52 protein-coding genes, 1 tRNA gene, 1 pseudogene, 1 riboswitch and 1 other annotated feature (1 of these 56 running past the window's edge) are annotated in these 57,671 nt (G+C 41.8%); of the genes and pseudogenes, 51 read left to right on the top strand and 3 right to left on the bottom strand.

Annotated features, from left to right (window positions below; genetic code table 11):
* The 15 genes from rsmH to DWY31_RS04135 form a co-directional block, all read left to right on the top strand.
* Positions 1–366, top strand: the 3' end of a protein-coding gene (gene rsmH / locus DWY31_RS04205; protein ID WP_118287818.1) for a 16S rRNA (cytosine(1402)-N(4))-methyltransferase RsmH. The gene continues 570 nt to the left of window position 1, outside the view; only the last 366 of its 936 coding nucleotides appear in the window; its start codon lies off the left edge, out of view; it ends in the stop codon at positions 364–366.
* Positions 367–411: 45 nt separating this feature from the next.
* Entirely contained in the window at positions 412–936 is a 525-nt protein-coding gene (locus tag DWY31_RS04200) for a hypothetical protein (protein ID WP_118519616.1), read from the top strand.
* A gap of 63 nt (positions 937–999) precedes the next feature.
* Positions 1,000–2,793 carry a penicillin-binding protein 2 gene (locus tag DWY31_RS04195; protein WP_330411915.1) on the top strand — a complete coding sequence of 598 codons (1,794 nt, stop codon included), beginning with the start codon at positions 1,000–1,002 and terminating at the stop codon, positions 2,791–2,793.
* A 60-nt stretch (positions 2,794–2,853) separates the two neighbouring features.
* A complete protein-coding gene (locus DWY31_RS04190; RefSeq protein ID WP_118519615.1) occupies positions 2,854–4,575 on the top strand; it encodes a peptidoglycan D,D-transpeptidase FtsI family protein in 1,722 nt (573 codons plus the stop codon).
* Positions 4,576–4,640: 65 nt separating this feature from the next.
* Positions 4,641–5,597, top strand: coding sequence for a phospho-N-acetylmuramoyl-pentapeptide-transferase (mraY, locus tag DWY31_RS04185; RefSeq protein WP_021861572.1), 957 nt, complete (start codon positions 4,641–4,643; stop codon positions 5,595–5,597).
* A 9-nt stretch (positions 5,598–5,606) separates the two neighbouring features.
* On the top strand, positions 5,607–6,959 hold the full coding sequence (gene murD / locus DWY31_RS04180) for a UDP-N-acetylmuramoyl-L-alanine--D-glutamate ligase (RefSeq protein ID WP_021861571.1): 1,353 nt from the start codon (positions 5,607–5,609) through the stop codon (positions 6,957–6,959).
* A 15-nt stretch (positions 6,960–6,974) separates the two neighbouring features.
* Positions 6,975–8,063, top strand: a complete 1,089-nt coding sequence (locus tag DWY31_RS04175) for an FtsW/RodA/SpoVE family cell cycle protein (protein WP_279220057.1) — start codon at positions 6,975–6,977, stop codon at positions 8,061–8,063.
* Between the two features lie 33 nt (positions 8,064–8,096).
* The gene (locus DWY31_RS04170; protein WP_021861569.1) at positions 8,097–8,858 is read left to right on the top strand and encodes a cell division protein FtsQ/DivIB; all 762 of its coding nucleotides are present in this window, start codon (positions 8,097–8,099) and stop codon (positions 8,856–8,858) included.
* Positions 8,859–9,069: 211 nt separating this feature from the next.
* Entirely contained in the window at positions 9,070–10,332 is a 1,263-nt protein-coding gene (gene ftsZ / locus DWY31_RS04165) for a cell division protein FtsZ (protein ID WP_021861568.1), read from the top strand.
* 226 nt (positions 10,333–10,558) lie between these two features.
* The gene (locus DWY31_RS04160) at positions 10,559–11,335 is read left to right on the top strand and encodes a sigma-E processing peptidase SpoIIGA (protein WP_158575483.1); all 777 of its coding nucleotides are present in this window, start codon (positions 10,559–10,561) and stop codon (positions 11,333–11,335) included.
* 11 nt (positions 11,336–11,346) lie between these two features.
* Positions 11,347–12,087, top strand: coding sequence for an RNA polymerase sporulation sigma factor SigE (gene sigE, locus DWY31_RS04155; RefSeq protein WP_021861567.1), 741 nt, complete (start codon positions 11,347–11,349; stop codon positions 12,085–12,087).
* Between the two features lie 104 nt (positions 12,088–12,191).
* Positions 12,192–13,799, top strand: a complete 1,608-nt coding sequence (locus DWY31_RS04150; RefSeq protein ID WP_021861566.1) for an MBL fold metallo-hydrolase RNA specificity domain-containing protein — start codon at positions 12,192–12,194, stop codon at positions 13,797–13,799.
* 118 nt (positions 13,800–13,917) lie between these two features.
* The gene (sigG, locus tag DWY31_RS04145; RefSeq protein WP_021861565.1) at positions 13,918–14,703 is read left to right on the top strand and encodes an RNA polymerase sporulation sigma factor SigG; all 786 of its coding nucleotides are present in this window, start codon (positions 13,918–13,920) and stop codon (positions 14,701–14,703) included.
* A gap of 95 nt (positions 14,704–14,798) precedes the next feature.
* Positions 14,799–15,446, top strand: a complete 648-nt coding sequence (locus DWY31_RS04140; protein WP_021861564.1) for an HAD family hydrolase — start codon at positions 14,799–14,801, stop codon at positions 15,444–15,446.
* A gap of 29 nt (positions 15,447–15,475) precedes the next feature.
* Positions 15,476–15,739: a hypothetical protein gene (locus DWY31_RS04135; RefSeq protein WP_021861563.1), complete on the top strand. Its 264-nt coding sequence runs from the start codon at positions 15,476–15,478 to the stop codon at positions 15,737–15,739.
* A 12-nt stretch (positions 15,740–15,751) separates the two neighbouring features.
* Here DWY31_RS04135 and DWY31_RS04130 read toward each other — a convergent pair whose 3' ends face one another.
* Positions 15,752–16,186 (bottom strand): FMN-binding protein, encoded by a 435-nt coding sequence (locus tag DWY31_RS04130; protein WP_021861562.1) that lies wholly within the window; start codon positions 16,184–16,186, stop codon positions 15,752–15,754.
* Positions 16,187–16,329: 143 nt separating this feature from the next.
* Here DWY31_RS04130 and pth point away from each other — a divergent pair, with 143 nt between their 5' ends.
* The 3 genes from pth (at position 16,330) to DWY31_RS04115 (ending at position 21,429) form a co-directional block, all read left to right on the top strand.
* A complete protein-coding gene (pth, locus tag DWY31_RS04125; RefSeq protein ID WP_117538377.1) occupies positions 16,330–16,914 on the top strand; it encodes an aminoacyl-tRNA hydrolase in 585 nt (194 codons plus the stop codon).
* A 4-nt stretch (positions 16,915–16,918) separates the two neighbouring features.
* Positions 16,919–20,260 carry a transcription-repair coupling factor gene (gene mfd, locus DWY31_RS04120; protein ID WP_118519613.1) on the top strand — a complete coding sequence of 1,114 codons (3,342 nt, stop codon included), beginning with the start codon at positions 16,919–16,921 and terminating at the stop codon, positions 20,258–20,260.
* Positions 20,261–20,358: 98 nt separating this feature from the next.
* Positions 20,359–21,429, top strand: coding sequence for a peptidylprolyl isomerase (locus DWY31_RS04115; RefSeq protein ID WP_118519612.1), 1,071 nt, complete (start codon positions 20,359–20,361; stop codon positions 21,427–21,429).
* A 173-nt stretch (positions 21,430–21,602) separates the two neighbouring features.
* Here the strand turns inward: DWY31_RS04115 and DWY31_RS04110 are convergent, their stop codons facing one another.
* A complete protein-coding gene (locus DWY31_RS04110) occupies positions 21,603–22,049 on the bottom strand; it encodes a GatB/YqeY domain-containing protein (protein ID WP_021861558.1) in 447 nt (148 codons plus the stop codon).
* A 184-nt stretch (positions 22,050–22,233) separates the two neighbouring features.
* Here DWY31_RS04110 and DWY31_RS14130 point away from each other — a divergent pair, with 184 nt between their 5' ends.
* The 16 genes from DWY31_RS14130 to thiC all read left to right on the top strand — a co-directional run bounded on the left by DWY31_RS14130 (position 22,234) and on the right by thiC (position 41,328).
* Entirely contained in the window at positions 22,234–22,479 is a 246-nt protein-coding gene (locus DWY31_RS14130; RefSeq protein ID WP_243060389.1) for a hypothetical protein, read from the top strand.
* Positions 22,480–22,581: 102 nt separating this feature from the next.
* Positions 22,582–22,794 (top strand): 4-vinyl reductase, encoded by a 213-nt coding sequence (locus DWY31_RS14125; RefSeq protein WP_243060386.1) that lies wholly within the window; start codon positions 22,582–22,584, stop codon positions 22,792–22,794.
* A complete protein-coding gene (locus tag DWY31_RS04100) occupies positions 22,784–24,043 on the top strand; it encodes a sensor domain-containing diguanylate cyclase (RefSeq protein WP_118519611.1) in 1,260 nt (419 codons plus the stop codon). The genes DWY31_RS14125 and DWY31_RS04100 overlap by 11 nt, the downstream gene beginning before the upstream one ends.
* 194 nt (positions 24,044–24,237) lie before the next feature.
* Positions 24,238–24,786 (top strand): stage V sporulation T C-terminal domain-containing protein, encoded by a 549-nt coding sequence (locus DWY31_RS04095; protein ID WP_021861555.1) that lies wholly within the window; start codon positions 24,238–24,240, stop codon positions 24,784–24,786.
* Positions 24,787–24,847: 61 nt separating this feature from the next.
* Entirely contained in the window at positions 24,848–25,219 is a 372-nt protein-coding gene (locus DWY31_RS04090) for a TIGR04086 family membrane protein (protein ID WP_021861554.1), read from the top strand.
* A gap of 342 nt (positions 25,220–25,561) precedes the next feature.
* On the top strand, positions 25,562–27,856 hold the full coding sequence (locus DWY31_RS04085; protein WP_021861553.1) for a protein translocase subunit SecDF: 2,295 nt from the start codon (positions 25,562–25,564) through the stop codon (positions 27,854–27,856).
* 128 nt (positions 27,857–27,984) lie between these two features.
* On the top strand, positions 27,985–29,787 hold the full coding sequence (locus DWY31_RS04080) for a single-stranded-DNA-specific exonuclease RecJ (RefSeq protein WP_118519610.1): 1,803 nt from the start codon (positions 27,985–27,987) through the stop codon (positions 29,785–29,787).
* Between the two features lie 98 nt (positions 29,788–29,885).
* A complete protein-coding gene (locus DWY31_RS04075) occupies positions 29,886–30,410 on the top strand; it encodes an adenine phosphoribosyltransferase (protein ID WP_021861551.1) in 525 nt (174 codons plus the stop codon).
* A 63-nt stretch (positions 30,411–30,473) separates the two neighbouring features.
* Entirely contained in the window at positions 30,474–32,816 is a 2,343-nt protein-coding gene (locus DWY31_RS04070; protein ID WP_118519609.1) for a RelA/SpoT family protein, read from the top strand.
* A 7-nt stretch (positions 32,817–32,823) separates the two neighbouring features.
* The gene (locus DWY31_RS04065; protein ID WP_118519608.1) at positions 32,824–33,444 is read left to right on the top strand and encodes an MBL fold metallo-hydrolase; all 621 of its coding nucleotides are present in this window, start codon (positions 32,824–32,826) and stop codon (positions 33,442–33,444) included.
* A gap of 17 nt (positions 33,445–33,461) precedes the next feature.
* A complete protein-coding gene (gene hemZ / locus DWY31_RS04060) occupies positions 33,462–34,877 on the top strand; it encodes a coproporphyrinogen dehydrogenase HemZ (protein WP_117538375.1) in 1,416 nt (471 codons plus the stop codon).
* The gene (gene hisS, locus DWY31_RS04055) at positions 34,862–36,124 is read left to right on the top strand and encodes a histidine--tRNA ligase (RefSeq protein WP_118519607.1); all 1,263 of its coding nucleotides are present in this window, start codon (positions 34,862–34,864) and stop codon (positions 36,122–36,124) included. Before hemZ ends, hisS begins: the two co-directional genes overlap by 16 nt.
* A gap of 27 nt (positions 36,125–36,151) precedes the next feature.
* Positions 36,152–37,951, top strand: coding sequence for an aspartate--tRNA ligase (gene aspS, locus DWY31_RS04050; protein WP_118519606.1), 1,800 nt, complete (start codon positions 36,152–36,154; stop codon positions 37,949–37,951).
* Between the two features lie 7 nt (positions 37,952–37,958).
* Complete coding sequence (locus DWY31_RS04045; RefSeq protein WP_021861545.1) at positions 37,959–38,168, top strand: hypothetical protein; 210 nt, start codon at positions 37,959–37,961, stop codon at positions 38,166–38,168.
* 10 nt (positions 38,169–38,178) lie between these two features.
* A complete protein-coding gene (locus tag DWY31_RS04040) occupies positions 38,179–39,735 on the top strand; it encodes an ABC-F family ATP-binding cassette domain-containing protein (protein ID WP_118519605.1) in 1,557 nt (518 codons plus the stop codon).
* 40 nt (positions 39,736–39,775) lie between these two features.
* Positions 39,776–39,887, top strand: a riboswitch (TPP riboswitch).
* A gap of 130 nt (positions 39,888–40,017) precedes the next feature.
* Positions 40,018–41,328, top strand: coding sequence for a phosphomethylpyrimidine synthase ThiC (thiC, locus tag DWY31_RS04035; RefSeq protein ID WP_021861543.1), 1,311 nt, complete (start codon positions 40,018–40,020; stop codon positions 41,326–41,328).
* 221 nt (positions 41,329–41,549) lie between these two features.
* On the opposite strand, the gene DWY31_RS04030 is transcribed toward thiC, so the two are convergent.
* A tRNA-Gly gene (locus DWY31_RS04030) sits at positions 41,550–41,622 on the bottom strand.
* A 262-nt stretch (positions 41,623–41,884) separates the two neighbouring features.
* Here DWY31_RS04030 and DWY31_RS04025 point away from each other — a divergent pair.
* The 17 genes and pseudogenes from DWY31_RS04025 to tsf all read left to right on the top strand — a co-directional run bounded on the left by DWY31_RS04025 (position 41,885) and on the right by tsf (position 57,403).
* Complete coding sequence (locus DWY31_RS04025) at positions 41,885–43,171, top strand: homoserine dehydrogenase (protein WP_118519604.1); 1,287 nt, start codon at positions 41,885–41,887, stop codon at positions 43,169–43,171.
* 54 nt (positions 43,172–43,225) lie between these two features.
* A complete protein-coding gene (locus DWY31_RS04020) occupies positions 43,226–43,657 on the top strand; it encodes a MarR family winged helix-turn-helix transcriptional regulator (RefSeq protein WP_021861541.1) in 432 nt (143 codons plus the stop codon).
* 140 nt (positions 43,658–43,797) lie between these two features.
* Positions 43,798–45,495 (top strand): Na/Pi cotransporter family protein, encoded by a 1,698-nt coding sequence (locus tag DWY31_RS04015; protein ID WP_118519603.1) that lies wholly within the window; start codon positions 43,798–43,800, stop codon positions 45,493–45,495.
* Between the two features lie 200 nt (positions 45,496–45,695).
* A complete protein-coding gene (locus DWY31_RS04010; RefSeq protein ID WP_021861539.1) occupies positions 45,696–46,283 on the top strand; it encodes a DUF3793 family protein in 588 nt (195 codons plus the stop codon).
* 31 nt (positions 46,284–46,314) lie between these two features.
* Positions 46,315–46,596 (top strand): DUF2325 domain-containing protein, encoded by a 282-nt coding sequence (locus tag DWY31_RS04005; RefSeq protein WP_117538343.1) that lies wholly within the window; start codon positions 46,315–46,317, stop codon positions 46,594–46,596.
* A 151-nt stretch (positions 46,597–46,747) separates the two neighbouring features.
* Positions 46,748–47,596 carry a thymidylate synthase gene (thyA, locus tag DWY31_RS04000; RefSeq protein ID WP_021861537.1) on the top strand — a complete coding sequence of 283 codons (849 nt, stop codon included), beginning with the start codon at positions 46,748–46,750 and terminating at the stop codon, positions 47,594–47,596.
* A gap of 22 nt (positions 47,597–47,618) precedes the next feature.
* On the top strand, positions 47,619–48,104 hold the full coding sequence (locus DWY31_RS03995) for a dihydrofolate reductase (RefSeq protein WP_021861536.1): 486 nt from the start codon (positions 47,619–47,621) through the stop codon (positions 48,102–48,104).
* An 8-nt stretch (positions 48,105–48,112) separates the two neighbouring features.
* Positions 48,113–49,297: a glycosyltransferase family 4 protein gene (locus tag DWY31_RS03990; RefSeq protein ID WP_118519602.1), complete on the top strand. Its 1,185-nt coding sequence runs from the start codon at positions 48,113–48,115 to the stop codon at positions 49,295–49,297.
* A 131-nt stretch (positions 49,298–49,428) separates the two neighbouring features.
* Positions 49,429–49,679: a binding site (T-box leader), on the top strand.
* A 41-nt stretch (positions 49,680–49,720) separates the two neighbouring features.
* Positions 49,721–51,442, top strand: coding sequence for a biosynthetic-type acetolactate synthase large subunit (gene ilvB, locus DWY31_RS03985; RefSeq protein ID WP_118519601.1), 1,722 nt, complete (start codon positions 49,721–49,723; stop codon positions 51,440–51,442).
* A gap of 18 nt (positions 51,443–51,460) precedes the next feature.
* Positions 51,461–51,973: an acetolactate synthase small subunit gene (ilvN, locus tag DWY31_RS03980; protein ID WP_021861533.1), complete on the top strand. Its 513-nt coding sequence runs from the start codon at positions 51,461–51,463 to the stop codon at positions 51,971–51,973.
* Positions 51,974–52,157: 184 nt separating this feature from the next.
* Entirely contained in the window at positions 52,158–53,183 is a 1,026-nt protein-coding gene (locus DWY31_RS03975; protein WP_118519600.1) for a branched-chain amino acid aminotransferase, read from the top strand.
* Positions 53,184–53,278: 95 nt separating this feature from the next.
* Positions 53,279–53,374, top strand: a pseudogene (locus DWY31_RS14450) (cupin domain-containing protein); the annotation flags it as partial.
* Between the two features lie 225 nt (positions 53,375–53,599).
* Complete coding sequence (locus DWY31_RS03965; RefSeq protein WP_021861530.1) at positions 53,600–53,971, top strand: GntR family transcriptional regulator; 372 nt, start codon at positions 53,600–53,602, stop codon at positions 53,969–53,971.
* A gap of 17 nt (positions 53,972–53,988) precedes the next feature.
* Complete coding sequence (locus DWY31_RS03960; RefSeq protein WP_118519699.1) at positions 53,989–54,855, top strand: ABC transporter ATP-binding protein; 867 nt, start codon at positions 53,989–53,991, stop codon at positions 54,853–54,855.
* The gene (locus DWY31_RS03955; protein WP_118519599.1) at positions 54,852–55,247 is read left to right on the top strand and encodes an ABC-2 transporter permease; all 396 of its coding nucleotides are present in this window, start codon (positions 54,852–54,854) and stop codon (positions 55,245–55,247) included. Before DWY31_RS03960 ends, DWY31_RS03955 begins: the two co-directional genes overlap by 4 nt.
* A 458-nt stretch (positions 55,248–55,705) precedes the next feature.
* Positions 55,706–56,449, top strand: coding sequence for a 30S ribosomal protein S2 (rpsB, locus tag DWY31_RS03945; protein ID WP_117538340.1), 744 nt, complete (start codon positions 55,706–55,708; stop codon positions 56,447–56,449).
* Between the two features lie 33 nt (positions 56,450–56,482).
* Positions 56,483–57,403: a translation elongation factor Ts gene (gene tsf, locus DWY31_RS03940; RefSeq protein ID WP_117538339.1), complete on the top strand. Its 921-nt coding sequence runs from the start codon at positions 56,483–56,485 to the stop codon at positions 57,401–57,403.
* Positions 57,404–57,671: the final 268 nt, after the last annotated feature.

Below are 57,671 nucleotides of genomic sequence, written 5' to 3'. Positions count from 1 at the left end.
ATCCCGATGAAGTTTCAGAAGAAGTCCGGACATCCGGCAAAAAGAACCTTCCAGGCAATTCGTATTGAATTGAACCAGGAGCTGGAAGTGCTAAAAAATTCATTGGACGCTATGATTGATTTGTTGAATCCAGGGGGCAGACTGTGCATCATTACATTCCACTCACTGGAAGATCGGATCGTGAAAAGTGCATTTCGTAAGAATGAAAATCCATGCACATGTCCAAGCGATTTTCCTGTATGTGTATGCGGGAAAATATCAAAAGGGAGTATTATCACTAGAAAACCAATCCTTCCGAGCAAGGAAGAGATGGAAGAAAACAGTCGTGCAAAGAGCGCAAAGCTTCGTATTTTTGAGCGGAGCTGACACATGAGTATGTAATAATTAAAAGTGGGAAAGGGGTGAGCGCGCATGGCATACAGACAGATGACAACAAGAAGAAGACAGAATGTACAAAGAGCGTCTTATGTTTACGGTAATGTTGTAAGACAACCGGCATACGAACCGGAAAGACGCGCGCAGGAACCCAAAAAGAAAAGGGCAAGCAGACAGGTAAAGAAAAACCGCAGACAGGCTCTGCGAATGAACCGAGGATATGTTGTATTCATGGCGGTTGCAGCAATCGCCATGCTGCTTGTATGTATCAAGTATGTTAATTTACAGTCAGCAAATATGAGCCACGCAAAAAAGATTTCAGCGATGGAAGAAGAACTGGCAACTCTGAAAGAAGAGAATACGACCAGATACAATGCAATCGTGGATTCTGTGAATCTGGACGAAGTGCGTAAAAAGGCTAAGAAAGACCTTGGCATGGTAGATGCTTCCGATTCTCAGGTCGTGGAATATAAAAAACCTTCTCTGGATTATGTAAAGCAATATGAAAGCATTCCAAAGGAAGGTGCACTTACAAAAGTACAGACGAAAAAAAGTAAATAACAGGTGAAGAAATAAATGGCAAGAAGAAAGAGAAATCCTTTTAAAAGGAAATTTAATAAGGCCATGCAAAAAAAGCTAGTCATGCTCTTTATGGGATTTGTACTGGCTTTTGTTTTTCTTGCAGGCCGGATTACTTATATTAATGCATCAAATGGTGACAAATATACAAAAGTGGTGCTGGACCAGCAACAGTATGACAGCCGTACAATCCCGTTTAAACGGGGAGATATCGTAGACCGTAATGGGACCAAGATGGCGACAAGTGAACGTATTTATAATGTTATTCTGGATATGAAGGCAATGCTCAGTAAGGACGATTATATAGAACCGACCATTGAAGCGTTGAAGAAATATTTTGATATTAAGGAAGAAGATATCCGAAAACTGATGAAGACCAACCCGTCCGGGCGTTATAACGTTCTGAAAAAAGGAATCGGCTATAAAGAAGCGAAAAAATTCAACATAATGAAGAACAGTGAGAAGTATTCGAATGTACAGGGAATCTGGCTTGAGGAAGATTATGAACGGAAATATCCGTATAACTCACTGGCAAGCGATACACTTGGGTTTACCGTAGATGGAAACATAGGAAGCAATGGAATTGAAGCATCTTATAACGAAGTCCTGAATGGTACGGATGGAAGAGAATATGGCTATCAGGATACAACCTCTACTTTTGAACAGACCGTAAAAGAGCCGGTCAATGGAAAGACAGTTGTCTCTACAATTGATTTGCAGGTACAGAGTATAGTGGAGAAGCATATTCTGGCGTTTAATAAAAAACATCAGAATGAAGCAAGAAAAGGAACCGGAAGTGAGGATACGGCAGTCATTGTAATGAATCCAAATAACGGAGAGATTCTTGCGGAAGCATCTTATCCGAATTACAATTTGAATAAGCCGAGAGATCTGTCAGCATATTATACAAAAAATGAACTTGCAAAGATGACGGATAAAGAGAAGATCGAGACACTTAACGCGCTGTGGAAGAATTTTTGTGTGACAGATACTTATGAACCAGGATCAACAATCAAACCATTTACGGTTGCAACGGGACTGGAACTGGGTGTATTGACAGGAAATGAAAGTTATAACTGTACCGGTGTACTCAGAGTAGGCGGACACGATATCCACTGCAGTCACCGTAATGGACATGGAATGCAGACACTTAAGCAGACACTTGAAAATTCCTGTAACGTTGCAATGATGCGGATCGGCGCGCAGATCGGGAAAGACGAATTCAGCCGTTATCAAAAGCTGTTTGGATTTGGCACATCGACGGGCATAGATCTTCCGGGTGAGGCAAGTACAGAAGGCCTTTTGTATTCACCGGAGAAAATGGATTCTGCCAGTCTTGCAACTAATGCTTTTGGACAGAATTTCAACGTAACAATGACACAGCTTGCAGCTTCATTCAGTTCTCTGATCAATGGCGGCAGTTATTACAGACCGCATGTTGTAAGACAGATCAAAGATGAAAATGGAAATGTGACAGAGAGCAAGGACCCGGTGCTTGTACGGAAAACGATTTCCCAGGAGACCTGCGATGTAGTGAAAGATTACATGCGCGGGGTAGTTACAAACGGAACCGGAAAGACGGCAGCCGTTAAGGGATACGATGTGGGCGGAAAGACTGGTACAGCGGAGAAACTCCCAAGAAGGAATGGAAAATATCTTGTATCTTTTATCGGATATGCACCGCAGAAAAATCCGCAGGTTGTTGTCTATGTTGTGATCAATGAACCAAACGTCAGTGACCAGGCGAATAGCGGACTGGCAACCCAGCTCTCAGCAGATATTATGAAAGAGATTCTTCCGTATCTGGGAGTGGAAAAAATCTCAGACAGTAAGAATTAACAGAATAACCTTACATAAGCAGTAATAGATTATTACAAAGCTTGTGTGAGGTTTTTTTGTTTGAAGAACAGAACATATAATAAGAAGAAAATATTTTTTGTATTCTCCTGCGCGCTCATCCTGCTTATTCTGTTGTTCGGAAGACTTGCGTGGCTGATGATCTTCCGCGCAGAAGAATATCAGAAGAAAGCACAGCAGTTACATGAAAGAGAGCGCGATATTAAAGCTGCAAGAGGAGAAATCATTGACCGGAATGGAAAAATCCTTGCAACAAACCGGACAGTCTGCACAATTTCTGTAATACACAGTCAGCTGAAAGATTCGGAAAAGGTGATTAAAATATTGACAAAAACACTTCACATGGAAGAAGCGCAGGTGAGAAAAAAAGTGAAAAAAATATCATCTATGGAGAGGATTGCGTCAAATGTAGAGAAAAAGACGGGAGATAAGATTCGAAATCTTGGGCTGGATGGTGTTAAGGTAGACGAAGATTTTAAACGATATTATCCTTATGGAAAACTTGCATCAAAAGTTCTTGGATTTACAGGAGGGGATAATCAGGGAATCATTGGCCTGGAAGTGCAGTATGAAGATTATTTAAAAGGGATAAATGGGCAGATTTTGACAATCACAGATGCGAGAGGAATAGAACTGGACGAAGAAGCAGAAGGACGAAAAGAACCGGTAAAAGGCGACACACTGAAAATTAGTCTGGATGCAAATCTTCAAAAATATGCAGAGCAGATGGCAGAAAAAGTCATGGAAGAAAAACAGGCGGAAAAAGTTGCAATACTGCTTATGAATCCGCAGAATGGAGAAATATTTGCAATGGTTAATGTACCGGAATTTGATCTGAATGATCCTTTTTCGCTTCCAGGTGAAGAAAAGAAAAATCTGACACCGGAAGAAGAACAGGATGCACTTAACAGGATGTGGCGTAATGAATGTATCAGTGATACATATGAGCCGGGTTCTACATTTAAGATCATTACGGCATCGGCGTGCCTGGAAGAAGGAGTGGTAAAGCTTTCGGATCATTTTCATTGCCCGGGTTATAAAGTTGTGGAAGACCGGAAAATCCGCTGCCATAAAGTGGGAGGACACGGTGCGGAAAATTTTGTGGAAGGGATTCAGAATTCCTGTAATCCGGTATTTATTGACATTGGACTCAGACTTGGAGTAAATGATTTCTATAAATATTTCCAGAAGTTTGGACTGCTTTCACCAACCGGTGTGGATCTGCCGGGAGAAGCTGGAACAATCCTGCATAAGAAAAATCGTGTAGGACAGGTAGAACTTGCAACTATGAGTTTTGGACAGTCTTTTCAGGTTACACCGATGCAGATGGCAGCAACGGTCAGTTCTCTTATAAATGGAGGAAAGAGAATTACACCTCATTTTGGAGTAGAAGTTACAGATTCGGAGAAAAAGAAGACGGAAGTCTTTTCTTATGGAAGAAAGAAGAGAATTCTCTCGGCGAAGACTTCAGAGACCATGCAGGAACTGCTGGAAGGAGTAGTGGCAAAAGGCTCTGGGAAAAAGGCATATGTAAAAGGATATCATATTGGGGGCAAAACAGCGACTTCCCAGACTTTGCCAAGAAGTGCCGGAAAATATATTTCTTCCTTTATAGGATTAGCTCCGGCAGAAAACCCACAGGTTCTGGGCATGTGTGTGATCTATAATCCGAAAGGGATCTATTACGGGGGAACGATTGCAGCTCCGGTGATCGGAAACATTTTTCGGGAGACATTCCCGTATCTTGGCATTGAAAAAGAGTAGGAAATGAAGTATACTAGGTTCGTCGAGGACTTAACAGTCTGACAAAAAGATAAAAGAGGTGGATTATGAATTATACAGTATTTATGCCGGTATTGATTGCCTTTGCATTCAGTGCGATTCTGGGACCGATCATTATTCCGGTACTGCGAAAATTGAAGATGAATCAGACAGAGAGGGAAGATGGTGTGAAGTCCCATCTGAAGAAGGCAGGGACCCCGTCCATGGGTGGAGTGATCATCCTTTTGAGTGTGGTACTTACTTCAATCTTTTATATCAAAGATTATCCGAAGATCATCCCAATCCTGTTTGTGACAGTTGGCTTTGGTCTGATCGGTTTTCTGGATGATTATCTGAAAGTTGTGATGAAGCGTTCCGATGGTCTATATCCAAAACAGAAGATGGCATTACAGATCGTAGTTACTGCAATCTTCGCATTTTATGTGGTAAAATTCACGGATGTATCTCTGAAAATGCTCATTCCGTTCTCCGGAGGAAAATATCTGGATATCGGATGGCTGGCAATTGTCCTGATGTTTTTCGCTGTGATCGGCACAGTAAACGGTGTCAATTTCACTGACGGTCTGGATGGACTGGCATCCAGCGTAACCGTTCTTGTTGCAACATTTTTTACGGTTGTTGCGATCGGAACGAAAAGTGGAATCGAACCTGTAACATGTGCAGTTGTTGGTGCGCTGCTTGGATTTTTATTATTTAATGTATATCCGGCAAGTGTATTTATGGGAGATACAGGATCTCTTGCCCTTGGCGGTTTTGTGGCTTCAACAGCTTATATGCTTCAGATGCCGATCTTCATCCTGATCGTAGGACTGATCTATCTGGTAGAAGTATTATCGGTTATGATCCAAGTCACATATTTTAAGAAAACCGGAGGAAAACGTATTTTTAAAATGGCGCCGATCCATCATCATTTTGAGCTGTGTGGATGGTCAGAAACGCGTGTGGTCGCAGTATTTTCAATTATTACGGCTCTGTTGTGTCTCGTAGCGCTTATGGCAATGTAGGAGGAGAAAATGGAAGTAACAGGAAAGAAAGTACTGGTATTCGGTTCCGGTATCAGCGGAATCGGAGCTGTAAAATTATTGGAAGATCATGGAGCAGAGGTTATTCTTTACGATGGAAATGACAAGTTGGATAAAGTTGCTATGAAAGAACAGCTTGGGGATGGAGTAAAAGCAGAGATTATCCTTGGTGAATTTCCGGAGAAACTGATTGATACATTAGATATTGCAGTGTTGAGCCCAGGAGTACCAACAGACCTTCCGGTTGTAAATGCAATGCGTGATAAGAAGGTTGCTGTGATCGGTGAAGTAGAGCTTGCTTATGCATTTGGAAAAGGTGATGTGCTAGCAATTACCGGTACGAACGGTAAGACGACAACAACAACGCTTCTCGGTGAGATCATGAAAGCATACAAAGAGCATACATATGTTGTAGGTAATATCGGTAATCCGTATACTGTGGCAGCAAGACAGATGGAAGAAGATGCAGTTGCAGTTGCAGAGATGAGCAGTTTCCAGCTTGAGAGCATCGTAACATTCCGTCCGAAGGTCAGCGCGATCCTTAACTTTACACCGGATCATCTGAATCGTCATCACACGATGGAAGCATATGTGAATGCAAAGAAGAATATTGCAAAGAACCAGACAGCAGAAGATTACTGTATCCTGAACTACGAGGACGAGAGAACGAGAGAGTTCGGAGAACATATAGATGCACAGGTGATCTATTTCAGCAGCAGACAGAAGTTGGAAAAAGGAATATATCTGGATAACGGGAATATGATTTATAAGAACCCGGAAGAAGTGCTTGTATGCAATGTAGATGAATTACAGCTTCTCGGTATGCACAATTATGAGAATTATATGGCGGCTGTTGCGATGGCAGCAGTATATGGTGTGCCGATGGATATTATCCGCAAAGTGATCCGTGCATTTAAAGGTGTAGAACATCGTATCGAATATGTAACAGAAAAGAACGGTGTTGTTTATTATAATGATTCCAAAGGAACCAATCCAGATGCTGCGATCAAAGGAATCCAGGCAATGAACCGCAGAACGGTGCTGCTTGGCGGAGGATATGACAAAGGCTCCGAGTTTACAGAGTGGATCAATGCATTTGATGGAAAGGTTAAGAAACTGATCCTGATTGGCGCAACGAAGGAAAAGATTGCTGCAGATGCAGAAAAATGTGGTTTCCATGATTATGTGTTTGCAGATACTTTTGAAGAGGCAGTCCTTCTTGCAGCAAAGACAGCCGAGAGTGGAGAGGCAGTGCTTCTGTCACCGGCATGTGCAAGTTGGGGAATGTTCCCGAATTATGAAGTACGTGGAGATGAATTTAAAAGAATTGTAAATTCCTTATAAGGAGTGCAAAATAGTTTGACCACGTTCAAGGTAAGAGTGAAAAAATATGATCTGACACTGCTGGTTGTGCTGATGCTTTTAATTCTGGCGGGACTTGTGATCCTGTACAGTACAAGTGTCTATAATGGCGAAGTGAAGTTTCACGATGCCATGTACTATCTGAAAAAGCAATTATTTGCAACAGCACTGGGACTGGCGGTGATGTATCTGGTAGCAGGTATTGATTATCATATCTGGAAATATGCTGCTGTAGCTGGCTATGTGGGAGCGGTGGCTCTTTCCGTTTTAGTCCTTTTAGCAGGAGAAGAATACAATGGGTCCAAAAGATGGTTGTCTTTGGGCCCTTTTTCGTTTCAGCCTTCTGAATATGCCAAGGTCGCACTGATTTTATTTCTTGCATGGATGGTAAATAAAAATGCTAAGAAAATAGAGAAGATTACAATATTATTCAAGGTACTGTTCTGTATCCTGCCAATTGTAGGGCTGGTCGGAGCAAGTAATCTGAGTACAGCGATCATCATTCTTGGAATCGGAGTGATTCTTGTATTTGTGGCAAGTCCGAAATATGTACAGTTCATCTGGATGGGAGTGATCGGGACAGGATTTATGACGGTATTTCTCATGCTTGAGAGCTATCGCCTGGAGCGCCTTCTAATCTGGCGTAATCCAGAGCAGTTTGCCAAAGGATATCAGACAGTGCAGGGACTGTATGCAATCGGTTCCGGAGGACTGTTCGGCAGAGGGCTTGGCAGAGGAATCCAGAAACTTGGGTTTGTTCCGGAGGCGCAGAATGACATGATTTTTTCTATCATTTGTGAGGAATTTGGGCTGGCAGGCGCCGGCTTTTTGATTTTTTTATTTTTACTGTTATTGTGGCGCTTTTTTGTGATTGCGGTGCATGCGAAGGATCTGTTTGGCGCGCTGATCGTGACGGGTGTGATGGCACATCTGATGATTCAGGTCATACTGAATATCGCTGTTGTCACCAATGCGATTCCAAATACAGGGATTACATTGCCGTTTGTCAGCTATGGGGGAACGTCGATCGTGTTTCTTCTTGCAGAAATGGGACTTGTGCTGAATGTGTCAACAATGGTAAGATAAAAAAAGCGAAAAGAGCTTTTAGGAGGCAGACAGATGGAAAGAGAAAGAAATGCAAGGCGCAGAAAGAACGCAAAGAAAAAGAAACAGGCGCAGAGAATCTATGCACTGGTTGTTCTGATAAGCGGACTTGCGATTATTATAATGACGGTCCTGCTTTTGTTTCATATACAGAGGATTGAAGTAAAAGGAAATGAATACTGTTCGGACAGGGAAGTGGCAGAGAGCATAAAAAGTGGCAGGCTTTCTACAAATTCCCTGTATCTGGTATTACAGTATGGGATGGGAAAAGGAAACGTGCTCCCGTGTTTTGAAAGTATGCAGGTATCTATGAAAAATCCATGGACCGTGCAGATCCGTGTAAAGGAAAAGACAATTGTTGCCGGTATGAAAGAGGGAGAACAGTATGTTTATTTTGATTCAGAAGGACTTGTTGTAGATAAAAGTGCCGTAAAAAAAATGGTGCCTCTTGTAGAAGGCATCACGTTGACTTCCAGTGGTGAGTACAAGGTATTGGAATGTGCAGATGCAAAACTTTTTTCGGAAGTACTGGATGCGTGCCGGGAATTACAGAATTATAATCTGTCAGTGGACAAGATTACCTGCAGGAATGACAGGATCTATTTGCGGATCGCAAATGTAAAAGTAAATCTTGGAGAGAGCATTTCCGCAGAGAAGATTGCACAGATCCCGCCAATTATCGAAAAACTGGGCGGGCAGGAAGGAACTCTGCATTTGGAAAATTACGCTGACGGGCAGGAAACGATCACATTTGAAAAAGCAAAAAAATCAAAATAAAAATAAGAAAAATTCCGCAATTCTATTGATATTTTATACAAAAGCCTATATTATATAATATATATGGCAAGCTGTACTTTTGTATGTGTTGCTTTATGTATAACGCATCGTGCCGCAGTGCCGCAGGATCGGGGAAGATGGCACGGCGGGATACTCGAAGAGTATGGGATGTATAATATATATAATAAGGATAACAAAGGAGGAGAAACCCTTGCTAGAAATTAAGACAAATGAATCAGAAGCAGCGGCAAAGATAATTGTTGTTGGAGTAGGTGGCGGAGGAAATAACGCCGTGAACCGTATGATCGATGAACAGATTGCCGGTGTGGAATTTATAGCTATTAATACAGATAAACAGGCTTTACAGTTATGTAAGGCACCGACACTTATGCAGATTGGTGACAAGATTACAAAAGGACTTGGCGCCGGAGCAAGACCTGAAGTAGGTGAGAAAGCTGCCGAAGAGAGTGCAGAAGAGATTTCCGCAGCACTGAAAGGTGCAGACATGGTATTCGTTACTTGCGGTATGGGCGGCGGAACCGGAACAGGAGCAACTCCTGTTGTGGCAAGAATTGCAAAAGAGCAGGGTGCATTAACTGTCGGAGTTGTAACAAAGCCATTCCGTTTTGAGTCCAAGACACGTATGAGCAATGCCCTTGGCGGAATTGAAAAGTTAAAAGAGAGCGTAGATACTCTGATTGTTATCCCGAATGACAAGTTATTAGAGATCGTTGACAGACGCACAACTATGCCGGAAGCTCTGAAGAAAGCTGACGAAGTATTGCAGCAGGGTATTCAGGGTATTACCGACCTGATCAATGTTCCTTCACTGATCAACCTGGACTTCGCAGATGTTCAGACTGTTATGACAGACAAGGGTATCGCACATATCGGTATCGGTCAGGGTCGTGGCGATGACAAAGCACTGGAAGCTGTGAAACAGGCAGTTGCCAGTCCACTTCTTGAGACAACGATTGCGGGTGCATCTCATGTTATCATTAATGTATCTGGTGATATTACGCTGATGGATGCTTCTGATGCGGCAGAATTTGTGCAGGATCTTGCAGGAGAAGAAGCAAATATTATCTTCGGTGCTATGTATGATGATTCCAGAGCTGATGAAGCAACGATTACAGTTATCGCTACCGGTCTTCACAATGTAGAAGGAAGCGCTTCTAAGTTAAAATCAAGACTGGAGAACAGAACTGCGCCGGCAGGAACCGTACATCACAGAGAATATGAAAGAGAGAGAGTTGCGCAGCCGATGAGAACACAGTCTCATATTCAGCAGCACGCTCAGTCATCCCAGAAACTGGATGCTGGCATGGCATCTGCAAAGAGCAGTGCATCCGCTTCCGGACAGCAGGTTAGAAGAGCGATGGGAGGAACAGCACCGACTCTTGAGACACCGAGAACACCTACGAGCAAGGTGAAGGAACAGTCCATCAAGATTCCGGATTTCTTTAAGAAATAAGTGTTTTTGTAAACGAAATAAAGACATAAGCAACAAAGAAGCCTACATTTTTATCGACAGATGAAGATGCAGGCTTCTTTGTTTGTTTTATTGCTGTCAGTTTCCGTCGAAAGAAACTGACAAAATCACGCCAGATTCTGACAAAATTCTAAAGGGCATATCTTTATAATAATAATTGCACATGGACCAAATCGATTTAGTTTCCAAAGGAAAAAGAAGGTGGAAAATGCAGTACGAACTGTACATAGATGTATTTTTCCTGATCAATGCCATTATGGATTGGATGCTCCTTAAGATAACAGGGAAAATCCTTTCGTGTAAAGTAGGAAAAATGCGTATCCTGTGGGGAGCATTTCTTGGAGCATTTTTGACATGTATTGTCTGGAGTATTCCTGGTATTCCAGGAATTTTGAAACTGCTTTTTTTCTACACTTTTGTAAATGTTGTTATGATTCAGGCAGGACTGGGAATCAGAAGAAGCAGAGAGCTTGTGAGAGCGTTCATCGTTCTCGGAATCAGCGCAGTGCTTATGGCAGGTATTCTGTCCCTGTTTCGGCAATATATCCGTTATGGCAGCCTTTTCTTTGGATGTGTGATTGCGGGGGACTACCTGGCAGGTGGAATTCTCTGGATGTTACAGCAGTTGTTCAGAAAGAAATTCGGAACATGCAAAATCCGTCTGGAGCATGCGGGGCAGAACTATGATGGAAAAGCACTGATTGATACGGGAAACCGTCTGCGTGATCCGGTCAGTGGAGAACCGGTAAATATACTGGATCCGGAAATAGCGGAATGTCTGCTGAAAGAAGAAATTCCACAGATGCGTGAGATCGCATATCACAGTATTGGGAAAGAAAATGGTGTTATGAAAGCTTTCCGGATAGAAAGAATGATATTTCCAGAGAAGGAAAATATGGTCATAAAGAACGGATTAGTTGCGGTCAGTGAGGAAAAGATCCTATGCGAAGATTGTCGGATGATTCTGAATCCTGATATATTTTAGGAGGAAATCATATGGTAATTAAAGTTGCAGTACCGAATCAGTTCAAATTAAAAATCATTCCGGGTATCCGTACATTTTTATTTCCGGATCATCGGGAAATCCATTATATAGGAGGATCGGAGATTCTTCCGGCACCACTTTCACCGGAGAAGGAAGAAGCGACGATCAGAAGTCTTAAGAATGGAGATGCGAATGAAGCAAGAAAGCTTCTGATCGAACATAATCTTCGTCTGGTTGTGTATATAGCAAAGAAATTTGATAATACGGGAGTTGGTGTGGAAGATCTGATTTCCATCGGAACGATCGGACTGATCAAAGCGATCAATACGTTCAATCCGGAGAAAAAAATCAAGCTTGCTACATATGCATCCAGATGCATTGAAAATGAGATTTTAATGTATCTGCGCAGAAATAATAAAACAAAGATGGAAGTATCGATTGATGAGCCGTTAAATGTGGATTGGGATGGAAATGAGCTGCTGCTTTCAGATATACTTGGCACGGATGAAGATACCATTTACCGGGATATGGAGCAGGAAGCAGAAAAGAAAGTGTTGTTTGGGGCAATCAACCGGCTGAGCGCAAGGGAGCAGACGATCATACGAATGCGATTCGGATTGAATGATGCGAAAGGTGAAGAAAAAACACAGAAAGAAGTGGCGGATATTCTTGGCATATCCCAGTCTTATATTTCGAGGCTGGAAAAGAAGATCATGCAGAGACTGAAAAAAGAAATGCTGAAGTATTCTTGATGATCGTTAATGCATGTGAAAAATGCCGAAAAATGACTAATATTCAGAAAATATAGAAAAAGAAATGAAAAAGTGGTACAATAAAGAAAAAAGGGGCTGATGATATGAAGCTTATATTTATCGGTGCAGACCATGAAGTTACAGGAAGTTGCCACTTGATTGAGGCATGCGGAAAACATATTCTCGTAGACTGTGGAATGGAACAGGGACCGGATCTGTATGAGAATCAGGAGATCCCGGTAAAGGCAGGAGACATCGATTATGTGCTTCTGACACATGCACATATTGATCATTCTGGAAAGATTCCGCTGTTGTGCAAGGAAGGTTTCAGAGGAGAGATCATATCTACATTTGCAACAGCAGACCTCTGCGATATCATGCTTCGTGACAGTGCACATATCCAGGAGTTTGAAGCACAGTGGAGAAACAGGAAGGCAATGCGAAGTGGCGAACCATTATATGAGCCGTTATATACGATGGAGCATGCAATGGCAGCAATTAAACTTCTGCATCCGTGTGATTACGAACAGCGGATCACGCTCTGTGACGGTATTGATATCCGTTTTACAGATGTGGGGCATCTGCTTGGATCAGCAGCGATCGAAATCTGGATCACAGAAGAAGGCGAGACGAGAAAACTCGTATTTTCCGGTGACGTGGGGAATGTGAACCAGCCGATCATCAAAGACCCAAAAACAGTAAAAGAAGCAGATTATGTTGTGATCGAATCGACGTACGGTAATCGTACACATGGAGAAGATATTCCGGATTATGTAGGAGAATTTACAAGAATCCTGCGAGAAACATTTGCGAAAGGAGGAAATGTTGTAATTCCGTCTTTTGCTGTTGGGAGAACACAGGAGATCCTGTATTTTATCCGTGAGATCAAAGAGAAGAATCTGCTTCCGGAATATCCGGGATTTGAAGTATATGTAGACAGCCCTCTTGCGATAGAAGCAACGAACGTATTTCAAAAAAATGTACAGTCTTGCTTTGATGAAGATGCAATGAAACTGATACAGCAGGGGATCAACCCGCTTGTATTTCCGGGCTTACGCACAACGATTACAAGTGATGAGTCAAAACTGATCAATTTTGATGAAAAACCAAAAGTTATACTGTCAGCATCTGGTATGTGTGAAGCTGGCCGTATCAGACATCATCTGAAACACAATCTGTGGAGAAAAGAATGTACGATCTGCTTTGTAGGCTATCAGGCAGTGGGAACATTGGGAAGAAAGTTGATCGAGGGAGCACAGGTTGTAAAACTGTTCGGTGAAAATGTGGAAGTCAATGCGAAAATCGAAGTGCTGAAAGGTATCAGTGGCCATGCAGATATGAACGGACTGCTATACTGGATGAGTGGGTTTACTTCTGATATCCGGCATGTCTTTGTCGTACACGGAGAAGATCAGGTAACAGATGAATTTGCTGCTCTTATTGAGGAAAAATTTGGCTATCCGGCGTTTGCACCTTATTCCGGCGGAAGCGTAAATCTGCTGACCGGAGAGATTATAAGTGAAGGTATACGGATGCCGAAGAAAGCATCTGAGAAACCGGAGAAAATCCGGAAACATACCGCATTTGAACGTGTGGTTGCGGCTGCGAAGAGACTGCTGGAGGTCGTTTATAAGAATGAGGGACTCGCCAATAAAGAGCTTGCAAAATTAGAATCCCAGATCCAGAATCTTGCAGATAAATGGGACAGATAGAAAAGAATGTCAAGGGATAAAAGTTTTTTTATTTTATCTTAAGACCGCATAACGTGTGTAGATATGGAGATGATTTCTACTAGAAAAGAAAGTACATCTGGTAGAGGAGGATCTCGATATGACACAGGGAAAAGTAGAAATATGTGGAGTGAATACAGCAAAGCTTCCAATCCTGAGTGAAAAGGAGAAGGAAGCTTTGTTTGCGCGTATAAAAGAAGGAGATGAAGAGGCGAAAGATGCTTATATCAAAGGAAATCTAAGGCTGGTGCTGAGTGTGATCCGGCGCTTTTCTGCGAGCAGTGAAAACTCGGATGATTTATTTCAGATCGGCTGTATCGGTCTTATTAAAGCAATCAATAATTTTAATACAGAATTGGACGTAAAGTTTTCTACTTATGCAGTTCCGATGATCGTTGGAGAAATCCGTCGTTATATGCGGGATAACAATTCCATCCGTGTTAGCAGATCCCTGCGAGATACAGCGTACAAAGCGATTTACGCAAGGGAAAATTATATGAAACAGTATCAGAAAGAGCCGACCGTGCAGGAAATTGCAAAAGAAGTAGGCATATCGAAAGAAGATATTGTCTTTGCGATGGACGCAATCCAGACACCGGTAAGTCTGCAGGAGCCGGTGTATAACGATGGCGGAGATGCACTTTATGTGATGGATCAGATCAGTGACCATAAAAATAAAGAAGACAGATGGATTGAGAATCTGTCACTGGAAGCGGCAATGAACCGTTTAAATGAAAGAGAGAGGTATATCATTGATCTGCGCTTTTTTGAAGGAAAAACACAGATGGAAGTGTCGGATGAAATTGGAATTTCACAGGCACAGGTCAGCAGACTGGAAAAAAATGCGCTGCGTATTATGCGGCGCTATCTTGGGGACGGAAAATGATTCCGTTCCTTTTTGATTGCAGATTGAAAGGAATTTTTAGTTGCATTTTAGAACAGGTCATACTATTATATTAATTGCATGGAGGACATAAGAAAATGAAAGCTTGTATTTTTGATTTAGATGGAACACTTACAGATACTCTGGAATCGCTTGTATATTCCGTACGCGCCACATTGAGAGAGATGGGATTGCCGGAGATTACGAAAGAGCAGTGCAGAACTTTTGTTGGAAATGGTGCCAGACGTCTGATGGAAGAATCGCTGGCAGCTGTCGGTGATGAGAATGCAGAACGGCTGGAAGAAGGAATGCAGGTTTATGGAAGAATATTTGATGAGAACTGTACATATCATGTAACACCTTACGAAGGAATTGTTAAGATGCTTGAAGCATTGAAAGACAGAGGAATCAAACTCGCCGTATTATCCAACAAACCACATGCACAGGCGGTAAAGGTTGTGCGTAAGATCTTTGGTGACGGAGTGTTTGATTACGTGTCCGGGCAGCAGGAAGGAATCAGGAGAAAACCCGCGCCGGATGGTGTATGGCATATTCTGGAGGTACTGGGTGCAGAGGCATCGGAATGTCTGTATGTGGGAGATTCTGAAGTGGATATAGAAACGGGAAAGAATGCAGGTCTTAAGACGATTAGTGTAACTTGGGGCTTCCGTTCCGAACAGGAATTAAGAGAAGCAGATCCGGAGCATATGATCGCGAAGCCGGCAGATCTTCTTGCATATGTTTAAAAGTCTATGAGAGGAAGGAGGAAAAGAGCATGTATGAGTATGATGAGGAATGTCTGAAAACATTTCTGGAGAATCAGTCACAGCTTTTTGACGAGCCGGTGGCAGAGACGCTGGAAGGAGCAGAAGCTTTTCTGGAGGAATGCATGGCAACGATCGTAGAGAATATTGATGAAGTCCGTGAATTTCTTGAAGAAGAGGGACTTGACGTTGAAGGAATGTCTTCTGAAGAACTGGAAGACGCATCTGAAGTATTCGTACTTCCGGGGGGACGTTATTTGATCGTAGAAGGATAGGAAAAGCCGCAGCTATTTGGATGCTGCGGCTTTTTCTAACGCTTCTTGTATTGCATTTATAATGATCTGGGAAGTGTAAGGATTGTCTTTGGAGTAGGAGATATTTTCTAAAGACTGTTTTTCGTAGACCTGGTCGGCAATCTCTTCGAGAGTGGGCTGTATCAGTGGGTACATGGCAGTAACAGATTCGCTTAAGTTTGTGAATCGGATTGAACTAATTTTGGAACTGTCAACGGTTACTTCCACTTCCAGATCTGTATTATTTAAAGTGAGGGAAGAAGAATAAGTTCCCGGCGTATATGTCTGGCCGGAAGTCTTTTTTTCTTCCTTTTTTGGTCCGAACATAAAGAAAAGAAGTAAAATCAGTATAAGTGCAAGAACAGCAAATACGACTGTATATATAATTTCTCTCATATGCAGTACAATTATTTTAGTTTTGGAACTCATCAGCGACCTCCTGTATATTATAGATTCTATTTGCTTTCTATAATGTATGAAAAAAAACGGAAAAATATACATGTATTTTTTCCGTGACAAATGAGTAGAGTTCCTGTAGAATGTTAAAAGAGAAAATGGAAGGTGAGGAACATATGTATATAATTGCAGGACTTGGTAATCCTACCATGCAGTATGAAGGAACCAGACATAATGCCGGGTTCGATGTCATAGATGCACTGGCAGACAAATATAATATATCCGTAGACGGGCGTAAGAACAGAGCCTATATCGGTAAAGGAATCATAGAAGGACAGAAAGTACTCCTTGTAAAACCGCAGACTTACATGAATCTGAGCGGTGAGAGCATTGGGGGGCTGGTTGATTATTTTAAAATAGATGAAGAACAGGATCTGATCGTCATTTATGATGACATCAGTCTGTCGCCGGGACAGATCCGTATCCGTAAGAAAGGAAGTGCCGGAGGACATAACGGGATCAAAAATATTATTGCCCATCTGGGAACCCAGGTATTTCCAAGGATTAAGGTCGGAGTGGGAGAGAAACCGAAAAAATATGACCTTGCCGATTATGTACTGAGTCATTTTACAAAGGCGGAGAGGAAAGAGATGGAAGAAGGCTACCAGAAAGCAATTCAGGCTGTGGAGAAGATCCTTGCCGGTGAGATGGAAGCGGCTATGAATGAATTTAACCGTAAGGTGAAGCCTAAGGAGGCATAAAAGTATGAAGGCGCTGACAGAACCGTTACGAGAGCTGGCGGAATTTGAAGATATTTATAAAAAAAGAAAAGAAAACCCCGGGATGATACGCATTTCGGGGTGTGTTACTTCTCAGAAAACACATTTTATGTACGCACTTGGCGATGGCTCCGCTTACAGAGTCATCGCCTGTTCCAGTGAGTCAAAAGCGAGAGCTTTATATGAAGAGTATAAGATGCTTTCGGAAGATGTGTATCTGTATCCGTCAAAGGATTTTCTGTTTTATCAGGCAGATATAAGAAGTAAAGAGCTGGTGAAGCAGCGAATGGAGGTGCTGGAGGCGGTTATTCAGAAGGAGCAGGTGACGGTTGTTACGAGTTTTGATGCATTTATGGATGTGCTGCTTCCGAAAGAGACGATCCGTGAACGTGTGATTCATATAAAGAATACGGATACACTGGATCTGAAGGAACTGGAAGACCGACTGGTGAAGATTGGATATGACAGAGAAGTACAGATTGAAGGTCCCGGTCAGTTTGCCGTTCGGGGAGGGATTATTGATATTTATCCACTTACAGAGAATCTGCCTGTACGGATCGAACTGTGGGGGGATGAAGTGGATTCTGTCCGCAGTTTCGATGTGGAGACACAGCGTTCAATCGAAAATCTGACGGAAGTGTTCATTTATCCGGCAGTAGAGTATCCGACTGACGAAGAAAAAGGCGTATCGTTTCTTGATTATTTTGAAAAAGAAAAGACAATCCTGTTTCTGGATGAGCCAGTAAGACTTCTGGAAAAAGGCGAAGGCGTGGAAGAAGAGTTCGTAGAAGCGCAGAAGCGTCGTGTAGAGAATGGCTGCGAAGTTTCGGATGAAGAGATGCGGATGTATACTGTTGAAGAGTTGAAAAAAAAGATAAATGGATATGCATCTGTCGGATTTATGGCATTGGAAATGCGCGCACCGGGGCTGGAACTCCGGGAATCCTACCAGTTACAGACAAAGAGCGTTAATCCATATAACCGGAGCTTTGAACTTCTGACGCAGGATCTTAAAAGATTGAAAAGAGGAAAATACCGCGTTGTATTATTGTCCGGTTCAAGAACGCGTGCCAAACGTCTTGCCGAAGACTTAAGAGATTATGATCTGAGTAGTTATTACAGTGATGATTCGGACAGGCTTGTGAAACCGGGAGAGATTATGACAGCATACGGACATATTGCAGAAGGATATGAGTATCCGATGCTGAAATTTACAGTCATTGCAGAGAGTGATATTTTCGGAAAGGTGAAAAAAAAGAAAAAAAGAAAAATTTATGAAGGACGGAAGATCCAGAACTTTTCTGAGCTGAAGCCGGGAGATTACGTTGTACATGAGAATCACGGTCTTGGGATCTATCAGGGAATCGAAAAGATTGAGGTTGATAAGATTACCAAAGATTACATGAAAATCGCCTATGCTAAGGGCGGCAATCTTTATATTCCGGCAACACAGCTTGATCTGATCCAGAAATATGCCAGCGCGGATGCAAAGAAGCCGAAACTTAACCGTCTCGGCTCCCAGGAATGGGTGAAGACGAAGAAAAGAGTCCGCGGTGCGGTAAAGGTTATCGCCAAAGATCTGGTAGAACTGTATGCAGTAAGACAGAACCAGGAAGGTTATGTGTACGGACCGGATACGGTATGGCAGCAGGAATTTGAAGAGATGTTCCCGTTTGAAGAGACGGAAGATCAGATGCATGCAATCGAAGCAGTGAAGAAAGACATGGAGAGCAAGAAAATCATGGATCGTCTGATCTGCGGGGATGTTGGCTATGGAAAAACGGAAGTTGCCATCCGTGCGGCATTTAAAGCAGTACAGGAAGATAAGCAGGTTGTCTACCTCGTTCCGACAACTATTCTTGCACAGCAGCATTACAATACATTTGTTCAGCGTATGAAAGAATTTCCGGTGCGTGTGGATCTGATGTGCCGATTCCGTACACCGTCGCAGCAGAAAAAGACGATACAGGATCTGAAAAAAGGGCTTGTTGATATTGTCATCGGTACACACCGTGTGCTGAGCAAAGATGTGGAATTTAAAAATCTCGGATTGCTCATTATTGATGAGGAACAGCGCTTTGGTGTGCAGCATAAAGAAAAGATCAAGAAAATGAAAGAAAATGTCGATGTGCTGACGCTTACGGCGACACCGATACCAAGAACTCTGCACATGAGTCTCATCGGTATCCGTGATATGAGTGTACTGGAAGAAGCTCCGGAAGAGCGTATGCCAATCCAGACTTATGTCATGGAATATAATGATGAAATGGTACGTGAGGCGATTGAGCGTGAATGTGCCAGACAGGGACAGGTTTATTATGTATATAATCGGGTGGAAGATATTGCAGATGTGGCAGGTAGGATTCAGAAACTTGTACCGGATGTAAATGTGGCATATGCACATGGACAGATGCGGGAGCATGAACTGGAAAAGATCATGTATGATTTCATTAACGGGGAAATCGATGTGCTTGTATCTACGACAATTATTGAAACAGGACTGGATATTTCCAATGTCAATACAATGATCATCCATGATGCGGATAGACTGGGACTTTCTCAGCTCTACCAGCTTCGTGGACGTGTCGGAAGATCGAACCGCATGGCATACGCATTTTTACTGTACAGAAGAGATAAACTTTTAAAAGAAGTAGCAGAAAAACGACTGGCGGCGATCCGGGAATTTACAGATCTGGGTTCCGGTTTTAAGATTGCCATGAGGGATCTGGAGATCCGTGGAGCGGGAAATCTGCTTGGAGCTGAACAGCATGGGCATATGGAAGCAGTCGGTTATGATCTGTACTGTAAAATGTTAAACGAAGCAGTCAAACAGTTAAAAGGTGAGATGGAGGAAGAAGATTTTACGACAACCATTGATCTGAATGTAGATGCATTTATCCCGGATTCCTATATTCCGAATGAATACCAGAAACTGGATATTTATAAAAGGATCGCGGCAATCGAATCGGACAAAGAACGGGAAGATATGGAGGAAGAATTGATCGACCGTTTTGGAGATTCGCCGAAAAAAGTTGGTACCCTTCTGGAAGTTGCTGCACTGAAAGCAAGAGCACATAAGCTTTATGTGACGACAATTGAACAGAAAGGTGACATGTATACCTTTACAATGTATGAACATGCGAAAGTACAGCCAGAGAGGATTCCGAAGCTGATCGAACTGTTCCGGGGGAGTCTTACATTCCGTGCAGAGAATTATACATTTGTATATGTTCACAAGATTCGGAATAAAAGAGAAAAACCACCGATGCCAACAGAGATTGTAGCAAAGGTTCTGGATGGTATTGCAAGAATTCTGGTACAAAACTAATAAAATCTTAATAATCATTCGGGAATAGCCGGTTGACTCATTCTGGTATGTTAAGCTATACTTAAGAGAACGATCAGAATGCAGAAGGGAAATAAGATATGAAGAAAAGAATCACAGCAGTGATACTCGCAGCAGTGCTTGCGGTCACAACGCTTACCGGATGCAGTTCATCAATGAGTGGAAAAGATGCGGCAGTAACGGTAAATGGGATTGATGTAACTGCTGATATTGCTGAATTTTATGCAAGATATATCCAGGCGGGATATGAGACTTACTATGCGGCATATATGGGAAATGATATGTGGGGATCCCGTGCTGAAAAGGGCAATAATTATGAAGATGCAGTCAAAGAACAGGTGATAGAAGATCTGGAGACGATGCTGTTATCGGAAGAGCATATGAAAGAATATAAGGTGACGCTCTCCCAGGCAGAAAAAGATGTGATTGAGAAGTCAGCCAGAGAATTTGATGAAGATAATGCGCTTCATAATAAGAATCAGGTGTCCGGTGAAAGAAAGACAGTAAAGCGCCTGCTTACACTGATGGCTGTAGAGAGTAAAGTGAAAAAAGCAGTAGAAGATAAAGCAGATGTGAAAGTCACGAATGAAGAGGCAAAACAGAAGCGGATGCAATATGTTCTGTTTCCTTATAAAGAGACGAAAGAGACCGGAAAAGGACTCGAACTTTCCGCTGCTGAGAAGAGACAGGCAAAAGCAGATGCAGAAGCTTTTCTGGAACATGCAAAAGAGAAGAAGGATTTTGAGAAAGCGGCACAGGATGCCGGGAAGATTTATAAAGAAGTGACATTTGATTCCGCATCTATAAAGCCGGACAAGAAGCTAGTGAAGGCAGCAGATGAACTTTCCAAGGGAGATCTTACTGATGTGGTTGAGACAGAAGAGGGATGTTATGTAGCAAAGCTTGTCAGCTTGAAAGACAGAAAAGCAACAGCGGATAAGAAGAAAAAATTGATTGCACAGCGAAAGAATAAGATTTATGAGCAGACGAAAGATGAATGGCTGATGGAAGCGGATATCAGCATACACAAAAGAGTATGGAGGTCGATTTCTTATGCGGATCTCGGTGTGCGGATCAAGCAGAAAGAAGAGAAGCCTTATACAGAACATATGAAGACAGACGATCAGACGAATACAGATGTTGATTATTAAAAGATATCAGAATCAAAAGATGCCATGCAAATGGTTTCGTACTTCGTATTTTTTCAGGCTTTTAACTTTGGCATCAAAAAACAGCAGGTACGGATGTATCTGCTGTTTTTATTATGGCGATGAACTAAGAACCGATCATTTTACGGTCACGGTATTTGAAAAACGGTGACAGGTTAGTTCATATAAGTCATTAAAATATCATTGACCAGTTTGCCGTCGGCTTTGCCTTTGACTTTTGGCATCAGAACTTTCATGATCTTACCTTTGTCTTTTGCTTCAGGTGCTTCGATTCCGACTTCGGAAAGTGTCGCGTCGATGACAGCGCGGATCTCAGCTTCATCCATCATCTTTGGAGCATACTGCTCTAAAACTGCGAGACGTTTGTTGCACTCGTCAATGATCTCAGTGCGGTCGGCAGGTGTCATTTCCAGAGTTTCTTTAGTCTGTTTAATTTCTTTTAAGATAACCTGAGTTTCTTCCTCGGCGGTCAGGTCAGAACGTTTGTCAATCGCTTTATTCTTAAGAGCTGCGAGTAACATAGATAAGGTTTCCTTGCTTTCTTTATCACCGGCTTTCATAGCTTTTACCATGTCAGCGCGGACTTCATCGATTTTACTCATATTTCATTCCTCCTCTTTGAATCTGCTATCCATTATACAGAAATACGGTGAAAATATCCAGAGTTATGTAAAATCTTTCACATGATATTTTTGGCAACATTACGTTGAATCTTGTTTTTGATAATGATATACTAAACTTGGATGTACATTTGCACAGAGTCTAGAGAGGAAATACAGAAGGACAATGAGTAATAATATTTTTATGGAGGACCGCAGTCCTATTTCATTTGAAGAATATTTGCAGTTTAATGAAAATGGACGGGGCAATCTTGGGGATATGCTTCCGGTAACAGTATACCGGATGTTGGAATATTCGATCAAAGAAGAGCTTGTAAATAATTTCGGAAAAGAAAAGCAGATAGAGATTTTTCGGAAAGCAGGACGCAAATCCGGTGAATATTTTGCAAAGAATATGATGAATCTCGACTAGCCACTGGATTCATTTCTGAGTGAGTTACAGCGAAAACTGGAAGAATTTAAGATTGGTGTTTTAAGAATTGAAAGTATAGAAGAAAAGAGCGGGAAAATCATATTGACCGTATCGGAAGATGCGGACTGTTCAGGACTTCCGATTCTTGGCGAGACTGTATGTAATTATGATGAAGGATTTATTTCCGGAATTTTATCTGTATATACAGATAAGCCATATGAAGCCATTGAAGTAGACTGCTGGGCTACTGGTGACCGTGTATGCCGGTTTCATGCAAATGTAATAGAAGACGGGGAACAGACAGATGAAACATAAAGATAATTGTGAACAGTTATTTGAATATCTTCGCAGTATTTTATATGACGATAAAGTGAATGCTTTGCAGATAGATGATCTGGAACCTGCTTTTGAAAAACTTGGAAAAGGAATGCATTATCTGGAACAGGCGGTACGAGAGATGAAAGAATATTCTGCGGCGATATCTGTGGGAAATCTTTCGGTGGAAGCGCCGCCGCGTGAGAATTTCCTGTGTAAGAATCTCAAAAATATCCATGCAAATCTGAACCATTTAAGCTGGCAGGCAAAACAGGTTGCCAAAGGAGATTATTCCCAGAGTGTTTCTTATCTGGGAGAATTTTCGGAAGCGTTTAATACAATGACAAAGCAGTTAAAAGAGCGGGAACAGTATCTGAAGCAGGAAGCAGAACGTGAGAAGACACATGCGAATATGGTAGAAAGTTACAATCAGCTTTTGATCCAGCTGATCGAGCGAAGCAAAGAAGACATTCTTGTTTTAAGTAAAGACAGACAGGAAACACTGTATTGCAGCGGGAAGAGTCTGTCAGATTCAAAACACAGAGAAATTTACGAGATCTGCCGGGAAAGACTTGTAGAAAAACTTGCAGAGGTTGAGGCGGAAGAGAATGCCTGTGAGTGTGAATGGGAGTGGGAAGAACAGGTGTCCGATCATCGCTATTATTATGTCGCTACAGGATTTATGGAGTGGCAGGGTGAGAAAGCATACGCACATATTATACGTGATATCACGGAAGAAAAGGAACGTGAGGAAAAACTGGAAGAGAAGGCATATCTGGATGCGCTTACCGGGATTGGTAACCGTAATCTTCTGGTTGGAAAGATGAAAGAATTTCTTGAAAAAAGCGAAAAATTTGTGTTCTGCTACTGTGATCTCGATCATTTAAAATATATCAATGATACTTATGGTCATGAAGAAGGAGACTGGTATCTGAATCATTTTGTCGATATAGTACAAGAACAAATCCGAAAGAAGGATCTGTTTGCAAGGATTGGTGGAGACGAATTCTGCATTGCGATTGAAGAATGTGACAAAGCATATCTGAGAGAACGGATGCAGATGATCCAGGAAGCTTTCCGCACCAGAGTAGAACGTCCATATCTGAAAGATTTCAGCTTTGGTATTATTGATTCTTTTGAATTTCCGGTGAAAGCATCGGTGCATGAGCTGATCCAGGAAGCAGATAAACGTATGTATAGCCAGAAAGAAGAACATCGAAGAGCACTGGAGCTTCATAACCGCACATAGGCGGGTATGAAGCTCCTGATATTTCTATGGCTGGGAGCTGTCAGTGGCAGTCTCGGCAGGTTTTATGAAATACAGAATATTTTTACATATTTTCCATATACTAACTGCGCAGATTATATATAGAAAATATTACAGAAATCAGGAAACTTATAAATCAAAAAGCAGTTAAAATAACTTGGGTATTGGAGGAGAATATGAAAGCCACAGGAATAGTCAGAAGGATAGATGATCTCGGGCGCGTCGTTGTTCCAAAAGAAATCCGCAGAACACTCCGCATTCGGGAAGGAGATCCGTTAGAGATATTTACAGACCGGGAAGGTGAAATCGTATTGAAGAAATATTCACCAATCGGCGAATTGAGTGCACTGGCGGGAAATTATGTGCAGAGCTTATCGCAGAGCCTGCACTGCACGGCAGCAATCTGCGATATGGATCAAATCGTTGCGGTGGCAGGTGGAGGTAAAAAAGAACTGGACGAGCAGCTTATCAGTAAAGAACTGGAAGAAATACTGTTAAAAAGGAAAAAACTGCTTGCATTTCAGGAGGATTCTTCTTATATAAATGTTGTGGATGTTGAAGAGTCTGCTTTCACCGGAGAAGCAATCGGCCCGATTTTGTGTGAAGGGGACGTGATTGGAGGTGTGCTTTTACTTGGCGAAAAGAACCGAAAGAAATTAACCGATCTGGAAATGCAGGTCGCCGTCTGCGTTGCAGATTTTCTCGGCAGACAGATGGAACAATGAGGAAGAAACAGGAATAAAAGCCCTTTTCTTTTCATACTTTTGATAAAGAGGAGGGAAGAAGATGAACAGGCTGGAAAAAAATCAGAAAATCATATGGCTGTTGAAGGCATTGCTTTTTTCCTATGTAGTAACAGGCATCAGTCTGCTGCTGTTGTCTGTTTTGTTGTACAAATTTGAATGGAATGAGCATCTTGTTTCGGCAGCAATTGTGGCAGTATATGTATTATCAACGGTTGTAGGAGGAATTGTGATCGGAAAGCTGGTCAGAACCAGACGCTTTTTCTGGGGACTCCTTCTGGGAAATTTGTATTTTATTCTGCTTCTGGTCATTACGATCATACTGTATCGTTCGCTTTCCGGAAATGGGCTTAATATGCTGACAGCATGGATTCTCTGTACAGGTGGTGGCATGACAGGCGGTATGATCTCATAAAAATTACGGAAGTAAGATAACGGAATACAATAAAGGAATACAATGAAGGGAAAATGAGCCTCTGATATCAGATGAAAAGCATGGTATCAGAAGCTTTTTGTTATGGCGACGAGGAAAATGCGTCATGCTTACATGACAGCATTTGACGACCGCTAATCAGCGGATAAAACTCGCAAAGCGTGTTTTATCGCAGCCTGTGAATTGTTCGGTGAAATATAAGGAAAAGGTTTTCAATTTGGATAAATTGTGCTAAACTAACAAAGTGGACTGTATACGCTGAAAGCATATAATTTCAGACAGTGCAGTTTATGGAGTCGGAAAGAAAGGAAAGGTTTAGCAATTATGAAAAAGGGGAAGGGTATACTGAGTCTGATCTTGACGATCGTGCTGATTGGACTTCTGGGATTTACCACTGCTGTCGGATTCGGAAAAGGTCATACCGGTTCGGCACAGAATATCAAGCTCGGACTGGATCTGGCAGGCGGTGTCAGTATTACATATAAAGTAAAAGATGACAACCCGACAGACAGCGAGATGAATGATACGATCTACAAGTTGCAGAAGCGTGTAGAACAGTACAGTACAGAAGCTTCTGTTTACCAGGAAGGTAAAGACAGAATCAACATTGAGATTCCGGGTGTTTCCAATGCAAATGAGATTCTGGATGAACTTGGACAACCGGGTTCTTTGTATTTTATTTCACAGACAGACAGCAAAGGCAAAGCCAATTATAAACTTGTCAGCTCTACAGGAGATGCTGCGAAAGATTACAAGCTTTCAAAATCTCTGGAAGAAATGCAGAAAGACGGCTCTATTGTTCTGACAGGAACAGATGTCAAATCTGCAAAAGCACAGACGACAGAGAATCCGACAACAAAAGCAAAAGAGAATATTGTATCACTGACGTTTACAAAGGCAGGAACGAAGAAGTTTGCAGATGCTACGAAGAAAGCTTACAAAGCACGCGAGAGTATCGGTATTTACTACGACGGAGCATTTGTCAGTGTGCCGAATGTACAGAATGAGATTACAGATGGTTCTGCACAGATTTCAGGAAATATGACATTTGAAGAGGCAGACGGACTTGCTTCTACGATTCGTATCGGTGGACTGAAACTGGAATTGGAAGAACTCCGTTCCCAGGTTGTGGGAGCACAGCTCGGAGAGCAGGCAGTACATACAAGTTTAGTAGCAGGTGCGATCGGACTTGCGGTTGTGTTCCTGTTTATGTTATGGGTATATTACTTGCCGGGACTTGCGTCCGGACTTGCACTTCTGATTTATACAGGATTGGTAATGGTTATCCTGAATGCATTTGACATTACACTGACGTTACCGGGAATTGCAGGTATTATCCTGAGTATCGGTATGGCGGTGGATGCCAACGTTATCATCTTCGCTCGTGTGAAAGAAGAGATGACGGCAGGCAGAGGAGTGAAGAATTCACTGAAGACCGGATTCCACAAAGCGATGTCAGCGATCGTTGACGGTAACGTAACAACACTGATTGCAGCAGCAGTTCTGTGGTTTAAGGGTTCCGGTACAGTAAAAGGATTCGCACAGACACTTGCAATAGGTATCATTGTATCGATGTTTACAGCACTTGTTATCACACGTATGATCGTATATGCGTTCTATGGTGTCGGTATCAGAAACGAAAAATTCTACTATCGTCCATGGAAGAAGGAAAGAAAGACTATTGATTTCCTTGCAAAGAAAAAGTATTTCTTTACATTCTCAATTGCTGTTATGGTAATTGGACTTGGAATCATGGGATTCCATGCATCAAAAGGAGACGGAGCATTTGCATATGGTTTGGACTTCCAGGGTGGTACAGCTACGAATGTAACATTTAATGAGGACTACTCTATCAATGATATTGATGCGAAGATCGTACCTGTTGTAGAGAAGACAACCGGTGATCACAATGTTCAGACACAGAAAGTTGCCGGAACAAAACAGATTATCATCAAGACCGTTACATTAAGCTTAAAACAGCGTGAAGCGCTGAACAAAGCGATGGTAGATAACTTTAAAGTAGATGAATCTAAGATCACTGCAGAGAATATCAGCTCTACTGTAAGCAGTGAGATGCGTCAGGATGCAGTTATTGCGGTTATTATTGCAGCCATCTGTATGCTGTTGTATATCTGGTTCCGATTCAAAGATATCCGCTTTGCAACCAGTGCCGTACTTGCATTGCTACATGATGTAATAATCGTAATCATCTTCTACGGTGTTGTAAGAATTTCTGTAGGTAATACATTTATTGCAACAGTGCTTACAATTGTTGGATATTCGATCAACGCGACGATCGTTATCTTTGACCGAATCCGTGAAGAACTGCGTGGCAGAAAGAAAGCAGCAGATCTGGATATGCTTGTAAACAAGAGCATTACACAGACTTTGACAAGAAGTATTTATACCTCTCTGACAACGTTTGTTATGGTAGCAATCCTGTTTATTCTTGGTGTTAGTTCTATTAAGGAATTTGCTGCACCGCTGATGGTAGGTGTTGCATGGGGGGCTTACTCTTCTGTATGTATTACAGGTGCACTGTGGTATGTCATGAAGATGAAAATCGGTGCAAAAGCACAGCCTGCAAAACAGACGGGAGGCAAAAAGAAGAAAAAATAATACGGTTCCGATATAAGAACATAAGCAGCCATGACCATAGATCCTATGGTTGTGGCTGTTTCCTTACTGCCATCTGACTGTCAGAAGCGGAGGGCAGTTTATAAAAAAGAGAACTAAAGGAGAAGCAGATGGAACGCTGGGTATTACTTCGCAAAGGAGCAAAGTTTGAGGAACTGAGCGAAAAATTTCATATTAGTAAACAACTGGTAAGCCTGATCAGAAATCGAAATGTCATAGGAGAGGAAGCGATGGAGAAGTATCTTCATGGAACGATTTCAGATCTGTATGATGGCATGCTGTTAAAAGATATGAACAGAGCCATTGACATATTGACAGAGAAGATTGCGGATAAGAAGAAAATACGTGTGATCGGAGATTATGATATCGATGGTGTGAATGCAACGTATATTTTACTGGAAGGACTGGAAGGACTGGGAGCAGAGGTGGATTATGATATTCCAAACCGTATGACGGATGGCTACGGCCTGAGCAATGAGCTGATCGAGCGGGCGGCAAGTGCCGGAGTCGATACGATTCTCACCTGTGACAATGGCATTGCCGCCAGGAAAGAGATCGCATATGCGAAAGAACTTGGCATGACTGTGATCGTAACAGATCATCATGAAGTGCCTTATGAAGATGAGCAAAAACAGGAAGAAAAAGATCAGACTGCGGAAATGAATTATAAAGGTAAAAGAAAATATATTCTTCCGCCGGCAGATGCAGTCATTGATCCGAAACAGCCGGACTGCAATTATCCTTATGAGGGGATCTGCGGAGCAACAGTTGCATACAAGTTGATGGAAGCATTGTATGAGGTGACAGGACATGATGTGGATGATATCGATTACCTTATAGAAAATGTTGCAATGGCAACGATTGGTGATGTGATGGATCTGGAAGATGAAAACCGGATCTTTGTGCGGGAAGGTCTTGAAATGCTAAAGCGGACTGCCAATCCGGGGATGCGTTCGCTTATGGAATGCAATGGAATTGAAAAGGAGCGGCTGAATTCCTATCATATCGGTTTTGTGATCGGACCGTGTCTCAATGCCGGAGGAAGGCTGGATACGGCAAAACGCGCACTGGAGCTTTTGCGGGCGAAGAACAAAAAAGAGGCAGATGTTCTGGCAGGAGATCTGAAGGCACTGAATGACAGCCGGAAAGATCTGACTGCGAAAGCCGTGAAAGAAGCGATTGAATATATAGAACACTCTACATTAAAAGAAGATAAAGTACTGGTAGTGTATCTGCCGGAGTGTCATGAGAGTCTGGCGGGAATTGTGGCAGGAAAGATCCGGGAAAAATACTACAGGCCAGTCTTTGTTATCACGGACGCTAAAGAAGGAGCAAAAGGCTCCGGCAGATCGATTGAAGCTTATTATATGTATGAGAAACTTCATGAGTGTGAAGAACTTCTGGATAAATATGGTGGACATAAGATGGCGGCGGGACTGTCTCTTCCGGTAGAGAATATCGATAAGCTGCGCAGAAAACTGAATGAGAAATGTATGCTGAGTGAGAAGGATCTTTCGGAAAAGATAACAATTGATATGCAATTGCCATTTTCCAAGATATCGCCGAAGTTTATCGATGAGATCAAATTGCTGGAGCCATTCGGTAAAGGTAATACCAAGCCGGTATTTGCAGAAAAAAATCTGGTAATACGCAGCGCGAGGGTTCTTGGACGCAACAAAAATGTATTGAAAATGCGTCTGGAAAATGCAGAGCATGTCATATTGGATGCGGTTTATTTTGGTGAAGTAGAGAAGTTTATCGGTTACCTGGAAGGAAAATATGGAAAACAGGAAGTAACAGAGCTTCTTACAGGCGGCAGAAGCCAGGTGACAATCCAGGCAACCTTTTATCCGGAAATCAACGATTATCTGGGCAGAAAAACATTGCAGATTGTAGTGATGCATTATCGGTAAATGGGATCATAGGTGAATATCTATAGAATTATTTGAAAATCATATCAAGTAATGATATACTAATTTTGTATTTTATCATGAAACGGAGAAGATGCATTATGAAACAGATAGAAGAATATGTAAGAAGTATTGAGGATTTTCCGGAAGAAGGTATCATCTTCCGTGATGTAACAAGTGTGTTACAGGACGCAGACGGACTGCATCTGGCAATTGATCTGATGCAGGAGAAGTTAAAAGAATTAGATTTTGATATCGTTGTCGGACCGGAATCCAGGGGATTTATTTTCGGTGTTCCGATTGCATATAATTTACACAAGCCATTCGTGCCAATCCGCAAAAAAGGCAAATTACCATGCGAGACCATAGGAATCAAGTATGATCTTGAATATGGAAGCGCCGAACTGGAGATGCACAGAGATGCGATTAAACCAGGGCAAAAAGTTGTGATCATTGACGATCTTATTGCAACAGGAGGAACGAATGAAGCGATGGTCAAGCTGGTCGAAGGACTTGGCGGTGTTGTAGTGAAAGCAGTATTCCTGATGGAACTGGCAGGACTCAAAGGCCGTGAGCGTCTGAAAGGATATGACGTAGAGTCTGTAATCTGCTATCCGGGCAAGTAATCCGTAATATAAGGTAGAACAGACAGATAAAGGAAAGAGAAATCAGAGGAAGGAGGCGTTAATATGTCAAAGACAACGTATGAGTCATTGGATAATAAGATTGCGGCAAGCACTCTTACCAAAGATCTTACAAAAGGGCTGGATGTTGTGGATGGTCATGGGATTAAGAAGCCGGGTGAGTATGAGAACCCGGACGAGCTGTATGACATGTTAATTGCCCGTATCCGGAAGTACCATCCGTCTACGGATGTCAGTATGATTGAAAAAGCATATGCTCTGGCGAAAGAGGCACACGGAGACCAGTGCCGTAAGTCCGGAGAACCATATATTGTGCATCCGCTCTGGGTTGCGATCATTCTGGCAAATCTGGAGATGGATAAAGAGACGATTGCAGCAGGAATGTTACATGATGTCGTAGAGGATACAAAATATACAGAAGAAGATATCAAACGTGAATTTGGAGATGAAGTAGCACTTCTTGTAGATGGAGTTACAAAACTCGGACGATTATCCTATTCTTCCGATAAACTGGAAGTACAGGCGGAGAATCTCCGTAAGATGTTTCTTGCCATGGCAAAAGACATCCGTGTTATCATTATCAAATTGGCTGACCGTCTGCATAACATGCGGACACTGCAGTTTATGACTCCTGCAAAGCAGCAGGAAAAAGCAAAAGAGACGATGGATATATATGCACCAATCGCCCAGAGACTTGGTATTTCCAAGATCAAGACTGAGCTGGATGACCTGGCACTCAAATATTCACAACCGGAAGTCTTTTTTGATCTGGTGAATCAGATCAATGCAAGAAAAACAGAACGTGAAGAATTTGTAGATCAGATCGTTCAGGAAGTATCGACACATATGAAGAATGCCAATATCAAATGTGAAGTGAACGGACGTGTCAAGCATTTCTTCAGTATTTATAAGAAGATGGTCAATCAGGACAAGACCGTAGATCAGATCTACGATTTGTTTGCAGTCCGTATTATTGTAGATTCTGTGAAGGACTGTTATGCGGCGCTCGGTGTCATCCATGAGATGTACACACCGATTCCGGGACGTTTCAAGGATTATATTGCAATGCCAAAACCAAACATGTACCAGTCTCTACATACGACACTGATGAGTTCTGTGGGACAGCCATTTGAGATACAGATCCGTACGGTTGAGATGCATAAGACAGCAGAGTATGGTATCGCAGCACACTGGAAATATAAGGAATCCAATGATGGCAAGAAGAGTGTGGAGGCACAGGAAGAAGAGAAGTTAAGCTGGCTTCGTCAGATTCTGGAATGGCAGAGAGATATGTCAGATAACAGAGAGTTCTTGAATCTGATCAAAGGAGATCTGGATCTGTTTGCGGAAGATGTTTATTGCTTTACACCGCAGGGAGATGTCAAAAACCTTCCGAACGGATCAACACCGATTGATTTCGCTTATGCGATTCATAGTGCTGTCGGTAATAAGATGGTCGGTGCCAGAGTCAACGGTAAACTTGTAAATATAGACTATAAGATCCAGAACGGTGACCGTATTGAGATACTGACATCCCAGAACTCCAAAGGACCGAGTCGCGACTGGCTGAATATTGTTAAGAGTACACAGGCGAAGAACAAGATCAATCAATGGTTCAAGAAGGAGTTTAAAGAGAGCAATATCATCAAAGGAAAAGAGATGATCGTTGCTTACTGCAAAGCCAAATCCATCAATGTTTCCCATATTACGAATATGAAATACCAAGAGACGGTACAGAGAAAATATGGTTTTAAAGATTGGGATTCTGTGCTTGCGGCGATTGGTCATGGAGGCCTAAAAGAAGGACAGGTTGTAAATCGACTGGTAGAAGAATACAGCAAGGAACACAAGCAGGAGCTTACCGATGAGAGTGTACTGGAGAAGGTTGCGGAAGCGTCCAAGAATAAAGTGCACATTGCCAAATCCAAGAGTGGAATTGTGGTTAAGGGGATAGATGATGTTGCAGTTCGTTTTTCCAGATGCTGTAATCCGGTTCCGGGTGATGAGATTGTTGGTTTTGTTACACGCGGAAGAGGATTATCTATCCACAGGACAGACTGTATCAATATGATTCATCTGACAGAATCTGAACGTGCAAGACTGATTGATGCTGAATGGGAAAGTGACGTTACACAGGAAGCGACCGGACAGTACCTTGCAGAGATCAAGATGTATGCACATGACAGACAGGGATTTTTAATGGAGATGTCCAAAATCTTTACAGAGGCAGATGTGGATGTCAAATCTATGAATGTGCGTACAAGCAAGCAAGGAACTGCGACGATCGAGACAGGATTTATTGTTCATGGCAGAGACGAATTAGAGCATATTGTGAAGAAACTGCGCCAGATCGAGGGCGTGATCGATATTGAAAGAACGACGGGGTAAAACTGGAATGAAAATAGAAAAATTTGTAACAGGTATTATCAGCACGAATTGTTATCTTGTGATAAATGAAGAGACAAAGCACGCGGTCATTGTTGATCTGGCTGCTTTTCCGCGAGCTCTGAAGAATTATATCGAAGAAGAGAATATTACGGTGGAAGCAATTCTGCTGACACATGCACATTTTGACCATATAATGGGTATTGATGATTTTAAGAAAGTTTATGATGTTCCTGTCTATGTAGAAGAACATGATGCGGATCTTTTGGCGGATGCAAGACTGAACCAGTCATTGACTTATACCAATGGTTATACATTTGCCGGAGCGAAGACTGTGAAGGACGGAGATGTTCTTACATTTGCCGGATATGATTTCCGGGTGATCCACACACCGGGTCATACGATGGGATGTTGCTGTTACTATGTAGAATCTGAGAATGTGCTGTTCAGCGGTGATACACTATTCCAGAATTCTGTCGGACGTACAGATTTTGAAAACAGCAGCACATCGGCGATCGTCCGTTCTGTAAGAGAAAAATTATTCCTTTTACCGGATGAGACACATGTGTACCCGGGTCATATGGGAGAGACGATGATCGGACATGAGAAAACGCACAATCCATATGTGTAAGATGGATGGGAGAAAAGATGATGGAAATTATATGTTGTAACGAATCATACACGTATAATGCGTATCATATTATGAAGGCTTTTTATCCAGCCGGGAACATGGTGGCCCGGGTGGACGAAAAAGCCTCTAATTATGTAGAGGCGGTTCTCCCGGATGGAAGCAGGCTTGCCATTTCCAGAGAAAAAGAACTGACAAAGAAGGAACTTGATCGTGCATTATACAGAAAACTGAAAGAAATAACCGGACGTTCCCTTGCGTGGGGTGTCCTTACCGGAGTGCGTCCGACAAAAATCGCTATGAAAAAACTGGAGGAAGGAATGGATAAAAGCGCTTTTGTCCAGTGGTTTCAAAAAGAAAATTTGGCGAGTGAAGAGAAAACTATTCTTGCATGGGAAATCGCAAACCGGGAGAAAGAATTACTTGACAGACTGGATTATGAAAATGGATACAGTCTGTATGTCGGAATTCCATTTTGCCCAAGTGTCTGTAGCTACTGTTCCTTTAGCTCAGGCGCACTGTTTGACTGGAAAGACAGTGTGGAAGCATATTTAGATGCACTGTGCAAAGAACTTGCTTACATCGGAAAGGTATCCGTGGAGAAGAAATTAAATACGATTTATATTGGCGGAGGTACACCGACTACACTAACTGCCGGACAGTTGAAGAGACTGTTAGACTGTATCGATACATATTTTTCAAGAGAGTATCTTCTGGAATATACCGTAGAGGCTGGCAGACCGGATAGTATTACACCGGAAAAGCTACAGGTAATTGCGGAGCATGGAATCAGTAGGATTTCTATTAATCCGCAGACAATGCAGCAGAAAACGCTGGATCTGATTGGCAGAAAACATACTGTTTCACAGATCCGTGATGCATATCATACGGCAAGAAGTCTTGGATTTGACAATATTAATATGGATTTGATCGCAGGACTTCCGGGTGAGACACTTGCGGATATGGAAGATACGCTTTCACAGATTAAAGAGCTGGAACCGGACAGCCTGACAGTACATTCTCTTGCAATCAAGCGTGCTGCAAAGATGGGACGGTCTGATGAAAAACCTTCTGTCGGCCCAGATACAAAAGAGATGGTAGATGAAGCAAGACGCGTGGCAAAAGAGATGGGACTGTTGCCATATTATTTGTACCGGCAGAAGAATATTGCCGGAAATTTTGAAAATGTAGGTTATGCAAAGGTTGACAAAGCCGGAATTTACAATATACTTATTATGGAAGAAAAACAATCCATTATCGCTGCAGGTGCAGGCGCATCGACGAAGATCGTATTAAAGAACCCGGTGCCGGTACAGGGCAGCAAAAAGAAAAAAGAAACAAATCTGATTCGGCTGGAGAATGTAAAAGCAATCGACGCGTATATCCAGAGGATTGATGAAATGATAGAACGAAAAGGAGAATGGCTATGGCATTAAAGAAGAAACCGGTTACCGGCATGAAGGACATCCTTCCTGCAGAGATGGAGATCCGTGATTATCTGATCGGTCTTATTAAAAAGACTTACAAGAGTTTTGGATTTACGTCAATGGAGACACCATGTGTAGACCATATTGAAAATCTGTGCAGCAAGCAGGGCGGAGATAATGAGAAGCTGATCTTCAAGATTATGAAGAGAGGCGAGAAGTTAAAGATTGATCAGGCAAAAGAGGAAAATGATCTGGCAGACGGAGGTCTGCGTTATGATCTGACAGTTCCGCTTGCAAGATATTATGCTAACCATTCCAATGAACTTCCGGCACCTTTCAAGGCGCTGCAGATCGGTAATGTATGGAGAGCTGACCGTCCGCAGAAAGGACGTTTTCGTCAGTTTATGCAGTGTGATATTGATATTTTAGGTGAAGCATCTGCACTGGCAGAGATCGAGTTGATCCTTGCGACAACAGCAATGCTTGGCAAGCTGGATTTCAAAAATTTTACAGTTTGTATCAATGATCGTGGAATTTTAAGAGCAATGGCTGCATACAGCGGATTCAAAGAGGAAGATTACGATGAAGTTTTCATTATTTTAGATAAGATGGACAAGATCGGTGCAGATGGTGTAGAAAATGAGCTGATCGAGATGGGCTATGCAAAAGAAAACGTAGAGACATATCTGAAACTTTTTGATGAAGTAAGCGCAGATGTAACAGGAATCCATTATCTGAAAGAAAAGTTAGGAGAATATCTGCCGGAGGAGACTGCACAGAGTATGGAACTGATCATGTCAAGTGTGGAAGAGGCAAAAGAGTGCGAATTTAATCTGAAATTTACACCGACACTGGTGCGTGGACAGTCTTATTATACAGGAACAATCTTTGAAGTAACAATGGATGACTTCGGAGGTTCCGTAGCAGGTGGCGGAAGATATGATAGGATGATCGGTAAATTTACCGGACAGGATACGCCGGCATGCGGATTCTCTATCGGATTTGAGAGAATCGTTATGCTGCTTCTGGAAAATGGATACAAAGTTCCGGCAGCAAAAGAGAAAAAGGCATACCTTCTGGAGAAGAAGCTTCCAAAAGAAAGTATGTTAAAAGTACTTGCAATGGCGAAAAAAGACAGAGAAGAAGGAAAACAGGTACTGATCGTCAATATGAAGAAAAACAAGAAGTTCCAGAAAGAACAGCTTACAGGGGAAGGCTATGCAGATATTGTAGACTGCTACGCAGACCGTCTGTAGAATATAGAGAAGAAAAGGAGAAGGATCATGGCAGAATCAATGCAGGGATTAAAAAGAACTCATAGATGTGCCGAGTTATCTGCAGCGAATGCAGGTGAAACTGTGACAATCATGGGCTGGGTACAGAAAAACCGTAACAAAGGAGGTCTCGTATTTATTGACGTCAGAGACCGTTCCGGAATCATTCAGGTTGTATGCGAAGAAGGCAAGACGGATGCAGCGCTGATCGAAAAGGCCGCGAAGCTTCGTTCGGAATATGTAGTAGCTGTTGTAGGTAAAGTGGAAAAACGTTCCGGCGCAGTTAATAAAAATCTGGCAACTGGAGAGATTGAGATCATTCCGGAAGAATTACGTGTACTTTCCGAGTCTGAGACACCACCGTTCCAGATTGAAGAAAATTCAAAGACAAAAGAAGAGATTCGTCTGAAATACAGATATCTGGATCTGAGAAGACCGGATATGCAGAGGAACCTGATGATGCGAAGCAAAGTTGCGACATTAACCCGTCAGTTTCTCGCAGAAGAAGGATTTATGGAGATTGAGACTCCGATCCTGATCAAGAGTACACCGGAAGGAGCAAGAGATTATCTTGTACCAAGCCGTGTGCATCAGGGACATTTTTATGCACTCCCGCAGTCACCACAGCTTTTCAAACAGCTTTTGATGTGTTCCGGATGTGACCGTTATTTCCAGATTGCAAAATGTTTCCGTGATGAGGACTTAAGAGCAGACCGTCAGCCGGAATTTACACAAATTGATATGGAGCTTTCTTTTGTTGACGTAGATGATGTAATTGAAGTAAATGAACGTCTTCTCGCAAAATTATTTAAAGAAATTCTTGGTGTTGAAGTATCACTGCCGATTCAGAGAATGACATGGCAGGAAGCAATGGATCGTTTCGGTTCTGATAAGCCGGATATCCGTTTCGGAATGGAACTTCAGAACGTAACAGAAGTTGTAAAAGACTTTGATTTCGTTGTATTTAAAAGTGCGATTGAAAATGGCGGAACTGTCCGTGGCATCAACGCCAAAGGACAGGGTAGCATGGCAAGAAAGAAAATTGACAAACTGGTTGATTTTGCAAAAGACTATGGCGCCAAAGGACTTGCATATATTGCAATCCACGAAGATGGAACTGTAAAATCCTCATTCGCCAAATTTATGACAGAAGAGCAGCAGGCTTCTTTGATCCAGGCAATGGGTGGAGAGAATGGAGACTTACTTCTGTTTGCAGCAGATAAAAATAAAGTTGTATGGGATGTTCTTGGTGCACTGCGTCTGGAACTTGCCCGTCAGATGGAATTGTTGGATAAGAATGAGTACAAATTCCTTTGGGTAACAGAGTTCCCATTACTTGAGTGGAACGATGAACAGAACCGCTTTACAGCGATGCATCATCCATTTACTATGCCGATGGAAGAAGATCTTCAGTACATTGACAGTGATCCGGGAAGAGTTCGTGCAAAGGCATATGATATTGTGCTGAACGGTAACGAGATCGGTGGAGGAAGTGTACGTATCTTCAATCAGGATATTCAGAGCAAGATGTTTGAAGTTCTCGGGTTCACACCGGAGCAAGCACAAGAGCAGTTTGGATTCCTGCTTGAAGCATTCAAATATGGAGTTCCGCCGCACGCAGGACTGGCATACGGACTGGATCGTCTTGTTATGCTTATGGCAAAGCAGGACAGCATCCGTGATGTGATTGCATTTCCGAAAGTAAAAGACGCCTCTGATCTTATGACAGAAGCTCCGTCACCGGTTGATGCAAAGCAGTTAGATGAGCTGGGACTTGAAGTGGAAGAAAATGCCCAGGAACAGGAGTAGAGAGTATATGGAACATCCATCTATTGCTGATGAAACACTCAGAGAGAAGATAAAAGAAATCGAACAGATTCTTGCATTATATAAAGAAGGCAAAACAATAATAGAAATTGCCGGCTCGCTTGATTTCGCACAGTCGTATGTCCAGGACGTACTGCTGTGCGTGCAGGCTTCGGCTGAGGAAGACCCGGCAGCGATTGCAATGCTGCTGGAGGGGTAGGAGATTTTCTATGAGTATATTAAACGTGGAACATCTGACACATGGCTTTGGAGACAGAGCCATTTTCTCAGATGTTTCTTTTCGGTTATTAAAAGGTGAACATATCGGGCTGGTAGGAGCCAATGGAGAAGGAAAGTCTACATTCATGAACATTGTGACTGGAAAACTGACGCCGGATGAAGGAAAAGTAGAATGGTCGAAAAACGTACATGCAGGATATCTGGATCAGCATGCGGTGCTGAAAAAAGGCATGACAATCCGGGAAGTTCTAAAATCTGCATTTGACAGTCTTCTGCAGAAAGAAATCCGCATGAATGAGATATGCGATCTGCTTGGCACAGCAGATGATGCACAGATGGCAGAATTAATGGAAGAACTTGGAACAATTCAGGATGAGCTGACTTTGCATGATTTTTATACAATTGATGCAAAGGTAGAAGAAGTGGCAAGAGCGCTGGGACTTCTGGATCTTGGATTAGACCGTGATGTTACAGACTTAAGTGGCGGGCAGCGCACCAAAGTTCTGCTGGCAAAATTATTGCTGGAGAAACCAGACATTCTGCTTCTGGATGAGCCAACTAATTATCTCGATGAAGAACATATTGCATGGCTGAAACGCTATTTGCAGGAATATGAAAATGCATTTATACTGATCTCGCACGATATCCCATTTCTCAATGATGTGGTGAATATTATTTATCATATGGAAAATCAGGAACTGAACCGTTATGTGGGCGATTATGACCATTTTCAGGAAGTTTATGCAGTAAAGAAGGCACAGCTGGAAGCAGCATACCGCAGACAGCAGCAGGAGATTAGTGAGTTGAAAGATTTTGTGGCACGGAATAAAGCGCGTGTATCGACAAGAAATATGGCAATGTCCAGACAGAAAAAACTGGATAAAATGGATGTGATCGAGCTTGCGGCAGAAAAGCCGAAGCCGGAATTTCATTTCCGTTACGGACGCACGCCGGGAAAAATGCTTTTTGAGACAAAAAATCTTGTGATCGGTTATGATGAACCATTATCGAAAAAACTGAATTTTTCGATGGAACGGGGACAGAAAATTGCTCTTGTCGGAACGAACGGAATTGGAAAGACAACACTTCTTAAAAGTATTCTCGGACTGCTTCCTTCTCTGAAAGGGGAATGTGAACTGGGAGAGAATCTGGAACTTGGATATTTTGAACAGGAAGTAAAAGGGGAGAATAAAAATACCTGTATCGAAGAGTTATGGGAAGAATTTCCGTCTTTTACACAGTATGAAGTGCGTTCTGCGCTTGCAAAATGCGGGCTTACGACAAAGCATATCGAAAGTCAGGTCCGTGTTCTGAGTGGTGGAGAACAGGCGAAAGTCCGTCTTTGTAAACTGATCAACCGTGACACGAATTTTCTGCTTTTGGATGAGCCGACCAATCATCTGGACGTAGACGCCAAGGATGCACTGAAAAAAGCGCTTCAGGAATACCGCGGAAGTATTCTTTTAATCTGTCATGAACCGGAATTTTATAAAGATGTCGTGCAGGAAGTCTGGGACATGAGCAAATGGACAACAAAGATATTTTAGGTTGACATTTACAGAGAGCAAAACTATAATTAAATATACAATTTAATGTTACAGGGAGCTGGTACAAAGCTGGCTGAGAGGAAACTATAATTTGTTTCGACCTATAACCTGATTTGGATAATGCCAACGTAGGGAAGAATTACGGAAGAGAAGAGATGCCTGCGCATCTCTTTTTATACGAAAACGTTTTTTGCGGTGGCAGAAGCGTTTTTTTTATGGAATAGGAAAGTGCGCCATGCTTACATGGCAGAAAAAAATTTTTATTTACAGGAGGATGATCCAATGAGAAATTACACAACACAGATGGATGCGGCAAGAAAGGGAATTGTTACACCAGAACTGGAAAAAGTTGCAGAAAAAGAAAAGATGACAGTAGAAGAATTACAGAAACTGGTTGCTGAAGGAAAGGTAGCGATCTGTGCAAACAAGAATCATACCTGTCTGGATCCGGAAGGGGTAGGAAGTATGCTCCGTACAAAGATTAATGTCAATCTTGGCGTTTCCAGAGACTGTAAAGACTATGACATTGAGATGGAAAAGGTCATGAGTGCGGTAAATCTTGGCGCAGAGGCGATCATGGATCTGTCCAGCCACGGAAATACGCAGCCATTCCGCCGCAAACTGACAAGTGAATGTCCGGTTATGATCGGTACAGTTCCGGTATATGACAGTGTGATCCATTATCAGAGAGACCTTGCTACTTTATCAGCAAAAGATTTTGTAGATGTTATCCGTATGCATGCAGAAGACGGGGTAGATTTTGTAACGCTGCATTGCGGAATCACAAGAAAAACGATTGAGCAGATCAAAAAGCATAAGAGAAAAATGAACATTGTAAGCCGTGGTGGAAGTCTTGTATTTGCGTGGATGTGCATGACTGGAGAAGAAAACCCGTTCTACGAATATTATGATGAGATCCTGGACATCTGCGAAGAGTATGATGTTACAATTTCTCTGGGAGATGCATGCAGACCGGGATGTCTGGCAGACGCAACGGATGTATGCCAGATCGAAGAACTGGTACGCCTTGGCGAACTGACAAAGCGTGCATGGGATCACAATGTCCAGGTTATGGTAGAGGGACCGGGACATGTGCCGCTTGATCAGGTCGCAGCAAATATGCAGGTGCAGAAGAGTATTTGTATGGGAGCACCGTTCTATGTATTAGGACCTCTCGTTACAGACATCGCACCGGGATATGATCATATTACTGCCGCTATCGGTGGCGCTGTGGCTGCTATGAACGGAGCTGCATTCCTCTGTTATGTAACACCGGCAGAACATCTGGCACTTCCGAATGTTGATGATGTAAAACAGGGAATCATTGCTTCCAAGATCGCAGCACATGCGGCTGATATTGCCAAAGGTGTCAGAGGAGCAAGAGATATTGATGATAAGATGGGTGACGCGAGAAGAAAGCTTGACTGGGAAGCACAGTATGCATGCGCACTGGATCCTGATACAGCAAGAGCAATCCGTGACAGCAGAAGTCCGGAAGATGACCACAGCGATACATGCAGTATGTGTGGAAAATTCTGCGCAGTCCGCAGTATGAATAAAGCGCTGGCAGGAGAATATATTGATATTCTGTAAATATTCAGAATTATAAAAAACTGCAGCAAGGTGTCTGGTTATGGACATCTTGCTGCAGTTTTTTATATAACAAGAAATTGTATTTTCTATTATAAATAATAGCCTCCGGGACAATGCGAGCTCGATGAGGCACATTCGTCAAATACAGTGCAAGCAAAAATCTGTACTTGGGTTCACCGTATATGCAAAAAAGGAAGTGCAAACTGCAATTCCTCTTCAAGAGCGACAGACGGGGTTCGAACCCGCGACCCCGACCTTGGCAAGGTCGTACTCTACCAACTGAGCCACTGTCGCATATCTTAAGTTGTTGTTCTGTGTTATGTGTTCCTCAGAACAATACATACTATACTACGTGAATTAGTTTTTGTCAACACTTTTTTAAAAAAAGTTTTTTGAATTTTCTAATTTTCGCAAATGCTTATAAAACATGCAATGATAAAAAGATGTTATTATAGAACATTTTTGACTATATCCACCAGATAATGCTATAATAAAATTGATTGTGATGTCTGTAAAGACGTCATAAAAATACAGGAAAGAATGAGGGTAGGGATATATGGCAGAATGTAAGAAAATAAAGGCAGCACTCCTCGGATTAGGAACCGTGGGCGGCGGTGTTTATAAACTGGTTCAAAGACAGAAAGAAGAAATGGTAAAAAAATCAGGAGCGAATCTTGAGATTACAAGAATCCTCGTACATAATATGAACAAACAAAGAGAAGGCGTAGATGCCTCTCTTCTGACAGATAACTGGAAAGAAATAGTAGAAGACCCGGAGATTTCTATTGTGATTGAAGTAATGGGAGGAATCGAACCGGCGAAGACGATGATTCTGGAAGCACTCTGCGCAGGGAAGAATGTAGTGACTGCGAATAAAGATCTGGTGGCAGTGCACGGAAGAGAATTACTGGATGCAGCACAGGAAAATCAGGTTGATTTCCTCTTTGAGGCGGCTGTTGCAGGCGGTATCCCGATCATTCGTCCGCTGAAACAGTGTCTTGCAGTGAATGAGATTGATGAAGTGATCGGTATCGTGAACGGAACAACAAACTACATCCTGACAAAGATGTTTGAGGATGGCATGGACTTTTCAGAAGCGCTGGCAAAAGCGACAGAGCTTGGATATGCGGAAGCAGATCCGACTGCGGATGTTGAAGGTCTGGATGCTGGAAGAAAAGTTGCAATCTTAGCTTCCATTGCATTTCATTCCAGAGTTGTATTTGACGATGTATACACAGAAGGAATTACAAAGATATCTGCGAAGGATGTCGCATATGCAAAAGAATTTGGCAGTGTGATCAAGCTTCTCGGAGTGGCACATAACAGAGAAGATGGTATTGAGGTTGCGGTTTATCCGATGATGCTGCCGAAGAATCATCCGCTTGCATCTGTCAGAGATTCTTTTAATGCGGTTTTTGTACACGGAGATGCATTAGATGATGCAATGTTTTACGGAAGAGGCGCCGGAGAGCTTCCAACAGCCAGTGCTGTTATGGGAGATGTGATCGACATTATCCGCGATATCCGGTTCTCATGTACCGGACGAATCAGCTGTACCTGCTACAAGAATACACCGGTCAAGAGTTCAGATGATGTGAAAAATAAATTCTTTGTACGCATGCAGGTAACAAACAAACCGGGCGTTCTTGCACGAATCGCCAGCATGTTCGGTGAGCACAAAGTCAGCATTTCCAAAGTGATCCAGAAGGTCATTACAGACGGAGTCGCTGAACTTGTTATCGTAACGGAAGCAGTAAAAGAGTATCATATGCAGGATGCGTTGATGCATTTAAGAGAGATGGATACGACACAGGAAATCAGCAGTGTGATTCGTGAGTATTAAAAGTCGGATATATTTATAAGAAAGCCGGGAAGTTCATGAGGAGGGAAACATAAGATGCGGGAGAGAACGACGCTTGGATTTTTGTTTAAGCAGATCAGCACAATTTACGAAAAAGAATTTAACCGCAAACTACGTACGCTGGGAATCACAGCTTCACAGTGTGCGGTGCTGGATTATTTATTTACAAGCAGAAAAGAGCATGTAACCCAGAGAGATATTGAAAAAGCGCTGAGTCTGCGTAATCCGACTGTGACAGGACTTATGAAACGACTGGATGAAAAAGGATTTATCCTTGTAGTACCGAGCAACGAAGATAAGCGTTGCAAGAACATTTACCTGACTGAGAAAGCATATGATATTCAGAGGAGGATGGAAACAGACCGGAAGAAACTGGATAAGATGCTGACACTGGGAATGAATAAAAAAGAAGTAGAAGCATTGAAAAAGATGCTGGATCGTGTACTGTATAATATAGCCGAGCCTTAGAGGCCGGCTTTTTTTACTGTTTTTCTGTAATACATGAGCTGACTTTACATAGATTTAACATAGATTTCATCTGATTTGCATGTGCATTCGCTAGAATAGCAACGATAGTAAATTGTACAGCAAAAAGGAGAGAAATCAATATGAATGAAAATATGCGGATTGTATTTGGTCTGCTGGGGGGACTTGCAATCTTTATTTATGGAATGAATATGATGAGCGAGTGTCTGCAGAAAGCAGCTGGAGAGAAAATGAAAAGTATTTTAGCGTTACTGACAAAGAATCCGGTTCTTGGTGTGCTTGCCGGAGCGCTTACAACGGCAGTTCTGCAGAGCAGCAGCGCCACAACGGTCATGGCAATCGGATTTGTCAGTGCAGGACTTATGAACCTGCCACAGGCAATTTCTATTATATTTGGTGCAAATATCGGAACAACCATGACGGCACAGATTATTGCATTTAAGATCAGCGATTACATATATATCATTATTTTTGTGGGATTTATCATTGCATTTATTGCAAAATCAGAAAAAGCAAAAAGTATAGGACAGACGATATTTGCATTCGGTCTGTTATTCCTTGGAATTGAAACAATGGGAGATGTCATGAAACCGCTGGCATCCAGTCCGATGTTTACACAACTTATTGCAAGTGTAAAACATATTCCGGTTCTTGGAGTGGGAGTAGGTACATTAATGACGCTGGTCGTACAGAGTAGTAGTGCAACCATCGCAGTCTTACAGAATTTTGCAGCACAGGCAGGACCAGACGGTATGACAAGTATTCTTGGACTTACTGGTGCGATTCCGATCCTGCTTGGAGACAATATCGGAACAACGATCACGGCACTTCTTGCAAGTATAGGACAGACGAAAGATGCAAAGAGAACAGCCGTGGCGCATTGCATTTTTAATATATCAGGAAGTTTTTTATTTATATGGTTTGTGAAACCATATGCTGCACTGATCCGTTTTATTTCACCAAAAGGACCGGAAGTGGAAGTGATTTCCAGACAGATTGCGAATGCGCATACTTGTTTTAATATTACAATGACACTGATCTGGGTATGCCTGATTGGAGTGATGGTGAAGATTGTTATGTTCCTGATTCCGGATGGAAAGAAGACTGAATCAGATCCGTTTGAGACATTATATTTGGATGAGAATGTGAAAAATCAGCCGGCAGCAGCGCTGCAGCTTGTCGCAAAAGAGATTTTACATCTGAGCGATCAGGTGAAAAAAGTTCTGCATGATACGGTGACTGTCGTAAAAGAAAATCAGATGCAAGGTGTAGATAAGATACAGGAGGAGAGTGCGAAAGTAACAAAGCTCACAGATAAAATCACAGATTATCTGGCAGGATTATTTTCTTCCGGACTTTTGACCGAACAGCAGGCATCCCAGACAGCGGGACTGATGTATGTGCTGGGAGATGTGGACCGAATCGGTAATTTAAGTGCCGGAATTGCATTATCTATGAAAGAAAAAGAAACAAACCAGTATAAATATTCACAGGAAGCGATGGATGAACTTGCAAAATGTCTGAAAACTCTGGAGAAGATGTTTGATTCAGCGACAAAGGCATTACGCGGTGATACAACAGTAGAGCTTGAAAAGCTGATGAAGCGCAAAGACAAGATTGTCAATTTGGATATTATGATGCGAAAATCCCATATCCAGCGTGTCAACAAAGGAAAATGTAAAGCGAGTCTGACAACACCATTTACGAATATTCTTCATTTGATTGACCGTATGGGAAACAGTTGTATCAACCTGGCTGATGCGGCTACAAATGAAGTGGCATTAAAATATTTCCTTCCCAAAGATGAGATGACAATGTAAGAATCGAGGCAGAAAGAAAATTTTATAAAGTATAAGTGATTAAGGTTCATGCAAAAATAAAGCATGGACCTTTTTGTTCCTCCTTAATGAGAAAATGGTGTGAATAAGTCTCCTTGTAATTTTAATACATGTATGATAAATTAGTAAATGTAAATGATAATCAAAATCAAAATCAAACAAGAAAAGGCGGGAACATCAAAATGCCAGTGGAAGTTGTAGCATGTATGTTAGCAGATAAAAATAGTTGGAAGAGATTACAGTTTCAGTTAATCCTGCAATGTGCTCCATTGTTCAAAGGATATAAAGTAGCCTGTATTACGAATGTCCGCAGAGAGGATATGAGAAATATGCATCTGCTTCTTAATGGAACGGGAATCTGTTACCGTGCACTTACATTTTGCAGAGACAAATACCTGGTGTTGTTATATCGCCCGGCACAGTTAAAAACATATCTGAAACAACCGGAAGTGAAGACGTTCCTTGCTGATTACGGTTATGAAGAAAACAGTCTGGAAAAAGTGCTGGAAAGACTTTCGTTAAGAGTACGGGAACATTCAAAAAATGAGATTGAATTTCCTCATGAAATCGGAATTTTCCTTAACTATCCACTGGAAGATGTCAGAGGCTTTATTGAGCATAAAGGACAGGACAGTCTCTTTTGTGGATATTGGAAAGTATATCATGATCCGGAAAAAGCAAAACTTACATTCTGGACATACGATAAGGCAAAGGACTGTGCAGTAAATGAATTTCTGGCAGGAAAGACAATTCGGGAAATTGTAGCATAAGACAAAAGACAGCAAGAAAGGGGACAAATCGATGAGTGTTGTTATTATAGGCGGAAATGAAAGAATGGAACATCAGTATAAACAGATCTGCAAGAAATATAAATGTAAGGCAAAAGTATTTACCAGAATGGCGGGCAATCTGAAGACACAGATCGGTCAGCCGGATCTGATCATTTTGTTTACTTCAACAGTGGCACATAAAATGGTACACTGTGCGTTGAAAGAAGCAGAGCGTTACAATATCCGTGTGGAGCGTACACACAGTGCAAGTGCAAATGCACTGGAAAATGTTCTCGTTGAATGTTGTGGTTAATATAATATATAGCATATAGCAGGATATCAGGAATAAAAGAGCCTGAGATGTATAGGCTTAAAAGAGGAACGCAAATTGCGACGTTTCTCTTTTTTTTATAATATTTTCATGTTAATATGAAAAAGACAGCTTGCAAGGAGGATACATTTTTATGAGTTATGCAGACAAAGTTTTTATAGATATGTGCCGTGACATCATTGACAATGGCACAGATACCAGGGGAGAAAAGGTCCGTCCGAAATGGGAGGATGGGACGCCGGCTTACACAATTAAAAGATTTGGAGTGGTGAACCGCTATGATTTGTCCAGGGAATTTCCGGCTCTGACGCTCAGGAGAACAGCGATCAAGAGCTGCACGGATGAACTTTTGTGGATCTGGCAGAAGAAATCGAATAATATCAATGACTTGCACAGCCATATCTGGGACAGTTGGGCAGATGAGAATGGCTCAATCGGCAAAGCATATGGATATCAGCTTGGCGTGAAGCATCAGTATAAAGAAGGCTTGTTTGATCAGGTTGACCGTGTGATTTATGACTTAAAAAATAATCCGTACAGCCGCAGAATTATGACAAATATATATGTACATCAGGATCTTCATGAGATGAATCTCTATCCATGTGCATACAGTATGACATTTAATGTGACGAAGAAGGAAGGACACGATAAGCTGACATTGAATGCTGTTTTAAATCAGAGATCGAATGACGTGCTGACAGCAAATAACTGGAATGTCTGCCAGTATGCGGTGCTTGTGCATATGCTGGCACAGGTGTGTGATATGGAAGCCGGAGAACTGGTACATGTGATCGCGGATGCGCATATTTACGACAGACACGTGCCGGTAATAGAAGAACTGATCGCAAGAGAACCGCTTCCGGCACCGAAGTTCTGGCTGAATCCGAAAGTAAAAGATTTCTATGATTTTACGAGAGATGATGTAAAACTGATCGATTATGAGACGCATGAGCAGATTAAAAACATTCCGGTTGCAGTTTAAAAAAAAGAAAGGGCGAGATAAGATGAAATTAATAGTTGCAGTTGATAAAAACTGGGCGATTGGAAAAAACAACCGCCTGATGTGGAGCATTCCGGCAGATATGAAATTTTTCCGTGAGACAACAAAGGGGAATATTGTCATTATGGGACGGAAAACACTGGAAAGTTTTCCACAGAGCCAGCCACTTAAAAACCGGGTGAATATTGTAATCAGCAAGAATCCGGATTACAAAGTAAAAGACGCGGTTGTTGTACACAGTGTAGAAGAAGCACTGGAAGAAGCGAAGAAGTACGAGGGAGAGACATTCGTAATCGGTGGGGAGAGCATTTACCGTGCGATGTTAAAGTACTGCGATACAGCTCTGGTTACAAAGATTGATCATGCGTATGATGCAGATACTTATTTTCCGAGTTTGGATGAAGATCCAGAGTGGAAGATGACAAAGATCAGTGAAGAACAGACATGTTTTGATCTAGAGTATTATTTTACGGTATATGAGAGGATTTAAAAAGAAAGATGAGAATACTGAGTATTACGGCACAGAAGCCAAACAGTACCGGTAGTGGCGTGTTTTTGACAGAACTTGTAAAGGAATTGGCAGCAAAAGGACATGAACAAGCAGTAGTTGCCGGTGTTTATAAAGAAGATAAGACAGAAGTTCCGGAAAATACAAAAATATATCCGGTTATTTTCAAGTCAGAGGAGCTGCCGTTTCCGATTGCGGGAATGTCGGATGAGATGCCTTATGAAAGCACGAGATATTGTGATATGACAGAAGAAATGGCAGGGCAGTTTGCAAATGTTTTTCTGACGAAGATCAGGCAGGCAGTAAAGGAATTTCAGCCGGATCTGATCTTAAGTCATCATCTGTATCTGCTTACAGCACTGGTGCGGGAACATTTTCCGGAACTTCCGGTATATGGTTTCTGTCATAATACAGATCTCAGACAATTGCAGAAAAATGTGTTAAAACAGGAGTATATCAAAGCGCAGATTGCGAAGCTAAACCGGATTTTTGCTTTGCATGAAGAGCAGAAGACGCAGATCTGCCAGATGTTTCATGTAACAGCAGAACAGGTGGAAGTATCTGGAATGGGCTATAACAGTCATATTTTCCGTGATCTTCATATCCGGAAGGTTCCCGGAAAGACGAAGATTGTGTTTGCTGGGAAAATCTCAGAGAAGAAAGGCGTAGAGAGTCTGCTCCGAAGTCTTGCTTATCTTCCGTATGAAGCAGATAAACTGGAAGTATATCTGGCTGGCGGTGCAGGAAATGAGACAGAGTATGCAAGAATCTGCAGACTGGCAGAGAAGGCACCATATCCGGTTCATTTTCTTGGAAAACTGGAGCAGATGGAGCTGGCAAAAGTATATAATACATGCGATATCTTTGCACTACCATCTTTTTCGGAAGGATTGCCGCTTACAGTGATCGAAGCACTTGCATGTGGCGACCGTGTTGTGATGTCGGATCTTCCGGGAATCCGCGAATGGCTGGATACATATGCGCCGGGAGCGGATATCCGATATGTAGAACTTCCACGGATGAACCGCGTGGATGAAGCAGTTAGAGAAGAACTTCCGGCTTATGAGAAACGCATTGCAGAATCATTGCAGGAAAGTGTAGAGGAAAAGTGTACCAGACCGGCTGATGTAAGCCGGATCTCCTGGGGAAAAATTGCAGAGAAAGTTCTGGTATAGTGCCATACAGCTTGATGGATATTGTTCTTTGCAGTTAAAAATATATCAGTTGACAGAAGATATTCAGAAAGTTATAATTGTATTACTTATTTGAATGAGTGAAACAATAGATAGATTTTATAAATAATTGTGAAAATGCTATGACAGGGAGGAGTACATAATTTACAGATCCACAGAGAGAAGATGGCTGGTGTGAATCTTCGTGAAGTGATTATGGAAGTAGCCCCCGAGCAGTGAATTGAAAGCGAAAGCAAGTAGGCTTCAACGCAGTCCCAGCGTTAGATGGGAACGATATCGGATGTAGGAGTCCTGTATCGGCAGAGTGCAGAGACAAAAGTTTCTGAATTTAGGTGGTAACACGGATGAGTAATTCGCCCTAAGCATAGAGCTTAGGGTTTTTTTAATGCCAAGGAGGTTGTGCAGATGAAAAAAATCAGTGGAAACAAATTATTAGTAAAGGCTTTGAAGGAAGAGGGCGTAGACACATTATTCGGCTATCCGGGAGCCTGCACGATTGATATCAGTGATGAGTTATACAAACAGGATTATACGAAAGTGATCCTGCCAAGACAGGAAGTTGCGCTTGTGCATGAAGCAGATGCATATGCAAGATCTACAGGAAAAGTCGGGGTGTGCCTTGTAACAAGCGGACCGGGTGCGACAAACCTGGTGACAGGAATCGCGACTGCTTATTATGACAGCGTACCACTTGTATGTTTTACCGGACAGGTATCCAGACATCTTATTGGAAATGATGCATTTCAGGAAGTCGATATTGTCGGTATTACGAGAAGTATTACAAAATACGGAGTAACTGTACGTAGAAGAGAAGATCTCGGACGTATTTTAAAAGAAGCATTTTATATTGCGAGAACCGGAAGACCGGGACCGGTATTAATTGACCTTCCAAAAGATGTTATGGGAGAGCTGGGAGATGCAGAGTATCCAGAAGAAGTAAATATCCGTGGATACAAACCGAATACACATGTACATATCGGACAGTTAAAACGTGCACTGAAAATGCTCGGAAAGGCAAAGAGACCGCTGTTTCTTGCCGGAGGTGGCGTTAATGTTGCTCATGCACAGGAGGCATTTACAGAGCTTGTGGAATGCACACATGTGCCGGTAGTAACAACGATTATGGGAAGAGGAGCAATTCCAACAAATCACCCACTTTATATTGGAAATCTTGGTATGCATGGCGCTTATGCGTCCAATATGTCAGTAAATGAATGTGATCTGCTGTTCTCTATCGGAACAAGATTTAATGATCGCATCACAGGTAAGTTACATTCTTTTGCACCAAAAGCGCAGATTGTTCATATCGATATTGATACAGCTGCCATTTCAAAAAATGTACAGGTCGATGTTCCAATCGTAGCGGACGCAAAAGAAGCAATCGATAAAATGTTAGAGTATGTGACAGAGTGTGACACAGAAAAATGGCGTGCACAGGTTGAAACATGGAAAGAAGAACATCCGATGAAGATGAAGAGAAAGCCGATCATGACACCACAGGATGTAATCGATACGATCAACAAGGTATTTGATGCAGCAATTATCGTAACGGATGTTGGACAGCATCAGATGTTTACAGCGCAGTTTATAGAAATTACACATAAGAAACAATTACTGATGTCCGGTGGACTTGGAACGATGGGATATGGACTTCCAGGTGCGATCGGAGCCAAGATCGGTAATCCGGATACACCGGTTATCTCTATTTCCGGTGATGGCGGTATGCAGATGAATATTCAAGAACTTGCAACGGCGGTGCTGGAAGAACTTCCGATCATTTCCTGTATTTTCAATAATAATAATCTGGGAATGGTTCGTCAGTGGCAGAAATTATTCTATGGAAAACGTTACTCCATGACCTGCCTGCGAGCGGGAGCAGCATGCAGGGGAAAATGCGGTGAAGTTCCATGTCCGGAATATACACCGAATTTCCTGAAACTTGCAGAATCCTATGGAGCGAAGGGAATCCATGTTTCAAAAGTGGAAGAGATTGAACCGGCATTCAGAGAAGCAATGCAGAGTAAAAAGACGCCATATATCATTGAATTTGATATTGATCCGGAGGATCTTGTATATCCGATGATCCAGCCGGGCGGTACATTAGAAGATATGATCATGGATTGTTAAGCAGGAAGGGGAATGATTATGAGTGGAAATAAAATGAAAAAACGCTGGATTTCTTTATATGTAGAAAATCAAGTCGGTGTCCTGTCTAAAATCTCAGGGCTGTTTTCGGGAAAATCTTACAATCTGGACAGTCTGACTGTTGGAACAACGGAAGATCCGACTGTATCACGAATGACGATCGCGACCGTCAGCGACGATGAAACATTTGAACAGATTAAAAAACAGTTAAACCGTCTGGTAGAAGTAATTAAAGTCATTGATTTTACGGATGTATTTGTCAGAATGAAGGAAATTCTCTATGTAAAAGTGCAGAAATGTACACCGGAAGATAAGGTAGAACTGTTCCAGATTGCAGAAACATTTAAAGCAAAAGTTATTGATTATGGTAAAGACAGTCTGCTTCTTGAATTTGTACAGACAGCGACAAAGAATGATGCAGTAATCAAACTTATGAAAGAAGAGTACAAGAGTATTGAAGTTGTCCGTGGAGGAAGTGTCGGTATTGAATCGATTAGCATGATGGAGCGATAAATAATTTTGTGAAAATTGTACACGTAAAAAACAGAGTGCACTCTTGAATTTTTATATAGACAGTATTATAATACTTGCATACAATGATGTTGGGACAAAAGCCTCAACTATGATGCCTGCGGATTGTTTCGTGTTAAGTGGTATCATAAATATATTTAATTGTAAAAGGACGGAGGAATAGAAAATGGAGAAAAAAGATATCGATTGGAGTAATCTTGGATTTGGCTATGTAAAGACAGATAAGAGATTCGTATCAAATTATAAAGACGGATCATGGGATGAAGGTGTATTAACGGAAGATGATCAGGTTGTCATCAGTGAATGCGCCGGAGTACTGCAGTATGCACAGACATGTTTTGAAGGCCTGAAAGCATATACGACAGAAGATGGACACATTGTAATGTTCCGCCCGGACTTAAATGCAAAGAGATTTGCTGATTCTGCAGCAAGACTGGAAATGCCGGTATTCCCGGAAGATAAATTTGTACAGGCTGTACATGATGTTGTAAAAGCAAATGCAGCTTATGTACCACCATACGGATCAGGAGCTACTCTGTATGTACGTCCGTATATGTTTGGTTCTAACGCTGTTATCGGTGTAAAACCGGCAGATGAGTATCAGTTCCGTGTATTTACTACACCAGTTGGACCATACTTCAAAGGCGGAGCAAAACCAATCACAATCAGGGTCAGTGATTTTGATCGTGCAGCACCGCATGGAACAGGACATGTAAAAGCCGGACTTAACTATGCAATGAGCTTACATGCAATCGTAGATGCACACGCACAGGGATACGATGAAAACATGTATTTGGATGCAGCTACAAGAACAAAGGTTGAAGAGACTGGTGGAGCTAACTTTATTTTTGTAACAAAAGATAAGAAAGTAGTAACGCCGAAGTCAAGCACAATTCTTCCTTCTATTACAAGACGTTCTTTGATGTATGTCGCAGAACATTATCTTGGATTGGAAGTAGAAGAAAGAGAAGTATATCTGGATGAAGTAAAAGACTTCGCAGAATGTGGACTTTGCGGAACAGCAGCAGTTATCTCTCCAGTAGGCAAGATCGTAGATCATGGTAAAGAAATCTGCTTCCCAAGCGGAATGGAAGAGATGGGTGAGATCACAAAGAAACTATACGATACATTAACCGGAATTCAGATGGGACACATCGAAGCTCCGGAAGGATGGATCCATACAGTCTGCTAATTACACATCAGTTAGTAAGTTTTAAAAGACTTTATGTGGCGGGGATTTATTCCCCGTCCTTTTTATATGATAGAATTGTGGGAGACGTATATATCCTAAAAGCAGGAGAGACAATTATCATGCCTGCAAAGAAACCACACGCTGTATACGGAGAAGAGAGATTTAAAATGCTTCTGAATGTTGTGTTTTAAAATGCATATAGTCGTTTGAAAATAAAATTACAATATCAAGATTTAAAATCTGTATTTATAGAAAGTATATCTGTAAATACAGATTTTTTTTGGCGATGAGGAAAATTGGTTTAGTATCCTGAAAAAGTCTGCCGGTGTCATGTTTTATAGGTGAACAAACAGTATATAACAGTTGACAACAGTTATATACTGTTATATACTGTTTGCAAAGAAGGAGGGCGAAAGATGTATCTGATTATTAATCACTCATCCATGCAGCCGATTTATGAACAGATTGTAGAACAGATTAAAGAGAAGATTATAAATGGAGAATTTTCGGAAGAGATGATGCTTCCGTCTGTCCGTACAATGGCGAAAGATTTAAAAATCAGTGCGCTCACTGTAAAAAAAGCCTATGATGCATTAACAGAGGAAGGATTTGTTGTGACGGTACATGGAAAGGGAAGTTTTGTAGCATGTGCCAATCAGAATATGCTGCTGGAGGAAAAGAAAAAAGAAGTTGAGGCAGAACTGGAAGCGGCAATCCATAAAGGAAGAAGCTGCGGATTGACAGATCATGACTTGACGGAATTATTTGAAATTGTATTGGAGGGTTAGAGATGGGGAAAGATGTGATGATAAAACTAAATCATGTACAGAAGAAATATCCGGATTTTTCGATGGATTGCTCTCTGACAGTATATCCTGGAATGATTACGGGACTGATCGGAGCGAATGGAGAAGGAAAAAGTACGACATTTAAACTAATTCTCGGGCTGATTGGAAAAGAAGCAGGAGAGATGGAAGTGCTGGGAAAAAAACGAGAGTGCAGTAATGATGGAAAACAGCCAGAAAAAGAAATATTACAGCAGACAGGAGTCGTGTTAGCGGAAACCGGTTTTGGAAGTTATTTTACAATTCATGATATTATCCCATTTCTGGAAGACTTATATCCGGAATTTGAAAAGGATAAATTTCTACAGTATTGCGAAGAATATAAACTTCCAATGAATAAGAAAATAAAGGAATTTTCGACAGGAATGAAACGAAAATTACAGATATTTGCAGCAATTACACATAAAGCGAAGTTATTACTTTTGGATGAACCGACCAGCGGGTTGGATGTGGTGGCGAGAGAACAGATGCTGACACTGTTGCGGGAATATATGGAGACGGAAGGACGGGCGATTCTGATCAGTTCGCATTTATCAGGAGATCTGGAAACATTTTGTGATGATATTTATCTGATTCAAAAAGGGACAATTACATTTCATGAAGAAATGGATCGGATATTAGATGCATATGGATTATTAAAAGTATCAGATGAGGTATATAAAAAAATGGATAAGTCACATATTATCTGCCGGAAAAAAGAAAATTTCGGATGGAGCTGTCTGACAGATCAGAAGGCATATTATCAGATGCATAATCCGGAAATTGTAATAGAAAAAGGAAGCGTGGACGAATTAATCCTTTTGATGGCAGGAGGAGAGAGAATATGAAAGCATTACTCATGAAAGATTTAAGAACTTTAAAAAATGAGAGAAGATTGTGGGTTAGTATCATCGGTGTAAGTGTTTTATTTGGTGTTTTGTTTCAAAACTGGTATTTTATGATGGGATATATCATGTTTGGGTTATCTATGATTGCCCGGACAATGTATCAATACGATGTGGCGGACCGGGGAATTGTTTATCTTATGACACTGCCCATTACAAGAAAGGAATATGTGAAGGAAAAGTATCTGCTGAGTCTTATGAGTATATGTATTGGTGGTATTTTAAGTATGATTCTTACTAAAATCGGGATGCTCTTTACACCGGATCAGGCAGATAGTAATCAGGAAATTTTTAGTGCGTTTCTTGGAATATTGGCAGTTGCATTAGTTCTTTAGGCAATTATATTTCCGGTAGAACTGAAATATGATGTATCAAAATCAAGAATTATTATTTTGCTGCTTGTAATGGGGATTATTATCCTTTTTACAGCATTTGATATGTTAATAGGCGCAATACTGGTAGCATTTATTACCATCTTTGTAGATGCATTTGGAGGTATATTTATACAACATTTTTTAAGTACTGTGTTACTATCTGCAGTTGTGGTGGGAATGATTTATTTCTCTTCTTATCGGAAATCAGTTAAAATTATGGGGCAGAAAGAGTTCTGATCAGAAGTTTTCTAAATATTTCAGAATTTACGAAAACCCTTGCAACAGCAAGGGTTTTATGCTATCCTATTAAGGTCGCAAAAAACACGCATATATTTGTCCAAGATGGTGCCGTCCTGATACAGGAGGTTTCAAAGACTTACATATATGCGGAAGTAAAGAACCAAATGGAGGAAAGAAACATGAGCGTTATTTCAATGAAACAGCTTTTAGAAGCAGGTGTTCACTTTGGACATCAGACAAGAAGATGGAACCCTAAAATGGCTCCGTACATTTACACAGAGAGAAACGGTATCTACATCATCGACTTACAGAAATCTGTAGGAAAAGTTGATGAGGCTTACCAGGCAGTAGCAGATATCGCAGCAGAAGGTGGAAACATTCTGTTCGTTGGAACAAAGAAACAGGCTCAGGATGCTATCAAAGTAGAAGCAGAGCGTTGTGGAATGTTCTATGTTAACGAGAGATGGCTTGGAGGAATGCTTACAAACTTCAAGACAATTAAGAGCAGAATCGCTCGTCTGAAAGATATCGAGAGAATGTCTGAAGATGGAACATTTGACGTATTACCGAAAAAAGAAGTTATCCAGCTTAAGAAAGAATGGGAGAAACTTGAGAAGAACCTTGGCGGAATCAAAGAAATGAAGACTATTCCGGATGCAATCTTCGTAGTAGATCCTAAGAAAGAAAGAATCTGTGTTCAGGAAGCACATACACTTGGTATTCCGCTTATCGGAATCGCTGATACAAACTGTGATCCGGAAGAGTTAGATTATGTAATTCCGGGTAACGATGATGCTATCCGTGCAGTAAAACTGATCGTTTCCAAGATGGCAGACGCTGTTGTAGAAGCTAATCAGGGAGCAGCTGATGCTGATGAAGTATACGAGGAAGTTGCTGAAGAAGCAGAGGCAGTAGAAGAGTAGGATTCATTCTTTTTAATGATGGAGGATAAAAAAATGGCAGTTACAGCTAAGATGGTAAAAGAATTAAGAGAGATGACTGGTGCAGGAATGATGGACTGCAAAAAAGCTCTTAATGAAACAGATGGAAACATGGACGAGGCAGTAGAATATCTGAGAAAGAACGGCGAAGCTAAGGCTGTTAAAAAAGCCGGACGTATCGCAGCAGAAGGTATTGTTATGGCTGATGTCAAAGATGATAAGACTGCAGCAATCGTAGAAGTTAACTCAGAGACAGACTTCGTTGCTAAGAATGCAGAATTCCAGGGATTTGTTAAAGCTGTTGTTAATCAGGCAATCGCTTCTGAGTCCAAAGATATGGAAGCATTTATGGCAGAAACTTGGAACGAAGATGCTTCTAAGACTGTACAGGATGCTCTGACAGAGAAGATTTCTGTTATCGGAGAGAAACTGAACATCAGAAGATTTGAGAAAGTTGTTACTGACGGATGTGTAGTATCTTATATTCACGGTGGCGGACGTATCGGTGTTCTTGTTGAAGCAGATACAGATGTTATCAATGACGAGATCAAAACTTGTCTGAAGAACGTAGCTATGCAGGTAGCAGCTATGTCTCCAAAATATACTTCCCGTGATGAAGTAGATCAGTCCTTCTTAGACCATGAGAAAGAGATTCTTCTTGCTCAGGCTAAACAGGAGAATCCGAACAAACCGGATAACATCATCGAAAAGATGATCATCGGACGTCTCAACAAAGAGATGAAAGAGATTTGTCTGTTAGACCAGGCATACGTTCAGGATAGCGACCTTACTGTAGCTAAATATGTAGAGAAGGTTGGAAAAGAGAACGGAGCTAACTTAAGCGTGAAGAGATTTGTTCGTTTTGAAACAGGTGAAGGCCTTGAGAAGAAGAACGAAGACTTCGCAGCAGAAGTTGCAGCTCAGATGGGTAAATAATCTGATATTTGCTGCTCTTTAATAAGACCCATAAAACCCTTGAAAATCCAGTGTTTTCAAGGGTTTTTCTTATGCCGGAAAGGAAATCATATGGCAAGATTAATTTCTATTGTAAAAGAGTCATGACCAAAGAGTGATAATTAAATCATATAGACAGGGTATGGCAACAGCAGGTTGCTTTTCGGAACATGAATTTATCTATATGATATTAGAGATGAGCAAAACACATTAATTCAAAAGTAGGACGTGGCAGTTAGTTTCCATAAAG

The sequence above is a fragment of the Dorea sp. AF24-7LB genome (assembly GCF_003478575.1).
GTDB classification, from domain to species: domain Bacteria; phylum Bacillota; class Clostridia; order Lachnospirales; family Lachnospiraceae; genus Dorea_D; species Dorea_D hominis.
This window is presented reverse-complemented; position numbering and strand designations above follow the sequence as displayed.

Coding starts and splice junctions, on each gene's coding strand:
- hisS (WP_118519607.1), top strand. CDS start 34,862: ATGGCTATGGCATTAAAGAAGAAACCGGTTACCGGCATGAAGGACATC.
- DWY31_RS04150 (WP_021861566.1), top strand. CDS start 12,192: ATGAAGCTTATATTTATCGGTGCAGACCATGAAGTTACAGGAAGTTGC.
- DWY31_RS04005 (WP_117538343.1), top strand. CDS start 46,315: ATGAGTGTTGTTATTATAGGCGGAAATGAAAGAATGGAACATCAGTAT.
- hemZ (WP_117538375.1), top strand. CDS start 33,462: ATGATGGAAATTATATGTTGTAACGAATCATACACGTATAATGCGTAT.
- DWY31_RS04160 (WP_158575483.1), top strand. CDS start 10,559: ATGCAGTACGAACTGTACATAGATGTATTTTTCCTGATCAATGCCATT.
- ilvB (WP_118519601.1), top strand. CDS start 49,721: ATGAAAAAAATCAGTGGAAACAAATTATTAGTAAAGGCTTTGAAGGAA.
- rpsB (WP_117538340.1), top strand. CDS start 55,706: ATGAGCGTTATTTCAATGAAACAGCTTTTAGAAGCAGGTGTTCACTTT.
- DWY31_RS04115 (WP_118519612.1), top strand. CDS start 20,359: ATGAAGAAAAGAATCACAGCAGTGATACTCGCAGCAGTGCTTGCGGTC.
- ilvN (WP_021861533.1), top strand. CDS start 51,461: ATGAGTGGAAATAAAATGAAAAAACGCTGGATTTCTTTATATGTAGAA.
- DWY31_RS04080 (WP_118519610.1), top strand. CDS start 27,985: ATGGAACGCTGGGTATTACTTCGCAAAGGAGCAAAGTTTGAGGAACTG.
- DWY31_RS04200 (WP_118519616.1), top strand. CDS start 412: ATGGCATACAGACAGATGACAACAAGAAGAAGACAGAATGTACAAAGA.
- DWY31_RS04110 (WP_021861558.1), bottom strand. CDS start 22,049: ATGAGTAAAATCGATGAAGTCCGCGCTGACATGGTAAAAGCTATGAAA.
- DWY31_RS04010 (WP_021861539.1), top strand. CDS start 45,696: ATGCCAGTGGAAGTTGTAGCATGTATGTTAGCAGATAAAAATAGTTGG.
- DWY31_RS04075 (WP_021861551.1), top strand. CDS start 29,886: ATGAAACAGATAGAAGAATATGTAAGAAGTATTGAGGATTTTCCGGAA.
- DWY31_RS04070 (WP_118519609.1), top strand. CDS start 30,474: ATGTCAAAGACAACGTATGAGTCATTGGATAATAAGATTGCGGCAAGC.
- pth (WP_117538377.1), top strand. CDS start 16,330: ATGTATATAATTGCAGGACTTGGTAATCCTACCATGCAGTATGAAGGA.
- DWY31_RS04085 (WP_021861553.1), top strand. CDS start 25,562: ATGAAAAAGGGGAAGGGTATACTGAGTCTGATCTTGACGATCGTGCTG.
- DWY31_RS04170 (WP_021861569.1), top strand. CDS start 8,097: ATGGAAAGAGAAAGAAATGCAAGGCGCAGAAAGAACGCAAAGAAAAAG.
- DWY31_RS04025 (WP_118519604.1), top strand. CDS start 41,885: ATGGCAGAATGTAAGAAAATAAAGGCAGCACTCCTCGGATTAGGAACC.
- DWY31_RS04040 (WP_118519605.1), top strand. CDS start 38,179: ATGAGTATATTAAACGTGGAACATCTGACACATGGCTTTGGAGACAGA.
- tsf (WP_117538339.1), top strand. CDS start 56,483: ATGGCAGTTACAGCTAAGATGGTAAAAGAATTAAGAGAGATGACTGGT.
- DWY31_RS03975 (WP_118519600.1), top strand. CDS start 52,158: ATGGAGAAAAAAGATATCGATTGGAGTAATCTTGGATTTGGCTATGTA.
- DWY31_RS03995 (WP_021861536.1), top strand. CDS start 47,619: ATGAAATTAATAGTTGCAGTTGATAAAAACTGGGCGATTGGAAAAAAC.
- DWY31_RS04065 (WP_118519608.1), top strand. CDS start 32,824: ATGAAAATAGAAAAATTTGTAACAGGTATTATCAGCACGAATTGTTAT.
- mfd (WP_118519613.1), top strand. CDS start 16,919: ATGAAGGCGCTGACAGAACCGTTACGAGAGCTGGCGGAATTTGAAGAT.
- DWY31_RS04015 (WP_118519603.1), top strand. CDS start 43,798: ATGAATGAAAATATGCGGATTGTATTTGGTCTGCTGGGGGGACTTGCA.
- aspS (WP_118519606.1), top strand. CDS start 36,152: ATGGCAGAATCAATGCAGGGATTAAAAAGAACTCATAGATGTGCCGAG.
- DWY31_RS04130 (WP_021861562.1), bottom strand. CDS start 16,186: ATGAGTTCCAAAACTAAAATAATTGTACTGCATATGAGAGAAATTATA.
- thiC (WP_021861543.1), top strand. CDS start 40,018: ATGAGAAATTACACAACACAGATGGATGCGGCAAGAAAGGGAATTGTT.
- murD (WP_021861571.1), top strand. CDS start 5,607: ATGGAAGTAACAGGAAAGAAAGTACTGGTATTCGGTTCCGGTATCAGC.
- DWY31_RS04140 (WP_021861564.1), top strand. CDS start 14,799: ATGAAAGCTTGTATTTTTGATTTAGATGGAACACTTACAGATACTCTG.
- DWY31_RS14130 (WP_243060389.1), top strand. CDS start 22,234: ATGAGTAATAATATTTTTATGGAGGACCGCAGTCCTATTTCATTTGAA.
- mraY (WP_021861572.1), top strand. CDS start 4,641: ATGAATTATACAGTATTTATGCCGGTATTGATTGCCTTTGCATTCAGT.
- DWY31_RS04095 (WP_021861555.1), top strand. CDS start 24,238: ATGAAAGCCACAGGAATAGTCAGAAGGATAGATGATCTCGGGCGCGTC.
- DWY31_RS04045 (WP_021861545.1), top strand. CDS start 37,959: ATGGAACATCCATCTATTGCTGATGAAACACTCAGAGAGAAGATAAAA.
- sigE (WP_021861567.1), top strand. CDS start 11,347: ATGGTAATTAAAGTTGCAGTACCGAATCAGTTCAAATTAAAAATCATT.
- DWY31_RS04020 (WP_021861541.1), top strand. CDS start 43,226: ATGCGGGAGAGAACGACGCTTGGATTTTTGTTTAAGCAGATCAGCACA.
- DWY31_RS04100 (WP_118519611.1), top strand. CDS start 22,784: ATGAAACATAAAGATAATTGTGAACAGTTATTTGAATATCTTCGCAGT.
- DWY31_RS04195 (WP_330411915.1), top strand. CDS start 1,000: ATGCAAAAAAAGCTAGTCATGCTCTTTATGGGATTTGTACTGGCTTTT.
- DWY31_RS03955 (WP_118519599.1), top strand. CDS start 54,852: ATGAAAGCATTACTCATGAAAGATTTAAGAACTTTAAAAAATGAGAGA.
- DWY31_RS04090 (WP_021861554.1), top strand. CDS start 24,848: ATGAACAGGCTGGAAAAAAATCAGAAAATCATATGGCTGTTGAAGGCA.
- sigG (WP_021861565.1), top strand. CDS start 13,918: ATGACACAGGGAAAAGTAGAAATATGTGGAGTGAATACAGCAAAGCTT.
- DWY31_RS03960 (WP_118519699.1), top strand. CDS start 53,989: ATGATAAAACTAAATCATGTACAGAAGAAATATCCGGATTTTTCGATG.
- DWY31_RS03990 (WP_118519602.1), top strand. CDS start 48,113: ATGAGAATACTGAGTATTACGGCACAGAAGCCAAACAGTACCGGTAGT.
- thyA (WP_021861537.1), top strand. CDS start 46,748: ATGAGTTATGCAGACAAAGTTTTTATAGATATGTGCCGTGACATCATT.
- DWY31_RS03965 (WP_021861530.1), top strand. CDS start 53,600: ATGTATCTGATTATTAATCACTCATCCATGCAGCCGATTTATGAACAG.
- DWY31_RS04135 (WP_021861563.1), top strand. CDS start 15,476: ATGTATGAGTATGATGAGGAATGTCTGAAAACATTTCTGGAGAATCAG.